Origin of the sequence: Achromobacter sp. 413638 (genome assembly GCF_043119405.1) — a bacterium.
In the GTDB taxonomy this organism is placed as follows: domain Bacteria; phylum Pseudomonadota; class Gammaproteobacteria; order Burkholderiales; family Burkholderiaceae_B; genus Achromobacter.
The window spans coordinates 54,594-110,223 of the sequence record NZ_JBICCO010000008.1; the positions used below are offsets into that span (position 1 = coordinate 54,594).

General features: G+C 67.6%; 53 protein-coding genes and 2 tRNA genes (2 of these 55 only partly in view). 19 read left to right on the forward strand and 36 right to left on the reverse strand.

Features of this window, described 5'->3' with window-relative positions; translation table 11 throughout:
- Window positions 1-308 carry the 5' end (the start) of a glycosyltransferase family 2 protein gene (locus ACEU5R_RS05450; RefSeq protein ID WP_103272430.1) on the reverse strand. It extends 745 nt beyond the left edge of the window, so the window shows 308 of its 1,053 coding nt (coding positions 1-308); the start codon lies at window positions 306-308; its stop codon lies beyond the left edge, outside the window.
- Between the two features lie 279 nt (window positions 309-587).
- Here ACEU5R_RS05450 and ACEU5R_RS05455 point away from each other — a divergent pair, with 279 nt between their 5' ends.
- From ACEU5R_RS05455 to ACEU5R_RS05475, 5 genes are all read left to right on the forward strand, one after another.
- Window positions 588-1,079, forward strand: a complete 492-nt coding sequence (locus tag ACEU5R_RS05455; RefSeq protein ID WP_392409396.1) for a GNAT family N-acetyltransferase — start codon at window positions 588-590, stop codon at window positions 1,077-1,079.
- A gap of 179 nt (window positions 1,080-1,258) precedes the next feature.
- Window positions 1,259-2,464: a sodium/glutamate symporter gene (gene gltS / locus ACEU5R_RS05460; RefSeq protein WP_392409363.1), complete on the forward strand. Its 1,206-nt coding sequence runs from the start codon at window positions 1,259-1,261 to the stop codon at window positions 2,462-2,464.
- Complete coding sequence (locus tag ACEU5R_RS05465) at window positions 2,461-3,975, forward strand: TAXI family TRAP transporter solute-binding subunit (RefSeq protein ID WP_392409364.1); 1,515 nt, start codon at window positions 2,461-2,463, stop codon at window positions 3,973-3,975. The genes gltS and ACEU5R_RS05465 overlap by 4 nt, the downstream gene beginning before the upstream one ends.
- Window positions 3,976-4,017: 42 nt before the next feature.
- A complete protein-coding gene (locus ACEU5R_RS05470) occupies window positions 4,018-4,284 on the forward strand; it encodes a hypothetical protein (protein WP_103272426.1) in 267 nt (88 codons plus the stop codon).
- Between the two features lie 2 nt (window positions 4,285-4,286).
- Complete coding sequence (locus tag ACEU5R_RS05475; RefSeq protein ID WP_103272425.1) at window positions 4,287-4,757, forward strand: YaiI/YqxD family protein; 471 nt, start codon at window positions 4,287-4,289, stop codon at window positions 4,755-4,757.
- Window positions 4,758-4,807: 50 nt separating this feature from the next.
- Here the strand turns inward: ACEU5R_RS05475 and ACEU5R_RS05480 are convergent, their stop codons facing one another.
- The 7 genes from ACEU5R_RS05480 to ACEU5R_RS05510 form a co-directional block, all read right to left on the reverse strand.
- Window positions 4,808-4,975, reverse strand: coding sequence for a hypothetical protein (locus ACEU5R_RS05480; RefSeq protein ID WP_103272424.1), 168 nt, complete (start codon window positions 4,973-4,975; stop codon window positions 4,808-4,810).
- Between the two features lie 408 nt (window positions 4,976-5,383).
- Window positions 5,384-5,458 (reverse strand) — tRNA-Val (locus ACEU5R_RS05485).
- Between the two features lie 77 nt (window positions 5,459-5,535).
- Window positions 5,536-6,252 (reverse strand): DNA polymerase III subunit epsilon, encoded by a 717-nt coding sequence (gene dnaQ / locus ACEU5R_RS05490; protein ID WP_103272423.1) that lies wholly within the window; start codon window positions 6,250-6,252, stop codon window positions 5,536-5,538.
- 10 nt (window positions 6,253-6,262) lie between these two features.
- Window positions 6,263-9,379: an efflux RND transporter permease subunit gene (locus ACEU5R_RS05495; RefSeq protein WP_392409365.1), complete on the reverse strand. Its 3,117-nt coding sequence runs from the start codon at window positions 9,377-9,379 to the stop codon at window positions 6,263-6,265.
- Window positions 9,380-9,415: 36 nt separating this feature from the next.
- Window positions 9,416-10,501: an efflux RND transporter periplasmic adaptor subunit gene (locus ACEU5R_RS05500; protein WP_103272421.1), complete on the reverse strand. Its 1,086-nt coding sequence runs from the start codon at window positions 10,499-10,501 to the stop codon at window positions 9,416-9,418.
- Between the two features lie 349 nt (window positions 10,502-10,850).
- Window positions 10,851-11,312, reverse strand: a complete 462-nt coding sequence (rnhA, locus tag ACEU5R_RS05505) for a ribonuclease HI (RefSeq protein WP_392409366.1) — start codon at window positions 11,310-11,312, stop codon at window positions 10,851-10,853.
- Between the two features lie 46 nt (window positions 11,313-11,358).
- Window positions 11,359-12,138, reverse strand: a complete 780-nt coding sequence (locus tag ACEU5R_RS05510; protein WP_392409368.1) for a class I SAM-dependent methyltransferase — start codon at window positions 12,136-12,138, stop codon at window positions 11,359-11,361.
- 21 nt (window positions 12,139-12,159) lie between these two features.
- Between ACEU5R_RS05510 and gloB the strand changes: the two genes are divergently transcribed.
- The 3 genes from gloB (at window position 12,160) to fabI (ending at window position 15,362) form a co-directional block, all read left to right on the forward strand.
- Entirely contained in the window at window positions 12,160-12,981 is an 822-nt protein-coding gene (gene gloB / locus ACEU5R_RS05515) for a hydroxyacylglutathione hydrolase (RefSeq protein ID WP_103272418.1), read from the forward strand.
- A 7-nt stretch (window positions 12,982-12,988) separates the two neighbouring features.
- The gene (locus ACEU5R_RS05520) at window positions 12,989-14,407 is read left to right on the forward strand and encodes a transglycosylase SLT domain-containing protein (RefSeq protein ID WP_103272417.1); all 1,419 of its coding nucleotides are present in this window, start codon (window positions 12,989-12,991) and stop codon (window positions 14,405-14,407) included.
- Between the two features lie 169 nt (window positions 14,408-14,576).
- A complete protein-coding gene (fabI, locus tag ACEU5R_RS05525; protein WP_103272416.1) occupies window positions 14,577-15,362 on the forward strand; it encodes an enoyl-ACP reductase FabI in 786 nt (261 codons plus the stop codon).
- A 29-nt stretch (window positions 15,363-15,391) separates the two neighbouring features.
- Here the strand turns inward: fabI and ACEU5R_RS05530 are convergent, their stop codons facing one another.
- Both ACEU5R_RS05530 and ACEU5R_RS05535 read right to left on the reverse strand, forming a co-directional pair.
- On the reverse strand, window positions 15,392-16,174 hold the full coding sequence (locus ACEU5R_RS05530) for a hypothetical protein (RefSeq protein WP_392409369.1): 783 nt from the start codon (window positions 16,172-16,174) through the stop codon (window positions 15,392-15,394).
- An 86-nt stretch (window positions 16,175-16,260) separates the two neighbouring features.
- Window positions 16,261-16,659 carry an OsmC family protein gene (locus ACEU5R_RS05535; RefSeq protein ID WP_212312342.1) on the reverse strand — a complete coding sequence of 133 codons (399 nt, stop codon included), beginning with the start codon at window positions 16,657-16,659 and terminating at the stop codon, window positions 16,261-16,263.
- Window positions 16,660-16,831: 172 nt separating this feature from the next.
- On the opposite strand from ACEU5R_RS05535, the gene ACEU5R_RS05540 reads away from it, so the two are divergent.
- Window positions 16,832-17,521 (forward strand): tellurite resistance TerB family protein, encoded by a 690-nt coding sequence (locus tag ACEU5R_RS05540; protein WP_392409370.1) that lies wholly within the window; start codon window positions 16,832-16,834, stop codon window positions 17,519-17,521.
- A gap of 193 nt (window positions 17,522-17,714) precedes the next feature.
- A complete protein-coding gene (locus tag ACEU5R_RS05545) occupies window positions 17,715-19,328 on the forward strand; it encodes a methyl-accepting chemotaxis protein (RefSeq protein WP_392409371.1) in 1,614 nt (537 codons plus the stop codon).
- A gap of 13 nt (window positions 19,329-19,341) precedes the next feature.
- On the opposite strand, the gene ACEU5R_RS05550 is transcribed toward ACEU5R_RS05545, so the two are convergent.
- Genes ACEU5R_RS05550 through ACEU5R_RS05580 form a run of 7 tightly spaced genes read right to left on the reverse strand, consistent with a single transcriptional unit; the run spans window position 19,342 to window position 24,174 of the window.
- Window positions 19,342-19,857 carry a hypothetical protein gene (locus tag ACEU5R_RS05550; protein ID WP_158658327.1) on the reverse strand — a complete coding sequence of 172 codons (516 nt, stop codon included), beginning with the start codon at window positions 19,855-19,857 and terminating at the stop codon, window positions 19,342-19,344.
- Complete coding sequence (locus tag ACEU5R_RS05555; RefSeq protein WP_392409372.1) at window positions 19,832-20,203, reverse strand: thioesterase family protein; 372 nt, start codon at window positions 20,201-20,203, stop codon at window positions 19,832-19,834. The genes ACEU5R_RS05550 and ACEU5R_RS05555 overlap by 26 nt, the downstream gene beginning before the upstream one ends.
- 9 nt (window positions 20,204-20,212) lie before the next feature.
- The gene (locus ACEU5R_RS05560; RefSeq protein WP_103272409.1) at window positions 20,213-20,998 is read right to left on the reverse strand and encodes a hypothetical protein; all 786 of its coding nucleotides are present in this window, start codon (window positions 20,996-20,998) and stop codon (window positions 20,213-20,215) included.
- 27 nt (window positions 20,999-21,025) lie between these two features.
- Window positions 21,026-21,982 carry an NAD(P)H-dependent flavin oxidoreductase gene (locus ACEU5R_RS05565; protein WP_392409373.1) on the reverse strand — a complete coding sequence of 319 codons (957 nt, stop codon included), beginning with the start codon at window positions 21,980-21,982 and terminating at the stop codon, window positions 21,026-21,028.
- Window positions 21,983-21,993: 11 nt separating this feature from the next.
- Entirely contained in the window at window positions 21,994-22,887 is an 894-nt protein-coding gene (locus ACEU5R_RS05570) for a diiron oxygenase (protein WP_392409374.1), read from the reverse strand.
- Window positions 22,888-22,903: 16 nt separating this feature from the next.
- The gene (locus ACEU5R_RS05575; protein WP_103272406.1) at window positions 22,904-23,152 is read right to left on the reverse strand and encodes an acyl carrier protein; all 249 of its coding nucleotides are present in this window, start codon (window positions 23,150-23,152) and stop codon (window positions 22,904-22,906) included.
- A 32-nt stretch (window positions 23,153-23,184) separates the two neighbouring features.
- Window positions 23,185-24,174, reverse strand: a complete 990-nt coding sequence (locus ACEU5R_RS05580; protein WP_103272405.1) for a methyltransferase — start codon at window positions 24,172-24,174, stop codon at window positions 23,185-23,187.
- Window positions 24,175-24,508: 334 nt separating this feature from the next.
- On the opposite strand from ACEU5R_RS05580, the gene ACEU5R_RS05585 reads away from it, so the two are divergent.
- On the forward strand, window positions 24,509-25,273 hold the full coding sequence (locus ACEU5R_RS05585) for a sulfite exporter TauE/SafE family protein (protein WP_392409375.1): 765 nt from the start codon (window positions 24,509-24,511) through the stop codon (window positions 25,271-25,273).
- Here the strand turns inward: ACEU5R_RS05585 and ACEU5R_RS05590 are convergent.
- The 6 genes from ACEU5R_RS05590 to ACEU5R_RS05615 all read right to left on the reverse strand — a co-directional run bounded on the left by ACEU5R_RS05590 (window position 25,270) and on the right by ACEU5R_RS05615 (window position 30,801).
- Complete coding sequence (locus ACEU5R_RS05590) at window positions 25,270-25,671, reverse strand: PPC domain-containing DNA-binding protein (RefSeq protein ID WP_199770970.1); 402 nt, start codon at window positions 25,669-25,671, stop codon at window positions 25,270-25,272. The two genes, ACEU5R_RS05585 and ACEU5R_RS05590, sit on opposite strands and share 4 nt — an antisense overlap.
- Window positions 25,658-26,239, reverse strand: a complete 582-nt coding sequence (locus ACEU5R_RS05595) for a PCC domain-containing protein (RefSeq protein ID WP_103272403.1) — start codon at window positions 26,237-26,239, stop codon at window positions 25,658-25,660. Before ACEU5R_RS05595 ends, ACEU5R_RS05590 begins: the two co-directional genes overlap by 14 nt.
- A 55-nt stretch (window positions 26,240-26,294) precedes the next feature.
- Complete coding sequence (locus ACEU5R_RS05600; protein ID WP_392409376.1) at window positions 26,295-27,059, reverse strand: SDR family NAD(P)-dependent oxidoreductase; 765 nt, start codon at window positions 27,057-27,059, stop codon at window positions 26,295-26,297.
- A 63-nt stretch (window positions 27,060-27,122) separates the two neighbouring features.
- On the reverse strand, window positions 27,123-28,760 hold the full coding sequence (locus ACEU5R_RS05605; RefSeq protein WP_392409377.1) for an acyl-CoA synthetase: 1,638 nt from the start codon (window positions 28,758-28,760) through the stop codon (window positions 27,123-27,125).
- A complete protein-coding gene (locus tag ACEU5R_RS05610; RefSeq protein ID WP_392409378.1) occupies window positions 28,757-29,929 on the reverse strand; it encodes an acetyl-CoA acetyltransferase in 1,173 nt (390 codons plus the stop codon). Before ACEU5R_RS05610 ends, ACEU5R_RS05605 begins: the two co-directional genes overlap by 4 nt.
- A gap of 44 nt (window positions 29,930-29,973) precedes the next feature.
- A complete protein-coding gene (locus tag ACEU5R_RS05615) occupies window positions 29,974-30,801 on the reverse strand; it encodes an IclR family transcriptional regulator (protein ID WP_392409379.1) in 828 nt (275 codons plus the stop codon).
- A gap of 252 nt (window positions 30,802-31,053) precedes the next feature.
- On the opposite strand from ACEU5R_RS05615, the gene ACEU5R_RS05620 reads away from it, so the two are divergent.
- Both ACEU5R_RS05620 and ACEU5R_RS05625 read left to right on the forward strand, forming a co-directional pair.
- A complete protein-coding gene (locus ACEU5R_RS05620) occupies window positions 31,054-32,067 on the forward strand; it encodes a TRAP transporter substrate-binding protein (RefSeq protein ID WP_103272398.1) in 1,014 nt (337 codons plus the stop codon).
- The gene (locus ACEU5R_RS05625; RefSeq protein WP_392409380.1) at window positions 32,064-33,953 is read left to right on the forward strand and encodes a TRAP transporter large permease subunit; all 1,890 of its coding nucleotides are present in this window, start codon (window positions 32,064-32,066) and stop codon (window positions 33,951-33,953) included. The genes ACEU5R_RS05620 and ACEU5R_RS05625 overlap by 4 nt, the downstream gene beginning before the upstream one ends.
- 16 nt (window positions 33,954-33,969) lie before the next feature.
- On the opposite strand, the gene ACEU5R_RS05630 is transcribed toward ACEU5R_RS05625, so the two are convergent.
- From ACEU5R_RS05630 to ACEU5R_RS05640, 3 genes are all read right to left on the reverse strand, one after another.
- A complete protein-coding gene (locus ACEU5R_RS05630) occupies window positions 33,970-34,956 on the reverse strand; it encodes a tripartite tricarboxylate transporter substrate binding protein (RefSeq protein ID WP_392409381.1) in 987 nt (328 codons plus the stop codon).
- Between the two features lie 58 nt (window positions 34,957-35,014).
- A complete protein-coding gene (nadC, locus tag ACEU5R_RS05635) occupies window positions 35,015-35,899 on the reverse strand; it encodes a carboxylating nicotinate-nucleotide diphosphorylase (protein WP_392409383.1) in 885 nt (294 codons plus the stop codon).
- A gap of 74 nt (window positions 35,900-35,973) precedes the next feature.
- Window positions 35,974-36,915, reverse strand: coding sequence for a hypothetical protein (locus ACEU5R_RS05640; protein WP_212312311.1), 942 nt, complete (start codon window positions 36,913-36,915; stop codon window positions 35,974-35,976).
- A gap of 228 nt (window positions 36,916-37,143) precedes the next feature.
- On the opposite strand from ACEU5R_RS05640, the gene ACEU5R_RS05645 reads away from it, so the two are divergent.
- A complete protein-coding gene (locus ACEU5R_RS05645; protein ID WP_103272393.1) occupies window positions 37,144-37,374 on the forward strand; it encodes a hypothetical protein in 231 nt (76 codons plus the stop codon).
- Window positions 37,375-37,395: 21 nt separating this feature from the next.
- Here the strand turns inward: ACEU5R_RS05645 and ACEU5R_RS05650 are convergent, their stop codons facing one another.
- From ACEU5R_RS05650 to ACEU5R_RS05675, 6 genes are all read right to left on the reverse strand, one after another.
- Window positions 37,396-38,712 (reverse strand): ParB-like protein, encoded by a 1,317-nt coding sequence (locus ACEU5R_RS05650; protein ID WP_392409384.1) that lies wholly within the window; start codon window positions 38,710-38,712, stop codon window positions 37,396-37,398.
- Between the two features lie 112 nt (window positions 38,713-38,824).
- Window positions 38,825-39,250, reverse strand: a complete 426-nt coding sequence (locus ACEU5R_RS05655) for a DUF3574 domain-containing protein (protein WP_392409385.1) — start codon at window positions 39,248-39,250, stop codon at window positions 38,825-38,827.
- Between the two features lie 247 nt (window positions 39,251-39,497).
- Window positions 39,498-39,588, reverse strand: a tRNA-Ser gene (locus tag ACEU5R_RS05660).
- Between the two features lie 125 nt (window positions 39,589-39,713).
- The gene (locus tag ACEU5R_RS05665; RefSeq protein ID WP_392409386.1) at window positions 39,714-41,270 is read right to left on the reverse strand and encodes a SpoVR family protein; all 1,557 of its coding nucleotides are present in this window, start codon (window positions 41,268-41,270) and stop codon (window positions 39,714-39,716) included.
- Window positions 41,267-42,529, reverse strand: coding sequence for a YeaH/YhbH family protein (locus ACEU5R_RS05670; RefSeq protein ID WP_103272389.1), 1,263 nt, complete (start codon window positions 42,527-42,529; stop codon window positions 41,267-41,269). The genes ACEU5R_RS05665 and ACEU5R_RS05670 overlap by 4 nt, the downstream gene beginning before the upstream one ends.
- Before the next feature lie 12 nt (window positions 42,530-42,541).
- The gene (locus tag ACEU5R_RS05675; RefSeq protein ID WP_392409397.1) at window positions 42,542-44,458 is read right to left on the reverse strand and encodes a PrkA family serine protein kinase; all 1,917 of its coding nucleotides are present in this window, start codon (window positions 44,456-44,458) and stop codon (window positions 42,542-42,544) included.
- An 813-nt stretch (window positions 44,459-45,271) separates the two neighbouring features.
- Between ACEU5R_RS05675 and ACEU5R_RS05680 the strand changes: the two genes are divergently transcribed.
- Together ACEU5R_RS05680 and ACEU5R_RS05685 are read left to right on the forward strand one after the other, a co-directional pair.
- On the forward strand, window positions 45,272-46,513 hold the full coding sequence (locus ACEU5R_RS05680) for a DUF3142 domain-containing protein (protein WP_392409387.1): 1,242 nt from the start codon (window positions 45,272-45,274) through the stop codon (window positions 46,511-46,513).
- A complete protein-coding gene (locus tag ACEU5R_RS05685; protein WP_392409388.1) occupies window positions 46,500-48,992 on the forward strand; it encodes a hypothetical protein in 2,493 nt (830 codons plus the stop codon). The genes ACEU5R_RS05680 and ACEU5R_RS05685 overlap by 14 nt, the downstream gene beginning before the upstream one ends.
- Before the next feature lie 83 nt (window positions 48,993-49,075).
- Here the strand turns inward: ACEU5R_RS05685 and ribD are convergent, their stop codons facing one another.
- On the reverse strand, window positions 49,076-50,227 hold the full coding sequence (gene ribD, locus ACEU5R_RS05690; RefSeq protein WP_392409389.1) for a bifunctional diaminohydroxyphosphoribosylaminopyrimidine deaminase/5-amino-6-(5-phosphoribosylamino)uracil reductase RibD: 1,152 nt from the start codon (window positions 50,225-50,227) through the stop codon (window positions 49,076-49,078).
- 210 nt (window positions 50,228-50,437) lie between these two features.
- Here ribD and ACEU5R_RS05695 point away from each other — a divergent pair, with 210 nt between their 5' ends.
- Both ACEU5R_RS05695 and ACEU5R_RS05700 read left to right on the forward strand, forming a co-directional pair.
- On the forward strand, window positions 50,438-51,001 hold the full coding sequence (locus ACEU5R_RS05695) for a cysteine hydrolase family protein (RefSeq protein WP_392409390.1): 564 nt from the start codon (window positions 50,438-50,440) through the stop codon (window positions 50,999-51,001).
- A 34-nt stretch (window positions 51,002-51,035) separates the two neighbouring features.
- Window positions 51,036-51,998 (forward strand): GlxA family transcriptional regulator, encoded by a 963-nt coding sequence (locus tag ACEU5R_RS05700; RefSeq protein WP_392409391.1) that lies wholly within the window; start codon window positions 51,036-51,038, stop codon window positions 51,996-51,998.
- 75 nt (window positions 51,999-52,073) lie between these two features.
- On the opposite strand, the gene nrdR is transcribed toward ACEU5R_RS05700, so the two are convergent.
- Both nrdR and glyA read right to left on the reverse strand, forming a co-directional pair.
- Complete coding sequence (nrdR, locus tag ACEU5R_RS05705) at window positions 52,074-52,553, reverse strand: transcriptional regulator NrdR (protein ID WP_103272382.1); 480 nt, start codon at window positions 52,551-52,553, stop codon at window positions 52,074-52,076.
- Window positions 52,554-52,752: 199 nt separating this feature from the next.
- Entirely contained in the window at window positions 52,753-54,003 is a 1,251-nt protein-coding gene (glyA, locus tag ACEU5R_RS05710) for a serine hydroxymethyltransferase (protein WP_103272381.1), read from the reverse strand.
- Between the two features lie 211 nt (window positions 54,004-54,214).
- On the opposite strand from glyA, the gene ACEU5R_RS05715 reads away from it, so the two are divergent.
- Complete coding sequence (locus ACEU5R_RS05715) at window positions 54,215-54,853, forward strand: LysE family translocator (RefSeq protein ID WP_392409392.1); 639 nt, start codon at window positions 54,215-54,217, stop codon at window positions 54,851-54,853.
- 129 nt (window positions 54,854-54,982) lie between these two features.
- On the opposite strand, the gene ACEU5R_RS05720 is transcribed toward ACEU5R_RS05715, so the two are convergent.
- Window positions 54,983-55,630, reverse strand: partial view of a YbhB/YbcL family Raf kinase inhibitor-like protein gene (locus ACEU5R_RS05720; RefSeq protein WP_392409393.1) — the 3' portion only. Its footprint extends 9 nt past the window's final position; only the last 648 of its 657 coding nucleotides appear in the window; its start codon lies off the right edge, out of view; its stop codon occupies window positions 54,983-54,985.

Consider the following 55,630-nt stretch of genomic DNA (forward strand, 5'->3'; position numbering starts at 1 on the left):
TTGCGCGACAGCTGCACGTAGCGGAAGCCTGGGTGCTCGGTCCATTCCTGCATCAGCGCCTCGGTGCCATCGGTGCTGCCGTCATCGGCGACGATGATCTCCCAGCTGGTGCACAGGGCCGACAGCCGGTTGCGCAGCAGGGGCAGCAGGATGCGCAGGTTCTCGCTCTCATTCAGGCAGGGGATGACACAGCTCACCCTGGCTTCATAGGGTACCGACGCGGCCGGCGCGGACCGGGCGGTCCCGAGCGGAAATGCGTTGGGCAGTATTTGCGGCGGCATGGAAGCGGACCGGAATTGGGTATGCATGGCTCTCTGTCGTGGCACGTAATACGGGGCACTGTGGCGGGCAGTATGAGCAGAGCCTCGTTGAATTTTCATGAAATGCCGCCGAGCGCCAGACTGCGGCAATTCACGTGTGAGCCAGTCTAGGGATCCCGGCGCCGCAATGAATAAACTCACGTTCAGTTCCCGTGAAACTATGTCCCCAATTTGTAAAGGCGCGTAAAAGCGGCCTTTCCCCGCCCCCGGTAAAATGCGCGGAAGTCTTTGTTTTCACAGGTTGTTATGCATTACCAAGTTCGCCCGATGCGGCCCGGCGATGTGGACGGCATTCTTGCCGTGCAGGCCCTGGCCTACCCTGGTTTCCTGCTGGAAAGCGCCGGATTCTTCCTGAACCGGCTCGCGCTCGCGCCCCGACACTGCTGGATCGCCGACGGCGCGGAATCCGGCACGCTCGGCTACTTGATCTCGTATCCCTGGGACGCGGGCCTTCCGCCCGTGCTGGACGTCGAGCTTGACGCCCTGCCCGACGGCGCCGACCACTGGTTCCTGCATGACTGCGCGGTGTCGCCGGCGGCCCAAGGCTTGGGCGTGGGCCAGGCGCTGTTGCGACAGGCGGCCGGCCAGGCCGCCTCGCAGGGCCTGTTGCGCGCCAGCCTGGTGTCGCTACAGGGCGCGGTGAGCTACTGGCGCCGCCACGGCTACGCGCCCGTGGATGCCGACGCCGCCGGACTGGCCGAAAAGCTGGCCGGATACGGACCAAACGCCAGTTACATGGCACGCGCCTTCCCGTTCTGAATCCGGGGGCCCCGCCCCCCCTTCCCGGCAGGCGCGCCGCCTGCCCGCGCCCGTACGCCGCCAGCGACCACGACATGGCCGCCCTACCTACTATTAAGATAGGACGCAGCTTTGCGATACGGCGGCGACGGTTCCGACAGCCTGAATTTGCTGCGCCCTGACAGGGCGCGAAGGATTCCATGATTTCTCTCACGCCCGTCCAATCCCTGCTGGCCTGCTGCCTAGTGCTCGTCATCGGCCGCGTCCTGACTTCCCGCATCGGCGTGCTGGCGCGCTACAGCATCCCCGACCCCATCGTCGGCGGCCTGCTGTTCGCCATCGCCGCCTACCTGCTATCGAACTGGGGCGGCGTGAGCGTCTCGCTGGACACCAGCATCCGGCCCACGCTGCTGCTGCTGTTCTTCGGCTGCATCGGCTTGACCGCCAACCTCAAGCTGCTCGCCAAGGGAGGCCCGCGACTGATCGCCTTCCTGCTGGCCCTGATCCCATTCCTGGTGCTCCAGAACGCGGTGGGACTGGGCATGGCCTGGCTGCTGGACATGCACCCGCTCATGGGCTTGCTGGGCGGCACCATCACGCTGGTCGGCGGGCACGGCACCGGCGCGGCCTACGCCACGCGCTTCGCCGACTTCAACAACATCCAGGACGTGATGGCGCTGGCCATGACGTCCGCCACGCTGGGCCTGGTGCTGGGAGGCGTGGTCGGCGGCCCGGTCGCGGAATGGCTCATGCGCCGCCACAAGCTGGCCGGCAGCCTGGACCATGCCGCCGCCAGCCATGACGCGCCGGATCTGAGCGAGGATCAAGCGCCGTCCACGTCCGGCTCGTTCATCGTGTCGCTGACCGCGGCCTTCATCTGCCTGGCGCTGGGCGGCTATCTCGCCACGCTGGTCGAGAATGCCCCGGTCAGCCTGCCCAACTTCCTGTGGTGCCTGGCCACCGGCGTGCTCATCCGCAACGGCGGCGCGCGCCTGGGCTTGAAGCTGGATGACCGCGCCACGGAAATCATCGGCACCGTCGCGCTGTCGCTGTTCCTGGGCATGACCATGATGACGCTGGACCTGTCCAGCGTCGCCCGGCTGGCCGGGCCGCTGGCGCTGATGCTGGCGGTGCAGACGCTGTTCTGCGCGCTGTACGCCTCCCTGGTCATGTTCCGCGCGCTCAAGCGCGACTATGAAGCCAGCATCATGTCGGCCGCCTTCTGCGGCTTCGCGCTGGGCGCGACGGCGACCGCCATCGCCAACATGCAGGCGCTGACGCGCCGCCACGGCCCCGCGCCCGAAGCCTTCATCGTGGTGCCGGTGACCGGCGCCTTCCTGGTGGACATCCTCAACGTGATCGTGCTGACTTCGCTGATCTCGCTGCCCTTCGTGGGAGGGATGTGAGCATGCTCAAGCGCATCGCCTTCATCGCCCTTTGCCTGACGCTGACCGCCTGCGGCCGCGCCCCCGATGCCGATGCATTGCGCGCCGACGTCGAGCGCGGCCTGACCGCCACCTACGGCGCGGACCAATTCAAGATCGCCGACCTCAAGCGGCGCGGCTCGGCCGCGGACAGCACCGCGCCAGCTGGAGAAACCCGGCGCGTGGTCTATTACGACGTGGAGCTGCGGCTGGACCGCGACGTCACGCTTGGCGCCTGGGACAAGCCCGGCGCCGCCTCGCTGGTGACGTTGCTGGGCGCGGGCCCGCGCAGCATCAGCGGCGTCAAGTCCAGCGGCAACCAGGCCGGCGACCGCATCATCGCGCACGCCAGCGCGATCTACCGCAAGGACGGCGACGCCTGGACCCTGGTCACACCGGCCGGTTTCAAGGCCGCCGAAGCGCCCACGCTGGACAGCGGCACGCCGCCCACCGTCACGCGCCAGTTGCTGGACACGCTGGACCAGATCACGCACTCGGTGGCCTACAGCGCCTCCAGCACCGCGCAACATGTCGTGCAGCAGGAGCTGGAACGCTCGGTGTCACGCATCAACGGCCGCCTGAGCCGGCTGCAGCACGGCTATCCGCTGGCCGGCGGGCCTGACCGAGGCGAGTACGTGGCCTTTGCCCGTGCCCTTGCCGGCGCCAGCCGCTCGCAACAGATCCGGATCACCCCGCTCATCACCGGCGGCGGCGCGGAAAACATCGCGCTGCTGCGCGCCGGCGACGTAACCGTGGCGCTGGCCCAAGCCGACACCGCCCGCCTGGCCTACGAAGGCAAGGGGCCCTTCGCTGATCAGGCGCCGTTCTCGTCGCTGCGCGCGCTGGGCAGCCTGTATCCGGAATTGGTGCATATCGTGGTGCGCCGGGACGCCGGGCTGCGCAACGTGCGCGACCTCAAAGGCAAGCGCATCGCGCTCGGTCCGCAAGGCTCGGCCGTGCGCGCGACGCTGGAACGCGTGCTGGCCGCGCACGGCATGCAGGCCGGCCGCGACTATATGGTGATCGACACGCCCTTCAGCGCCTCGCTGCCGGCGCTGAATGCCGGCGACCTCGACGCCGCAGCCCAGGTGATCGGCGTGCCGGCCACGCCGCTGCGCGACGCCCTGGCCCAGGCCAAGCTCCAGCTGCTACCGCTCGATCCCGCCGCCATCAAGGCGCTGAGCGCCGGCGAAGACGGCATGCTGATGCCGATCGACATTGCCGCCGGCACCTATCCGGACCAACCCGACGCGGTGGCGACGGTCGGCACGGCCGCCTTGCTGCTGACCACGTCCGAACTGACCCGCGACGAGGCGCTGAGCATCGTGCGCACCGTGTACCAGACCGGCCAGGACCTGCTGGCCGGCGGCTCGCCCCAGGGCGCGCAGGTCGGCGTGGCGACCGCCCGGCGCGGCCTGAGCGTGCCGCTGCACGATGGCGCGGAAGAAGGCCTCAGCGCCCTGGAAAACCCCAAAACGCCAGCGCGGCCCTAGGCGGCCTGCGTATATGATGGCGCTCCCTCACAGGAAATCGCGATGAACAAATTCGATCTGCAAAAGAACCAGGCCCTGAAACTGGCCGGCCAGCTCAAGCAATCCGGCACGCCGGACCGTTTCGGCACGGCCTCCCAGCTGCCCGACCGGCGCGAACAGCGCAAGCTGGATCAGGCCGCCGGCCTGGTGCCCTTCCCGCTCAAGCTGTCCCAAGCCCATGCCGACCAGATCCGCGCCATGGCCGTGGCGCGCGGCGTCTCCACCAACGAGATCGTGGCCGAACTGCTGCAGAAAGCGCTGGACGCCTGAGCATGCATATCTGGGTCGATGCCGACGCCTGCCCGGTGGTGGTCAAGGACATCCTGTTCCGCGCCGCCCAGCGCGCGGGCCTGCCCTTGACCCTGGTGGCCAACCAGCCGCTGCGCACGCCGCCCTCGCCCCTGATCCGCGCGGTCCAGGTGCCGCGCGGCTTCGACGTCGCCGACGCCCACATCACGCAGCACGCCGAGGCCGGCGACCTGGTCATCACGGCGGATATCCCGCTGGCGGCCGACGTGCTGGCCAAGGGCGCGATGGCGCTCAGCCCGCGCGGCGAACGTTACGACGCGGGCACGATCCGCGAACGGCTGGCGATGCGCGACATGATGGAAGAACTGCGTTCCAGCGGAGTGGACATCGGCGGCCCGCCGGCCCTCAGCCAGGCGGATCGCCGCGCCTTCGCCAGCCAGCTCGACGCCATCCTGGCGCGCGCCGCCCGCGCGGCCGCGAAATCCGGCGCTTGATTCACGCCCGCGCGTACCGCGCGCAGGCTGCGCCAGGGCGTCCTCGCCCGTCAATTGAACGTGATGTAGGCCTTGTAGATGATGGTGCCCAGCGCGGTCACCAGGCCGATGCCCATCAGCCCCATGCCGATGTTGCGGTCGCGCAGACCGAAACCCAGCAGCATGAGCGCCACGCCCGCCACGATGATGATCAACATGGTGTTGGTGTCGGGGTGCATGGCGTTCTCCTGTTTTCGTGTCCGGTCCGCGGCTGCGGACCGGCGCCGCCTCAACGCGCCGCCAGGCCGAGGCTGCCGGCCCGGCTGGCGGCCCGCCGGGCCGCGCTTTCATGATAGGCATGCGCGGGCCGTGGCAACGACAAGCTCGGGAACGATGATTGAGGTAGATCAAGAATGCCTGCCGTCGCTCGGCAGCCAGGCGCATGCGCGGCCCGCAATCGCGCGACGGCCTGATGCGAAAAATCGGAAACCGCGCGCTGCGCAATCGGCGATCCGCGCCAGGCGGCGCAAAGAAAAAAGCCAACCCGCGAAGGTTGGCTTTTTTTGATCCCGCTGAGCGAACCAACTGGCTGATGCCAGGTTTTTCGCTTCGGGATGCCAGGCGCCGCAAGCGGCATCTGGTGAAATTGGTGGGTGGTACAAGTTTCGAACTTGTGACCCCTGCCGTGTGAAGGCAGTGCTCTACCACTGAGCTAACCACCCCGAAAGAGGCGAAATATTAGCACGTTTTTTTCTGCGTGCGCAAGTCAGTCGCCAATTAATTTGTTTGCGGCGCGGATTCAGCCCGCCGCCGGTTCCATCTTGCGCCACAGGCACTCGCCGCCCACGGACTTGTCCAGCGCGGCCAGATACCCTTCGTGCTCGGACAACTCGGCGGCATCCGCGCGCAGCACCGGCAGCCCGGACGCATCGAACTTGGTCAGCACCACGCCCGCGCCGCCGGCCGAGGCGTCTTCCTCGACGTCGATCAGCAGCGCGTCCTGGCCGCGCGTCATGGCCAGCCAGACCTCGGCCAGCAACTGCGCGTCCAGCAAGGCGCCGTGCAGCGTGCGGTGCGCGTTGGAGATGCCAAAGCGGTCGCACAACGCGTCCAGCGAGTTGCGCTTGCCTGGGAACAGCGAGCGCGCGTGCAGCAGCGAATCGGTGACGGTCTCGCAATAGTCGGTGATCGGCTTGCGGCCGGTCTTGGCCAGTTCGGCGTTGAAGAACTTCACGTCGAACGCGGCATTGTGCGCGATCAGCTCGGCGCCGGCGATGAACTTCACGAACTCGTCGGCCACGTCGGCGAAACGCGGCTTGTCCGACAGGAATTCGGTGGTCAGGCCGTGCACCGCCAGGGCCTCGGGATCGCTTTCGCGGTCCGGGTTCAGGTAGATGTGCAGGTTGTTGCCGGTGGACATCCGGTTGACCAGTTCCACGCAGCCGATTTCGACGATGCGATGGCCCTGCGCGGGGTCCAGTCCGGTGGTTTCCGAGTCAAAGATGATCTGGCGCATATGTGTAAAGCTATTCCGACGCTGGGGCCGACGCCGCGGACGCGGGAGCGGCCGGCGGCTGTGCCGGGGCTTGCGGTTGCGTGCCGCCGGCATGGCCGGGTTTCTGCCGCGCGGTGGCGATCAAGGTATAGGCCACCGGCACGACGAACAAGGTCAATAGTGTACCCAGCATCAGCCCGCCCACCAGGACCCAGCCGATCTGCTGGCGCGATTCGGCGCCGGCGCCATGCGACAGGGCCAGCGGCACGGTGCCCAGCACCATGGCGCCCGTGGTCATCAGGATGGGACGCAGGCGCAGCACGCTGGCCTCGGTCACGGCCTCGAACAGTTCCCTGCCCTCGTCGCGCAGCTGATTGGTGAATTCGACGATCAGGATGCCGTGCTTGGTGATCAGGCCCACCAGCGTGATGAGCCCGATCTGGCTGTAGATCGACAGCGTGCCGCCACTCAGCCACAGCGCCAGCAGCGCGCCGGTCATGGACAGCGGCACCGACAGCATGATGATGAAGGGATTGCGCCAGCTCTCGAACTGCGCCGCCAGCACCAGGTAGATGAAGGCCAGCGCCATGGCGAACACCAGGTAAATGCTGCCCGAGGAATCGCGGAACTCGCGCGACTGGCCGTCCAGGTCGGTCACCACCGTGGTCGGCAGCACCTCGCGCGCCACCTGGTGCATGTGCGTCAACACCTCGCCCAGCGCGTAGCCCGGCGCCACCGCGCCGTCGATCTTCACGGCGCGCAGGCGGTTGAAGTGGTTCAGCGACTGCGGCGACACGCCTTCGTGCACGCCCAGCAGATTGTCGAGCTGCACCATGCTGCCGTCGCGCGCCCGCACGTAAATGCCGGAGATGTCCGTGGGATTGGCGCGGTCGCGCGGCGTCACCTGCACGATCACGTCGTACTGCTCGCCCTCGTCCTTGTAGCGCGTCACCTGGCGTCCGCCGAGCATCGATTCCAGCGTCCGGCCGACCGTGGCCACGTTGGCGCCCACGTCGGCCATCTTGTCTCGGTCCACCCGCACCCGCAGCTCGGGCGTGTTCAGGCGCAGGTCGGTGTCCAGGTTCATCAGGCCCGGATACTTGCGCAGCTCCGTCAGGAACACCTCGGTCAGGCGCGCCAGCTCGGCATACGAGGCCTGGCTCATGATAATGAACTCGACCGGCTTGGAGCGGGCCGACTGGCCCAGCGACGGCGGATTGGTCGGGAAGGCGCGCACGCCAGGCAGCGAGGCGAACTTCGGCTGCAATTCCTGGGTGATGGCCTGCTGCTTGCGGTTGCGTTCTTCCCAGGGCTTGAGCCGCAGGATGGCCGTGCCGTCGGTGACCGTGGGAAAGCCCACCGTGACCTGGCTGCCGCTGGCTTCGCCGATGTCGGCGTAGAACTGCTCGATGCCCAGCATGCTCTCCAGCGTGTAGTTCAGCGTGGCGCCCTCGGGCGCGCTGACGATGCCGAACACCACGCCGCGATCCTCGATCGGCGCCAGCTCGCTCTTGACCACCTTGAACAGCACGCCGCTCGCGGCCGCCACCGCCACGCCCACCGCGACCACCGCCCAGCGGTGCCGCAACGACACGCCCAGCGCCTTGCGGTAGCCCTTGCCCAGGGCGTCGAGCCAGCCTTCGATCAGGTTGTACCAGCGGCTATGGCTGCTCTGGTGCCGCAACAGCACCGAGCACATCATCGGCGTGAGCGTGAGGGCGACGAAGCCCGACACCAGCACCGCGCCGGCCAGGGCCAGCGCGAACTCGATGAACAGCCGGCCGGTCCGGCCGGTGGCGAAGGCCAGCGGCGCGTACACCGTCACCAGCGTCAGCGTCATCGCGACCACGGCGAAGCCGATCTCGCGCGAACCCTGCAGCGCGGCCTGCTTGCGCGGCATGCCGTCCTCGATGTGACGGAAGATGTTCTCCAGCACCACGATGGCGTCGTCCACCACCAGGCCGATGGCCAGCACCATGGCCAGCAGTGTCAATGTGTTGATCGAAAAGCCGAACAGATACATCAGCGCGCAGGCGCCCACCAGCGACACCGGAATGGTGACGATGGGGATGATGCTGGCGCGCAGGTTGCGCAGGAAGAAGAAGATCACCAGCACCACCAGGATGATGGCTTCGACGATGGTGCGGAACACCGAATCGATGGAGCGCTCGATGAATACCGACGAGTCATAGGCGATGTTCAGCCTCATGCCGGGCGGCAGGTTCAGGTTCAGCCGTTCGACTTCCTCGCGCGCCGCCTTGGACAGCTCCAGCGGATTGGCGGTGGACTGCCGGGTGATGCCGATGTTGATGGCCGGCTTGCCGTTGAAGCGCGACAGCACGCGGTCATTGGCCGCGCCGATCTCGATCCTGGCCACGTCGCGCAGCCGCACCGGATAGCCCTTGACGTTGGCGACGATCACATTCTCGAACTGCTTGGTCGTCTGCAGGTCGGTGGACGACACCACCGAGAACTCGCGCGCCCGCGACTCGATGCGGCCAGCCGGGATCTCGACGTTCTGGCTGCGCAGCGAGGCCTCGACGTCCTGCACGGTCAGCCCGTAGGCCGCCAGCTTGTCGCGGTCCACATAGATGCGCATGGACGGCAGCCGCTCGCCGAACACGCGCACCTCGGCCGCGCCGGGCAGCACCGACAGGCGGGTCTTGATGTAGCGGTTGATGTAATCGGAGGTCTGGATGGCGGACAGCGAACCCGATTCGACGGCGATGTAGATGATGGGCTGGGAATCGGCCTCGACCTTGCCGATGATGGGCTCGTCGATCTCGTCGGGCAGGAAGCGCCTCGCGCGCGAGACCTTGTCGCGCACCTCGGCCGCCGCCGCGTCCGGATCGCGCTTCAGGTTGAACTTGATGTTGATCAGGCTGCGCTCGGAGCGGCTGCGCGAGGTCATCACGTCTACGCCTTCGATGCCGGCCAGCTGGTCTTCCAGCGGCTTGGTCACCTGGGACTCGATCACCTCGGGCGAGGCGCCCTTGTAGGTGGTATCCACCGACACGATGGGCTCGTCGATCTTGGGGTACTCGCGCACCGTGAGGCGGGAGTACGAGATCAGGCCGATCAGCACGATGATCAGCGACAGGACCGATGCGAACACCGGCCGCTGGATGCAGGTTTCGGAAATGCGCATGGCGGACCGCCTTGAAGAATGGCTGGGATCGGCGCCTCAGGCGCCGTCGCCCACGATCTGGACGGGCGCGCCGTCGGTCACGCGCTGCAGGCCGGCCACGACCAGCTGGTCGCCCTCGCCCACGCCCGTCAGGATCTCGACCAGGCCCTCGCGGCGCTCGCCGATGGTCACGGCGCGCCGCTCGGCCACGCCGTCGCGCACCCGGTACACATATTGCGCCTGACCCGAGGGCGTCAACGCGGCTTCCGGCACGACCAGCGCCTGGTCCTGCGCGAATTGCAGCTGGACCCGGGCGAACATGCCAGGACGCAGTACCGCGTCGCGGTTGGCCACCGTGGCCCGCAGCAGGATGGAACGGCCGCCGGCATCGACCAGCGGACTGACGGCATAGACCAGCCCCGGCCGATCCTCGCCGGGCAGCGCGTCCATGCGCAAGGTCAGCTGCTGGCCCACGCCCACCTTGTTCAGATACATTTCCGGCACGCGGAAATCCACCTTGAGCGGGTCGATGGCTTCCAACGGCGCCAGGTCCTGCCCCTGGCTGACGTAATCGCCCACCGATACGCTGCGCAGGCCGGCGATGCCGGAAAAGGGCGCGGTGATGGTCATCTTGTCCAGGCGCGCCTGCGCCAGCGCCACGGCGGCTTCCTGCACCTTGAGCGAGCTGGCGGACTCGTCCCGCGCCTTCTGGCTGACGAAGCCCTTGCCCTGCAGTTCGACCGCGCGCCGGTAATGGGTCTGGGCCAGCGTCAGATTGGCCCGCGCCTGCGCCAGCTCGGCGCGCGGCACGGAGTCGTCCAGACGCACCAGCGCCTGCCCGCGCGCCACGGGCTGCCCTTCCTTGAAATCGATGCTCTGGATGCGGCCGGCCACTTCCGGCCGCAGCACCACGGACTCGTCCGAGCGCAGGCTGCCCACGGCCGAGATGCCGCGCGCGAAAGGCACTTGCCTGACCGCGGCGACCTGCACCCGTTGCGCCACCGGCTTGGCGGGCGCCTGCGTGGACGCAACCGCCTGCGGCGCCCCCGCGCCGGACGCGAACCAGCGCGGCGCGTAGACGCCCAGCACGGCCCCGACGACCAGACCCGCCGTCACGGCGGCCAACAACGCCGGCTTATTCATCGCGCGACGCTCCCTGGAAGGCGGCAGGCCTGAACCAGGCCAGCGCCATGGGCGCGGCATCGTGCGCCCGATCCTGTCCGGATGCCCCGCGTCCATTCGAGACGCGGCCGGCGCACGCGGCATCCGCGGCACAAGAGATATTTTTCATCACGATGGAGATGGCGTCGTGGCGGCGCCGGCCGGTCGGCCCCCGCCCAGTCGGGCGCCGCGGGAACAGATTAGAGGGTAGGCACTTTAGCACCCGGATTTACATACTGGAACAATCCGGAAGCGCGATGAAAGAACTAAATCGACCCGATTCCCTGGATTTCAGGGTATTTCCCGATGCCGCCCCGGCGCGCCTTGTCGTTCAGGGCCGTCGCGCCACTTCCACACCCTGGTTGGCCAGCTGATCCGCGCGCTCGTTGCCGGGGTCGCCCGCATGCCCCTTGACCCAGCGCCAGGACACCTGGTGGCGTCCCACCTGTTCATCCAGCGCCTGCCAGAGTTCGGCATTCTTCACCGGCTTCTTGTCCGCCGTGATCCAGCCGCGACGCTTCCAGTTGGCCAGCCATTCGGTCATGCCCTTCATCACGTACTGGGAGTCCGTGTGGATGGTGACGACGCAGGAGCGCTTCAAGGCCCGCAGCCCCTCGATGACGGCCAGCAGTTCCATCCGGTTGTTGGTGGTCTGGCGCTCGCCGCCGTGCAGCGTTTTCTCGTGGGCGCCGGCGCGCATCAGCACGCCCCAGCCGCCCGGACCCGGATTGCCCTTGCAGGCTCCGTCGGTCCACATTTCCACTTTCTGTTCTATCGGCTTGCTGTCCTGCATAAGGCTGGCTGGAGTCCTGTTGATGCGATTCGCGAAAGCGGCCGGCTCAGGAGCGCGGCCAGTCTTGGTCGGCCTGGCGGTTGACCACGACGGAAGCGGCGCGGGCGCGCTTGCGGGGGGTTTTCCAGGCAGGCCCAATGATACGCATCCCGGGCACCCGCTTGACGGCCGACACCAGATACACGGCGCCGCCCAGGCTCCACCAGCGCGCGCCGGCCGATTCCAGGAAGCCCCAGCGACGCAGCCATTTCTCGCTGCGGCAGGCCGGCGCGTAACAGCCGAAATGGCTCTGCTTGACCTCCAGCGACAGCAGCTTGAACCAGTCCTTGAGCCGAGGCAGCGACACCTGCGACGACGGCGGCTGCGGCAGCCATGGCTCCATGCCGGGCATGCGCGTGCGCGCGCCCCACATGCTCCATGGATTGAAGCCGGAAATCACCACACGGCCCTCGGGCACCAGGACCCGCTCGACCTCCCGCAGCACATTGTGCGGCTCGGCGGTGCATTCAAAGGCATGGGGCAACACCAGCAGGTCCACGCTCTGCGATTCGAACGGCAGCGCCTCGGGCTGGGCCAGCACCACGCGCGATTGCCATGCCTCGGCATGCTCCGGCGCCGGCGCCTCGGTGCCCACGCAACCCTTGAAGGGCATGCGGTTCGCCCGCAGCAGGTTCCAGTCGGCCAGCCCCACCTGCCAGGCGTAGTAGCCGAACACGTCCGCCACGGCCGCGTCGAACTGCGCGCGCTCCCAGGCCAGGACATATTGCCCCGGCGGCGTCTGGAACCATTCGGCCAGTTCTACAATCGGCGGAGTCTCTTCTGCCACGTTCGCTATCCTTCGAATCCCATGCCAGCCCAGACCGCCCCCGCAGGCGGCCGCGAGCCTACTGCCGCGGTCTTGCCGCTACCCGCCTTCACCGACAACTATATATGGGCCATCGTGCGCGGCGGCCAGGCCGCCGTGGTCGACCCCGGCGAAGCCGGCCCGGTGCTGCGCTTCCTGGAGCAGCGGGGCCTGACGCTGCGCGCCATTCTACTCACGCACCATCATGGCGACCACGTCGGCGGCGTGATGGAATTGTCCCGCAACGCGGACCTGACCGTATATGGCCCCGCCCGCGAACGCCTGCCGCGCTGCGATGTTCCGCTGACCGAGGGCGACCGGGTGACGCTGCCGGAGCTGGACCTGGACCTGCGCGTGCTGGACGTGCCCGGCCACACCGCCGGACATATTGCCTACACGGGACGGGCTGCGGGAATAGGACCGGTCCTATTCTGTGGCGACACCCTATTCGCCGGGGGCTGTGGCCGTCTGTTCGAGGGAACTCCTGCGCAAATGCTTGATTCCTTGGAAAAATTTTCCGTTTTACCGCCAGATACACAGGTTTTCTGTGCGCACGAGTACACTCTAGCGAACTTGCGCTGGGCCTTGGCAGTAGATCCGGCCAACCGCAGCCTTCAACAGTGCTATCAGCGGGCCCAGCATCTCCGCGCGGCAGGTCTTCCCACGCTTCCTTCCACCATTGGCCAGGAACGCGAGGTCAATCCTTTCCTGCGCACCCAGCAAGTCGATGTCGTGCGTGCCGCAGCAAGCTGGGCCGGACACGGCCACCCTACGCCGGTAGAGGTTTTTGCCTCCCTTCGTGAATGGAAGAACGATTTCAAGTGACCGCCCGATGAATCTATCCCGACTCCTTCTGCCACTGATGCTGGCAGTCCTCGCCGGTTGCGCAGGAACCAAATCCCACGACAGCAAGAACCTCACCACCAACTCCCAAGGGCGTTACATCGCCCGCGACACGTCCCGCACGGTCGACCTGACCAATCCGCCCTCGGACGCCTGGGACCGCATCCGGCGCGGCTTCGCCATCCCCAACCTGAACACCGAGCTGTCGCAGCAGTGGACGGACTATTACGCGTCCCACCCCGAATCGGTTCAGCGCATGGCCGAGCGCGCCGGCAAATACCTGTATTTCATCGTCGACGAGATCAACCGCCGGGGCCTGCCGACCGAGCTGGCGCTGCTGCCCTTCGTCGAAAGCGCCTACAACCCCACCGCCCTGTCGCGCGCCCAGGCCTCCGGCCTGTGGCAGTTCGTGCCGGCCACGGGCCAGCACTTCAACCTGAAGCAGGACTGGTGGCGCGACGAGCGTCGCGATCCCATCGCCTCGACCAACGCGGCGCTGGACTACCTGGAAAAGCTGTTCGAAATGCAGGGCGACTGGTACCTGGCGCTGGCCTCGTACAACTGGGGCGAAGGCTCCGTGCAACGCGCCATGGCCAAGAACGAGGCCGCCGGCCAGCCCACCGACTACCTGTCCCTGTCCATGCCGGACGAGACCCGCAACTACGTCCCCAAGCTGCAGGCCATCAAGAACATCATCGCCGACCCGCAGCGCTACGCGGTGGCGCTGCCGCCGGTCGGCAACACGCCCTACTTCGTGACGGTGCGCAAGAACAGCGACATCGACCTGGAAATCGCCGCCAAGCTGGCCGAAATGCCGCTGGACGAGTTCAAGGCGCTCAATCCCTCTTTCAACCGCCCGGTCATCCGAGGCGACCACGCGCCCACGCTGCTGCTGCCGGCCGACCGCGTCGAGATATTCAACGCCAACCTGACCAACTACAAGGGCGACCTGAGCGCCTGGAAGGTCTACCACTCGCGCCGCGGCGAATCCTACGCGTCCATCGCCAAGCGCTTCGGCGTCAGCGAGGCCAAGCTGCGCGAAACCAATGACATCGGCTCGCGCCAGAAGGTCGCGGCCGGCCAGTCCATGCTGGTGCCGGGCGACCCCGGCCCCGGCGGCATCCAGGTGGCCTCGCTGGCCCCCGCCGTCGGCGCGCTGGATTCCGCGCCGGCAAGCAGCAGCAAGGCCGCGCCACATGGCCGCGCGACGCCGACGCCTCCGGCCCGCGTCTCCAGCGCCCGCCCCAACGTCCGCACCCACAAGATCCGGCAGGGCGACACCCTGTTCTCGCTGGCCAAGCAGTACGGCACCACGGTCGACGCGCTGCGCGCGCTCAACAACCTGAAGGGCAACGCCCTGAAGGTGGGCGGCCAGCTGCGCGTGCCGGGCACCAACGCCCGGGGGTAGAGGTCCCCCCCGAGCGCTGCGCGCTTCCCCCAGGGGCGCCGCAGCGGACCGGCAAAGCCGGCTCCGCGCGGCCCTGATCTGGCGCGGCCCCGGTTTGGTGTGGCTGGTCGGTCGTGAGGCGTGCCACTAAAATGGCGGCCTTCGGAAGGACAAAATCAAAGGATTGAATATGGGCTTTCTCGCCGGCAAACGCATTCTGGTCACCGGGGTGCTCTCGAACCGTTCCATCGCCTACGGCATCGCGCGCGCCTGTCATCAGCAGGGCGCCGAGCTCGCCTTCACCTATGTGGGCGACCGGTTCAAGGAACGCGTGGCGGAATTCGCGGCGGAGTTCGGCAGCAAGATCGTGCTGCCCTGCGACGTGGCCGAGGACAGCCAGATCGAGGCGACCTTCGCCGAACTGGGCGCCCACTGGGACGGCCTGGACGGCCTGGTGCACTCCATCGGTTTCGCCCCGCGCGAAGCCATCGCCGGTGACTTCCTGGACGGCCTGTCGCGCGAAGCCTTCCGCGTGGCGCACGACATTTCGGCCTACAGCTTCCCCGCCATGGCCAAGGCCGCCCTGCCGCTGATGCAGGGCCGCAACGCCTCGGTGCTGACGCTGACCTACCTGGGCGCCGAGCGCGTGGTTCCCAACTACAACACCATGGGCCTGGCCAAGGCCTCGCTCGAAGCCAGCGTGCGCTACCTGGCCACCGCCCTGGGCCCGCGCGGCATCCGCGCCAACGGCATCTCGGCCGGCCCGATCAAGACCCTGGCCGCCAGCGGCATCAAGGACTTCTCGGCCATCCTGAAGTTCGTCGAGGCCCAGGCGCCGCTGCGCCGCAACGTCACCATCGAGGACGTGGGCAACGTCGCCGCCTTCCTACTGTCGGACCTGGCCGCCGGCGTGACCGGTGAGATCACCCACGTGGACGCCGGTTTCTCGACCGTCGTCCCGGGCATGGAAGACTGAGCATTTCCTTCAGGCGGCGCCAGCGGCATTCAGCCCTGGCCGCCGTCCACGGCCCCTGATTTCCTCTGCCGGGCCGCCAGTATCAGCTGATCGTTTTCCTCTACCAGCGCCTTGTTCAGGGCTTTGAGCTGATCGGTCGGCAGCGCCCCGACCTGTTCGGCCGCATGGAGCGCAACCGACTCCCGGATCAGGCGCAGCATCGGGCTATCCCCGCCCATCCTGCGCTCCAGGCTTTGGGCAATGCGCTGGCGCACGGCTTCCGGCACCTTCGCATCCTTGAGCTGGCCGCGCTTGAAATCCTCTTCCGCGCTCGTGAGCGTCCTGTGTTCGCCCAGCCCGCGGCCGCTACGCAGGAGCTGGCCCACGTTCCTGGAGCCCAGGGCGCGCGCGACAACGCCGTGCATCAGCGCCGTCCGCGTCACGGTGGAAGCATCGCCCTGCAGTGCGCAAAGGCGCTCCAGGCAAGCGCCGATGCGCGCCACCTGGCCCGCGATGGGCACCCCGTAGTCCTGCCTCGACGCACGGAACAGCCGCCGGCATTCCGCGACCAGCTCCCGGTGCGATGCCATGCGCAGCCGATCGGCGCGAGGCGGCATCGCAAGCGAGGACTTCAAGAGGCGCACTGTCTGCCTTACCTGCGCGCGCATCACGCGCGGCGCGGAGCCGGCCTTGGCAACGAAGGCAAAGGCCCGCGCCCGCGACCCGATGGACCCCGCCCGCTCGGGCTGGCCGCGCGCCCCGGCCCCCGCGACCGAGGAATCTGGCGACTGGTACGTCGGATTGCTGCCGGACCACGAGATCAGGTTGGACATGGACTGGGATCATCGAGCCGGAAACCGGCTGAGTGCAGATTCCCGCCATTCCGTTCCCAGCCCCCGTCCCGACTAACCTTGTCCCTCTATTCCGGCCGCACCACCAGCGTCGACACCTGCACATCCACCGCCGTCATCAGCTTGTGGATCGGGCATTTTTCCGCCACCGCCAGCAGTTCGTCGATCTGGGCATCCGTCAATTCGCCATGCAGCGTCAGCTTGGCGGTCAGGCGGTAGACCCCCTTGCGTTCCTCGCTGGCATCGCGCACCACGTCCACGCCCACCGATTCCAGCGGCAACCCCTTGCGCTGCGCGTAGACCATCAGCGTCAGCGCCTTGCAGCCGCCCAGCGCGGTATCGAAATAATCGTGCGGGTCGGGGCCCTCGCCTTGCGGCTGCGGCATGGCCAGCGGCAGTTCATGGCCTTCGGCCGTGGCGGTGAATTGCAGGGTCTGGGGCGCATTCTGGCGCACGCGGATCGTCATGGACACATCTCCTGAAGTCGGCCGGCGCGACTGGGCCGGCCCTTGCCACGTTGTAGCACTACCTTTCCGGGCAAGCGGCGACGCACCATGTTACTGACTGCAAGCTGAACTTCCTTGCCCCGCGCAGGTCGGATCAGATTCCGCAGGTTCTCCTGCCTACGAAGGGGGCCGTATGAGCGCCAGACAACTACTCGATCAACTGCTGCAGTCCGGCCAGGGACTGCTTTCCGACGCCGGCTCGCGCGTCCAGAACGCCACCGGGGGCAAGGGGTCGTCCTTCCTGACCGGCCTGGGCGGCGGCGCGCTGGGCGCGGGCGCCCTGGGACTGCTGCTGGGCAGCAAGAAGGCCCGCAAGATCGGCGGCAAGGTCGCCATGTACGGCGGCATGGCCGCGCTGGGCGCCCTGGCCTACCGCGCCTATGGCGACTGGCAGCGCAAGCAGGGCGCCGGGGCCGCCGCGACGCCGCCGCAGACACTGGACCGCCTGCCCGCGCCACAAGCCGAACAGCACAGCAGCGCTGTGCTGACCGCGATGATCGGCGCCGCCAAGGCCGACGGCCATATCGGCCCCGAAGAACGCGGCCTGCTCGAAACCGAACTCGCCAGGCTCTCTTCCGACGCCCGCGACCGCAGCTGGCTCGAAGCCGAACTGGCGCGTCCGCTGGATCCGGCGGCCGTCGCCCAGGCCGCCGCCACGCCCGAGATGGCCGCCGAGATGTACCTGGCCAGCCTGCTGGTGGTCGACGAAGAAAGCTTCATGGAGCGTGCCTACCTGGACGAGCTCGCGCGCCAGCTGAAGCTGCCGCCCGATCTCAAGCTGCAACTCGAACAGCACGCCAAGGCTCACGCCCAGACCGTCTGAACCCGCGGGGGGCCGCGCAAGGCGGCCCCTTCCGCATGCCGGCATCCCCCACACTCCGTCAGTTCCCCCGCGTCCTGAGTGCCTAGGACTGCCCTTAATATCAGACTAGTCTCACCTCTTCAGCCCTCAACTGCACCGGCTCCCCTGTCGTTATCTCTCATGACGGCGGCTCGCGTCCGCCCCGGAGAAAACGATGAAAAACCTAAAGGTATCCACCCGCCTGTTCGGCGGCTTTGGCATGCTGCTGGCGTTGCTGTGCGCCATCGCCGTGCTCGAGTCCTACAACACGCGCATCCTGCGCGACGGCATGATCGACATCGTCGAGGTCAACAACGAACAGGCCAGGCTGGCCGCCGAGATGCGCGCCGCCGTGACGGACCGCGCGGTCGCCGTGCGCAACATCGCGCTGCTGCGCGATCCCAAGGCCATAGACTTCGAGGCGCAGCGGTTGAAGACTCAGGAGCAGATCTACCGCGAGGACTACGCCAAGCTGGAACGGATGCTCACGTCCAATCCCACCACGCAGCCTGAGGAGCTGGCGCTGCTTCAAGCCGTCAAGCGCGATGAGCTGAAGGCCATGCCGCTGATCGACAAGGCCGCCAGCCTGGGACTGGCCGGCGACCCGGCGGGCGCCATCGTCGTGCTGGTCCAGGAGGCCCGCGCGCCACAGGCGTCATGGCTCAAGGAGCTGGCCGCGCTGACCGCGCTGGAAACGCGCCTGAGCGACGAGGCGGCCGACGAGGCGCTGCGAGCCTCGGCCACGCTGCAGACGGCGACCCTGGGCGCGACCGTGCTGGCGCTGGCCCTGGGCGGACTGGCGGCGTGGCTGATCACGCGCAGCGTGCTGCGCCAGCTTGGCGGCGAGCCGCGGCAGGCCCAGGAAATGGCGCGCGAGATCGCCAATGGCAACCTGACGCTGAGCCTGCGTCCCACCGCCGGCGGCGCGAACAGCCTGATCGCCTCGCTGGAGACCATGCGCGTGCAACTGAGCGCGACCGTGTCCCGCATCCAGACCGCCGCCGACGCCATTTCCACCGCGTCGTCCCAGCTCGCGAGCGGCAATGCAGATCTCTCGGGTCGCACCGAGGAGCAGGCTGCGTCGCTGGAGCAGACCGCCGCCAGCATGGAACAGCTGACGTCCGCCGTGAAACAAAACACCGAAAGCGCGCAACAGGGCAGCGCGATGGCGCTGGCCGCCTCGCAGACAGCCGAGGCCGGCGGCCAGGCCATGCGGCGCATGATCGCCACCATGCAGGACATCGCGGCCAGTTCCGCCAAGGTCCATGAAATCATCTCGGTCATCGAGGGCATTGCCTTCCAGACCAATATCCTGGCGCTGAACGCTGCGGTGGAGGCCGCCCGGGCCGGCGAACAGGGCCGAGGCTTCGCGGTCGTAGCGGCGGAAGTGCGCACGCTGGCGCAGCGCAGCGCCACGGCGGCCAAGGAGATCAAGGCCTTGATCGAAACCTCCAGCCAGCATGTGACGACAGGATCCGAGCTGGCCACCAGCACCGGCGACACCATGGAGGAGGTCCTGGCCTCGGTGCGTCATGTCGCGGACATCATGGGGGAAATCGCGGCAGCCTCGCGCGAGCAGAGCACCGGCATCGACCAGGTCAACGTCGCGATCTCGCAGATGGATAGCGTCACGCAGCAGAACGCGGCGCTGGTGGAGCAGGCCGCCGAGGCCACGCGCAGCATGTCGGACCAGGCGCAAGATCTGCGCGAATCCATGTCGGTCTTCCGCAACGAGGCCCAGTCCCCGCCCGCGCAGCACTCGACACGCCTGCTGCTTGCCGCCACATGAGCGCGGCCGCCGCCTATCCGCGCAGCAGCACGATTCTCGGCGGACCGTAGTCCTCGCGATAGCACAGCCCCAGCATCAGGCCGTCCAGCCGGGCGCAGCGCGCCACGAAGCCCCGGCCGGCGAAGTCCAGCCCGATGTCCACGGCCCCGCCCCCTTCGGCGACCTGCCGCGTCCAGGCGATCGCCATGCGCGGCAGAGCATGCAGCAAGCCCAGCCCCACGCACTTGGCGCAGGCCTCGCGCGCGACCCAGCCCGCCAGGAACTCCACCGGCACATGGTCGCGCCGCGCCACCCAGGCGCCCAGCCGGTGCCGCCGCGCCGCCAGATCCGGCCGGTCGAGCCGTTCGATATCGATGCCCACGTACTTGCGGTTGGCGTATAGCGCGGCCTGCACGCCCCCGCTGTCGCTCAGGCCGAACCCGGCCGTGCCGGGCAGATAGGGCTTGCCCAGGCGTGTGCGGGCCGGCGCCTGCGCCGGCCTGGCGCCGAGCACCACGGTGAGATCAAGTCCCGATGAGGGCGCGGTCATGGGTGCCGGTGGCGATCAGGCTGCCGTCCCGCGCCGCCACCGCGCGGGCATCGAAGCGCAGCGCGTTGCCGAACATGGCCTGCACCGTGAGCGTCAGCCGCACCGCGCTGCCCGGATACGCGGGCGCGACATGCTTGACGCTCACGGCCTGGCCCACCGAACGGCAACTGCCGTCGCCCGCCCGGCGTATGCACTCGGTGGCATAGGACTCGATCCAATAGACGATGACCGGCGTGGCCAGCACGTCCATGTCACCGCCGTAGTTCAAGGACAGGGCGGCGGCGTCCACCTCCCAGGTCTTCTCGAACTGCTGCCCCGAGCGAAACAAAGTCTGCGCCTGCGCCATGGCCCGCCCCTAGGCCTGTTCCAACGCGGCCAGCGCGCGGCGGGCGTCGCCGAAATGGTCCTTCAGCATGGAGATCCAGCGCTCCAGCCCGAAGGCCACGCAGCTCGTATGCGCGAATTCGCCGTTCAGGCGGATCTCGAACTTCTCGCCGAAATAGTTGCGGTGATAGTTCAGCGAAGACACGGCATGTCCGTCGAACACCAGCTCGCGCTTGGTGGGCGTCAAGGCCGACAGCCGGGCCACCGGGCTGCCGGAATCGAAGAAGGGATCGTTGGCTTCTTCGCAATCGGCGCGGATGCCCAGCTGCGCGAACAAGGAGAACACACGGTCGTAGCCGGCCTCCAGATGCGCCTGCGCGCCCTCGGCGGTGCCCAGGTATACGTATTCCTTCATGGTGAAGTTGAAGGCGCGGTAGCTGTCCAGCGCCTTGTCTTCATGGCGGAAGCAGCGCGCGATGCAGGACTCCACCCGCGCGCCATCCAGCTGCTGGCCCTTCAGGCCCAGGTAGATCTTGTAGCAGGTCGCGGGCAACAGGGCCACATCCGCATTCAACTGCTTGAAGTCGGGTTCGAGCTTGCGCTGGCCGCGCGCGAAGCCCAGCAGCTCGCCTTGCTCGATCGAACACATGACGCAGGTCAGGTGCGGGAAATTGCGCACATAGCCGAGCGCGTTGATCTCGTCCAAGGCCAGCAGGCTGTCGAATTCGGTGGTCGCGTCCGGCGCGACCGAGAATGTGCTGTCCAGCTTGGCCTGCAGGACGTTCTTCACCTGGTGCCACTGCTTCTCGATAATCACGATGCAATCTCCTTCGGGTGGATGCGCTCAGGACGTCAGGTCCGCCAGCACCTGCCTCACGGTGCGGACGGCATGCGTGTCCTTGCAGGACGTCCCGCAATACAACGCCATGTCCTCGATCTGCCCCTCGGTCTGGGCAGTGGGCACAGCAACGCTGTAGCGCAGGATGGGGTAGCGTTTTCCGAAATAGTGGGCAAATCCAATGACGCCGGCCGACAGGTCGCCGTCACAGCTGCGGTTGCGGATGACCCGGTGGCGGTGCGTGTGCCAGCCGATGCTGAAGCGGTCGGTGACCATGGTGTCGTCCGGCCGGGCGTCGACGATCGCCTGCTTGTAGCGCGCGTGCGCCGCCGATTCCTCGGTGGCGGCGAACACGGTGCCGCACAAGGCGCCGGCATAGCCGGCGTCCAGCGCCAGCCGAAGCTCGGCGGCATTGCTGATGCCGCCGCTCAGAAACACCATCCGGCCGCCAGCCAGCAGCTGGTCCGCCTGATCCAGCGCCCGCGCGCGCGTCAGCGCGCCCAGATGGTGGCCACCCGCCTCGACGGTCTGCAGCACGCCGAAACGCAGTCCCGCGTCGAACGCGGCGTCCAGATCCTCCCGCGAGCCGACCTGCGCGCCATAGTCCATGCCGGCGGGCAGGCTGCGCAGCACGCGCGCCTCCGGCAGACCGAAGAAAGTCACCACCGGACGTTCCGGCCGGTCGGCCAGGCAGGCCAGGCGACCGAGCAGTTGCTCGGCGTCCAGCACGAATGGCACGAAGTTCACGCCGAAACGCGCCGGCGTGAGCGCGGCGGTCCGCGCCAGCAGCTCGCAGATCTCGCCTTCTTCGTGCCGGTACAGGCCGATCATGCCGAAACCGCCGGCCTCGCAGACCGCCGCAGCCAGTTCCGGTTGCGCCACGCCGCCCATACCCGCCTGCAGCACGGGCAGGCGAGCGCCGAACAGGGCTTGGACCGCCGGTCCGCTCAGGACGCTTGCCATGGCGGGTCCTCCTACAGCGCGGCCAGGTCCAGGCCGGCGACCAGGCCCTGTTTGCTGAAAAAGGCCGCGCTGCGCTTGAACCACTGCTCATGCACGGCCTTGCGGGCCGGATGCGCGCGCAGCGCGTTGCGCATCGCGTGACCATTGCGAAAGCCCAGCGGTCCGTGAACATCCGCATCGTCATACACGGCCGGGTTGTACATCAGGCTGATGAAATAGCGGAACATGCTGGTCACCATGCGGTCTACGTCGGCGCGCGTGGCTTCAGGGTCGGCGCTGCGTTCCAGCGCCAGCCGGTACAGCCTGGGGACCATCTCGCGGCCGAACGAGACGTGCCGCGATTCGTCGACGTGGTGCTCGTAGTTGACCTGCTTGAGGATGTCGGTGATGCCTTCGGTAGTGCCGACCTTGTGGTTGTAGTAGTCGACGAACTCCTCGAAGATCAGCGTGCTGGCGAACATGTACAGGTCCTCCAGCTCGGGGCTGTCCGTCTGCTCCGGTCCTTGCAGCTGGATCGCCGGATAGATCTTGCCCGCGTAGTCCAGGCAGGCCTTGGCGAAGTACCACATGTGGAAGTTCTCTTCGCCCATGAAGACGTGCAGGTACTCGGACACGTCGGCATAGCACGGCTCGTAGATGCAACGGCTGACGAAGCCCAGCACGCCCTTGATGCCGTGCACGTTGAGGCTGAAGAAATTGACCGCCTCCCATTTGCTCAGGCGCACCCGTTGGCCGGGGTCCAGTTGGTCCTGGTAGGGCGTGCCGTAGGTGGTCAGCAGATCCTCGCTGCACCAGGGCTGGTCCTCTGGAATGCGCTCGGGCCAGGTGAAACGCTCGTAGGGGTCGTGCGTGCGCCCCTTGGACAGCGTCATGAGGCGGCCGATTCTGGCGTAGTCGATATCCATGGCATGACGCTCCCGGCTAGCTCTGCGCGTGGACGAAGCGCACGATCGCGTCCACCGTCTTCAGGTCGTCCACGGTGATCGCGCCAGACACGTCGCGCCCGGTCAGTTCGCCCAGGAACATGATGAAATCCAGGAACTGCATGCTGTCCAGAATGCGTTCCTCGATCAGGTTCTTTTCCTTGATGCCCTCGACGGTCGCATTGCGGTTCTCCTTCAGCCAGGCGATCACTTCGGACTCGGTATTGTTCAGCGTCAACGTGGACATGTTGGCTCCGTGATTGGGGGATGGGAACGGCGTCACAGCTTCGCGGCCGACAGCAGGCAGAAGCCGCTGCTCTCCTGCCGCAGCACGGTCTGCCGCTCGAAGCCGGCCGCGGCGATCAGCGCCTGCATGTCACCCACGGTCCAGCTACGTCCGCCGTCCCACAGCGCCAGCGCCGACAGGTTGTGCAGGGTGGTGAACTGCGGCGCGCGCCGGTCTTCCGACAGGAAGTAGCCCTGTACCAGCAACGTGCCGCCGGCGCGCAGCGCCCGCAGCGCGCGCGCCAGCATCGAGCGGCAGACCTCGGCGCTTTCCTGGTGCAGCACGTTGGAGAACAGCAGCGCGTCGGCATCCGCGCCGAACTCGTCGTGGCGGTAGTCGGCCACCCGCGCCGTGACGCGCTCGGCCAGGCCGGCGGCGCGCGCTGTCTCGCGCGTGATGTCCACCACCGGCGCCAGGTCCAGGATCTCCGCCCGCGCCTCGGGACGCGCGGCGCACAGCGCGATCGAGTAGGTGCCCGCGCCGCCGCCCACGTCGATCAGCCGGCGCACGGGCAGGTCCTTCAGCGCCTCGGCGAATTGCGGTCCGGAACGCGCGGCGAATTGGTGCATGCCCAGGATGAAGTCGCGCATGAACTGCGGATCCTCGCCCAGCCACTTGGCCTGATTGTCGACCGCCGCTCCCTGCCGCACCGCCTCGGCCAGCTGTGCCCAGGGCCGCTTCCAGCGGTCCATGATGCGGATCCAGCTGAGCAGCGACTCGGGACTGTCCTCGGTCAGGAAGCGCGCGCTCAGTTCACTGTTGCCGTAGCGGCCGGCCTCGCAAACCAGCAGCTTCTGCGCCACCGCGCAATCCAGCAGGCGCTCCAAGGCCTCGGCGGGGCATCCCAGCTCGGCGGCCAGATCGGCGCAGCTGCGCGGCTGGGCCAGGCGCTGCGGGATGCCCAGGTCGGCCAGCGCATAGAGCGGCTGTCCTTCCCAGTGCCCGAACGCCAAACGGGAAAACGCCATGAAACTCACATCCATCGATTCCCTCCTGATTCAACGGCGGCCGGTAAGGCCATGCGGATGAATACGCGGCAGCTCGGGTACGAGCCGCGCGCCAGTGATCAGGACGCGAACGCGGAAGGCCGGATAGAGATTGGGCCGCGAACGCCGTCCCAGGAGTGACAGCGATACAGCGGTGGCGACTAAAAGGCGTCGCCGGAGTCTCTTTATTTAGGTCCATTTTATGGACCGTTAATTTATATTTTGTTTGATTGCATTCTATATCCTCGCAGATAATAGGCAATAATAAATTTCACATGACATATTTAAGTCCATTACATGGACCAATACGTTGTTTGAATAGGAGGCACGCATGGACTGGAGCATGGCGGCGCTGCTGGCGGGCGCGGGCGTACTGGGCGGGGCCATCAACGCGCTGGCGGGCGGCGCGACGCTCATCACCTTCCCTGCCATGGTCGCGGCCGGACTGCCGCCCGTCATCGCCAACGCCTCCAGCGCGGTGGCGATATCGCCGGGCCACATCCTGGCCGCGCTGGCCGACCGCGAAAACCTGCCCGCGCCCGATCGCCGCTTCTGGCTGCTGTCCGTGGCGACGACGGTGGGCGGCGCGCTGGGCGCCTTCGTCCTGCTGGCGATCCCGCCGGCCTATTTCATCCTGCCCGTGCCGGCGCTCATTGCCTTCGCCACGCTGCTGTTCGCCTTTGCGCCACAAGTACAAGCCTGGAGCGCGCGCCGGCGCGGCGCGCAGGCGCAGGACCGCGCCGCGCGCGGCGTCGTGCCGATCGCGCTGGCATCGGTGTATGGAGGTTTCTTCGGCGCCGGGCTCGGCGTCATCCTGACCGCGGTGATATCGATCACCGACCCCGGCAACCTGCGCGCCATCAAGTCGCTGAAGAACCTGCTGGCCACCTTCGTCACCGCGGCGGCCATCGTCATCTTCATCGCGCAGGGATCGGTCCACTGGCCCGCCACCCTCTGCATGCTGGCGGGCGCGTTGCTGGGCGGATACCTGGGCGGCTACCTGATCCGCGTGCTCCCCGCCCAGGCCGTGCGCCTGTTCGTCATCGTGACGGGCGCCGCGATGACGATCATCTACGCGGCGCGTTACTGGCTCTAGGCCGCCGCATCCTCTGCCGGCAGCCATTCCTCGAGCGTGACCTCGAAGGTCATGCAGATGGGATTGGCGCCCGGCACGAACGGTCCGCCGTGCACCTGCCCCTGCGGATCGGCGACCACGCCCGACAGCGACGCCGTCAGCGAGCCGTCCGGCTGCGCCCGCACCTCGCCAGCGAGACTGACGATCTCGACCGCCGGCCCGGACACATGGCGGTATCCGCCATCGCGGGTGTACAGGCAGGCATCCACCAGGCTGCCCAGCGCGCCGCGCACGAAGGCATTGCGAAAGCCCTCGGCCAGGCAGAGCTTTTCCACGCCCTGCACCAGGTCTTCGTTGGGTCCGATGCGGGCGTAGGCCACGCGGCCCATGCTGCCGCTTTCGACATCAGGCATGTCCATGGTCACCCGTCCCTTGGGGCTGCAATAGCCGCAGATTGGTTTCGGCGTCATAGGTGGCACGCAGCTCAAAGCCTTCCAGTGACGTCACCAGCACCGGCACCGGCCGTTCGCCGACGATGGTGGTCTGGGGCACGATGTGTCCGCCCAGCGGCGCGCCCGTCTCGTCGCAGAATGCCGCGTGGCAATGCACCAGCGGCGCGCCCGCATCGGTCTTGCCCAGCGTGGCGTTGCCGAAAATGAGATAGGCGGCGCCGGCCGAGATGGGCGCGGTATAGGCCACCACCATCCGGTGCTGCGGATCGGGCGGCGCGGTGCAGTAGTCCAGGTGACGGAAGCCCCCGCCCAGGATGGTCATGGACGCATTGGCGATGCCGGCCCCGGCCAGCGTGTCGACCATGGCGTCGAACAGAGAAGCCCCCGGCCTGAGCAGCAGCCGCACGTGGCGGCCATGTCCGGCGCAGCGGCTGTGTATGCGGACCGGGTTGAAGGCGCCCGGGTGTATCAGCGTTCTGGGACGGGGCGGCGCTTGTACTCCCCGCAACGAACGATCCACGGTGGTGTATCGCATGGTCTGGTCTCCGTGCGCTTGTGGCGCAATGAATGAAACCTGGGCAATGACAAACTCAGTGCGTGGCGGGCAACATGCCGGCCGCGGTGAAGCCGCCGTCCACGCAGATGACCTGCCCGGTAACATAGCTGGATTTGGACTCGTCGAGCAACCAGCCGATAGTCCCATTCAGCTCTTCGGGCGCGGCATAGCGATGCTGCGGCACCACCCGGCGCCAGGCGGCGCGCGCCTGCTCGGTATGCATCTGCCCCACCAGCGGCGTTTCGATCGGCCCCGGCGCAACCGCGTTGACGCGAATGCCGTATTCAGCCAGTTCGACCGCCATCACGCGCGTCAGCGTCACCACCCCGCCCTTGGACGCGCCGTAGGCCGCGCGTCCGGCATTGCCGCGTATGCCCGACACCGAGGTGATGTTGACGATGGAGCCATGTCCGCGCTTGCGCATGCGGCGCGCGACCTCGCGCGCCACGACGAAGGACCCCACCAGGTTCACCTCCAGCATGCGGCGCAGCGCCGCGGTTTCGGTGTCCAGGAACGGCAGGTCCTGGCCGATGCCGGCGCTGTTGACCAGCCCGCCTATCGGCCCGAAAGCGCTCTCCTGCCGCGCCAGCGCATCCACGACCTGCGCTTCGTCCGACACATCCAGACGCACGCGCCCCAGCCTCTCGGGCGGCGCGATGTCGCCCATGACGTCCAGCCGCTCCTGCGAAAGGTCGGCCGCCAGCACCCGGCGTCCGGCATCCAGCAGCCCCCGAACCACCGCCAGGCCGATGCCCGACGCCCCTCCTGTTACCAGCACTGCCTCCTGCGTCGTCTCCATGATTGCGTCTCCTTGCCCGCTAGGGCTTTTTTATCTGTACATCCTTGTCTGTATTTCCACGCATCAGCGCGCCAGCTCCGGCGCGCGGTCCAGGCAGCCGCGCTCGTACAGCGCATCGCGCACCAGCTTCTTCGTGACCTTGCCGTAGCCCGAGCGCGGCAACTCGTCCCAGAAGAAGATGTGGCGCGGCAGCTTGTAGCGCGCCATGCGCGGCGCCATCCAGGCCAGCAATTCGTCCTCGCTCAGGTCATGCCCAGCTCGCAACACGCAGACCATGACGCCGGCCTCGCCCCAGGTCGGATCGGGTACGCCCAGCACCGCGCTTTCAGCCACGGCAGGGTGTGTCAGCACCTTTTCCTCGACCTCGCGCGGATAGATGTTCGAGCCGCCCGAGATGTACATATCGGATTGCCGGCCGGTGATATAGACGAAGCCCTCCGCATCCATATAGCCCAGGTCCCCGGTGCGGAACCAGCCGTCACGGAAGGCCTTTTCGTTGGCCTGCGGATTGGCGTAGTAGCCCGCGAACACCGCCGGACCGCAGACGCAGATCTCGCCCGGCTGGCCGGGGTCCAGCTGCCGGCCGCTGTCGTCCTGGATGCTGACCTGCATGCCGGTGCGCTCGATGCCGCAAGTGCCCAGGCGCGCGCCGGGCGCGTCCGCCGCCTCATGCAGGGCCGGCGGCAGCACGGTGATGTTGCCAGTGACCTCGCCCAGGCCGAAGTACTGCACCAGCACCGGCCCCAGCTTTTCCAGCGCGCGCTTCTGGTCTTCGCGGTACATGGGCGCGCCGGCATAGATCACGTAGCGCAGGCTGGAGTGATCCCAGGCGTCGACGGCCGGATGTTCGACCAGCATCTTGACGATGGTGGGCACGGTGAACATGTTGCTCACCCGATGGCGCTCCACCAGCTGCCAGATCTCCTCGGCGTCGAAGCGCGTGGACGCCGGCAGCACGGTGCAGGCGGCGCGCGCCACCTGGGTCAGCAGATGGATGCCGGCGCCGTGCGACAGCGGCGCCACGGCCAGGCTGACGTCCTGCTCGGTCGTGCCCGGCATGAGATCGCACAGATGATTGGTGATCACGAAGGCCATCTGCCCATGCGTCAGCACCGCCGCTTTCGGCCGCCCGGTGGTGCCGGACGTGAAGAAGAACCAGCAGGGATCGTCATGCTCCACATCGACGCAGGCCGGCGCGGCGCCCCGCTGCGCCTCGATCAGGTCCGCGACCTCGGGCGCGGCGAAGCCTTCCGGCCCCAGCCTTGCCAGCAGCGCCAGCTGCGGCATGGCCCGCGCCACGGCCTCGGCGTGGTCGGCATAGTCGCCCTGGCACAGGAACACCTTGGCGCCAGATGCCTGCGCCAGATAGGCCGCCTCGTCCGGTGCGATGCGGAAGTTCGTCGGCACCCAGACGGCGCCCAGGCGCAGCGTGGCGAAGAGCGTTTCGACGAATTCAAAGCTGTTGCGCGAATGCACCAGCACGCGGTCGCCCTTGCCCACGCCATGGGCGGCCAACGCCCGGGCCAGCGCCGCGCTGCGGCCATCCAGCTCGCGCCAGCTGAGCGTCGCCTCGCCGCAGATCAGCGCGTGCCGCTCAGGATGCCGGCGCGCCGCCTGCACCAGGAAATGGGCCAGGTTCATCACCCGGCGCGATACCGGCGCGACGCCGCCTTCCGGCATATGTGCAGCAGGTCCGCTCATTTGTCGCGCTCCAGGATGCTGACGTAGTTGGCCACGGCCGCGCCGCCCATGTTGAACACGCCCGCCAGCGCCGCGCCGGGAATCTGCATGCCCGCGGCCTCGCCCGCCAGCTGCATGCAGGCCATCACATGCATGGACACGCCCGTGGCGCCCACAGGATGCCCCTTGGCCTTTAGGCCGCCGGACGGGTTCACCGGCAGACGCCCATCCTTCTGCACCCAGCCTTCGCGCAGCGCCTTGTGGCCTTGCCCGCGCGGGGTCAGGCCCATGGCCTCGTACTCGATCAGTTCGGCGATAGTGAAGCAGTCGTGCGTTTCCACCAGGCTCAGGTCGTCCAGCACCAGCCCGGCCTGATCCAGCGCGGCGCGCCAGGCGCGCGCCGCACCCTCGAATGCGATGGGGTCGCGGCGGCTGAGCGGCAGGATGTCGTTGACGTGCTGCCGCGCGCGGAACGCGATGGCGCGCCGCAAGTCCGGCAGCAGATCCGCATCGGCCAGCACCAGCGCGGCCGCGCCATCGGAAATCAGCGAGCAGTCCGTGCGGCGCAGCGGCGCGGCCACGTAGGGATTGCGCTCGCTCACGGCGTTGCAGAATTCAAAGCCCAGGTCCTTGCGGATCTGCGCATAGGGGTTGTCCACGCCGTTGCGGTGGTTCTTCGCCGCGATGCGGGCCAGGGCCTCGCCCTGATCGCCATGGCGCTCGAAATAGGCAGCGGCGATGCGGCCGAACACGCCCGCGAAGCCGCCTTCGATGCCGGCCTCTTCCTTGCGGTAGCTGGCGTTGAGCAGGATATCGCCCACCTCGGACGTCGGGCGCGCGCTCATCTTCTCGGCGCCGACCACCAGGGCGACGCGCCCACGGCCCGATTCGATGAAATCCATGGCCGTGTACAGGGCCGCGGATCCGGTGGCGCAGGCATTCTCCAGCCGCGTCGCCGGCACGTGCGCCAGGGCGGGATGCGCCAGCGCCACCAGCGCGCCCTGGAAGTCCTGTTTCTGGAAGCCGCTGTTCATGACGCCGACGTAGATGCCGTCGACTTCCTCGGCGGCGAAGCCGGCATGATCCAGGGCCGCGCCGGACACCCGGGCCATCAGGCTCTCGGTGTCCGGATCGTCGAGTTTGCCGAAGGGGATGTGCGACCATCCCGCAATCACGGCGCGCTTGCTCATTGCTGTCTCCTCAGGATGCAGCCCCGTCCCCGCCGGCGGCGGAATCAGGGCTTGGGCTTGGGGACAGGCGGGCGCGCGCGCGCCTCCCTCCCCCCGGGACTGGCCTGCGCCAGCAGGCGTTGGGCCTCGCGCGACAACAGCTTGGCCAACTGGAACTGTCTTTCCTCGTCCATGCGCGACTCCACGGCGGCGATGCTGAGCGCGCCCAGCACCTGCCCCTGCTCGTCGCGCAGCGGCACGCCGAGGCCCCAGGAGCCGGGCACCACCAGCCCCTGGTTCACCGAGTAGCCGCGTTCGCGAGACTCGTCGACCAGCGCGCGGATCAGCGGCACCGAATAGTGCGGATAGCGCCGCGCGATCAGCGCCGCGTTGGCCTGCAGGCAGGCGTCGACTTCGTCGTCCGGCAGCGCGGCCAGGATCGCCAGGCTGCCCGCGCCCACGCCCAGCGGATGGCGGTCGCCCGGCAGCAGCACGTGGGTCTTGAGCGGATAGTCGCCGTCCTCGCGCAGCACGCAGACGGCGAACACGTCGCGCCGGATGGAAAAGAAGGCGGAATCACCGCATTCATGCGCCAGCCGCGCCACCACCGGCGCCGCCAGGCGGTTGATGCCGAAACGCTCGCTGGCGACATTGCCCAGTACATGGCATTCCGGCCCCAGAAAGTAGCGCCGGCTGACGGATTCCTGCTCGACCATGCCTTCGGCGGCGAGCGCGGCCAGGATGCGATGCACGGTGGGCTTGCTCAGGCCGGTATCGCGCGTCAGGGCCAGCAAGCCGGCGCCGTCGCCACGGGCTCGCGACACGCCGCGCAGCACCTGCATGGCGCGCGCGATGGCCTGCGCTCCGCCCACCTGGGTCGACACTTCCGCCACATCGTCTCCGTGGATTTGTTCTTCGATATTATTTTTTGGTCCATTTTGTGGACCATTATTAACTGACTTCTTTTTCATCACACGCCCATTCTATTGGTTTACGCAGCAGAATCAATATGATTTAATGAATTTAAGAGTTGTACCTAGGTCCATATTTTGGACCTCATGCAAAGATAAAGCAAGAAGCCGGAAACGGCGCCTTACCCAGTCCGCTCTCGACAGCGGACCGGCTCTCATAACCAAGGAGACAGCATGAATACCACTCGACGCAACCTGATGCGCGCCGCGGGAGGCGGCGCGCTGCTGGCGCTGGCGCCGTTCCAGAAAGCGCTGGCGGCCCCGGAGTTCCGCTACAAGTACGCCAACAACCTGCCCCCGTCGCACCCCATGAACCTGCGCGCCAACGAAGCCGCGCAGAACATCGCGCGCGACACCGGCGGGCGCTTCGAACTGGCCGTGTTCCCCAGCAGCCAGCTGGGCTCCGACACGGACACCCTCAGCCAGCTGCGCGCGGGGGCCGTCGAGTTCTTCACCCTGTCCGGACTGATCCTGTCCACCCTGGTTCCCGCCGCCTCCATCAGCGGCGTGGGCTTCGCCTTTCCCGACTACGACGCCGTCTGGAAGGCCATGGACGGGGAACTGGGCGCGCACGTGCGCCGCGAGATCAACGGCAAGGGCCTGTTCGTGATGGACCGCATCTGGGACAGCGGCTTTCGCCAGGTCACGACCAGCAACCGCGCCATCGCGGGTCCGGACGATTTCCGCGACCTGAAGATCCGCGTGCCTGTCAGTCCGCTGTGGACCTCGATGTTCAAGGCGCTGGGTTCGTCGCCGGCCAGCATCAACTTCAACGAAACCTATTCCGCGCTGCAGACCCGCGTGGTCGACGCGCAGGAAAACCCGCTGGCCATCATCCAGACCGCCAAGCTGTATGAGGTGCAGAAGTACTGCTCCATGACCAACCACATGTGGGACGGCTTCTGGTTCCTGGGCAATCGACGCGCCTGGGAAAAGCTGCCGGCCGACATCCGCGAAGTCGTGGCCAAGCACATCAACGCCGCCGGCATGGCCGAGCGCGCCGACGTGCTGGCGCTGAACAACCAGCTGCAGGCCAAGCTGGCGGAGCAGGGCCTGGCCTTCAACACGCCCCAGCCCGAACCGATCCGCGAGGCGCTGCGCAAGGCCGGCTTCTACGCATCCTGGAAGGAAAAGTACGGCGACAAGGCCTGGGCCCTGCTCGAACAGGCCGCCGGGAGGCTGTCATGAAGGCAGCGGCGGCGCACGCCGCGGACCTGCCGGGCCATAGCCCGCCGGCCGGCGCCCGGCAGCCCTGGGCCGTCGCGCTGGACAGCGCGCTGGGCCACCTGGTCGAAATCCCGGCGGCCCTGCTGGTGGTCGCCGAGATCATCATCCTGTTCTCCGGCATCGTCGCCCGCTACGTCCTGCACACGCCGCTGGTGTGGTCCGACGAACTCGCATCCATCCTGTTCCTCTGGCTGGCCATGCTGGGCTCGGTCATCGCGTTCCGGCGCGGCGAACACATGCGCATGGCCGCGCTGGTCAACCGCGCCTCGCCCGCGACGCGGGCCATGCTGGACATGGTGGCGGTGGCCGCGGCGCTGGCCTTTCTGCTGATGCTGCAAGGGCCGGGCTTCGAGTACGCGTCCGAGGAACGCTATGTCACCACCGCCGCGCTGGAGATCCCCAACGTGTGGCGCGCCGCCGCGCTGCCGGTGGGCACGGCGCTGATGACGCTGATCGCGCTGCTGCGGCTGGTCGAGCATGGCCAGTGGCGCACCACGGGCCTCGCGCTGCTGCTGGTGGGCGGCGTGGTCGCCCTGATGCTTGCGCTGCAGCCCGCGCTGGCCGGACTGGGCAATGCCAACCTGCTGATCTTCTTCGTCGGCATCGTCGCCGGGTCCGTATTCGCCGGCGTGCCCATCGCCTTCGCCTTCGGCCTGGCGACGTTCGGCTACCTGTCGCTGACCACCGACCTGCCCATGATGGTGGTGGTGGGGCGCATGGACGAAGGCATGTCGCACCTGATCCTGCTAGCCGTGCCGCTGTTCGTGTTCCTGGGCGTGCTCATCGAAATGACCGGCATGGCGCAGCGCATGGTCGCGTTCCTGGCCAGCCTGCTCGGACACGTGCGCGGCGGCCTGTCCTATGTGTTGATCGGCGCCATGTACGTGGTGTCCGGCATCTCCGGCGCCAAGGCCGCCGACATGGCCGCGGTGGCGCCGGTGCTGTTCCCGGAAATGCGCAAGCGCGGCGCCAGCGACGGCGATCTGGTGGCGCTGCTGTCGGCCACCGGCGCGCAGACCGAGACCGTGCCGCCCAGCCTGGTCCTGATCACCATCGGCTCGGTCACTGGCGTGTCGATCACGGCGCTCTTCATCGGCGGGTTGCTGCCCGGCCTGGTGCTGGGCGTGATGCTGTGCCTGGTGGTGTGGTGGCGCCATCGCCATGTCGCGCCCTTCGCCACGCGCAAGGCCACGGGCCGCGAGATCGGCCGCGCGCTGGTGGTGGCCCTGCCCGCGCTGGCCCTGCCTTTCGTGATCCGGGCCGCCGTGGTCGAGGGCATCGCCACGGCCACCGAGGTCTCCACCATCGGCATCGTCTACGCGACGCTGGTCGGGCTGCTGATCTACCGCTGCTTCGACGCGAAGCGGCTCATGCCCATGCTGGTGGACACGGCCTGCCTGTCGGGCGCCATCCTGCTGATCATCGGCACGGCCACCGCCATGGCCTGGGCCCTGACGCAATCCGGCTTTTCGACGCAGCTGGCGACCCTCATGGCCGGCCTGCCCGGCGGCGCCACGACGTTCATGGCGGTATCCATCGTCGCCTTCATCATCCTGGGCAGCGTGCTGGAAGGCATCCCGGCCATCGTGCTGTTCGGCCCCCTGCTCTTTCCGATCGCCCACCAGATGGGCATCCACGAAGTGCACTATGCGATGGTGGTGATCCTGTCCATGGGCATCGGCCTGTTCGCGCCGCCCTTCGGCGTGGGCTACTACGCGGCCTGCGCGATCGGCCGCGTGGCGCCGGAGCAAGGCGTGCGGCCGATCATGGGCTATCTGGCCTCGATCGCCGTCGGCATCGTGATCGTCGCGACCGTGCCATGGATCTCGACGGGCTTCCTCAAGTGAAGCCCGCGGCCGCGCGTCAATCGGCGCGCAGGCCGATCGCCTCGGTCAGCGCCGCGTAGCGGTCGATGTCGGCGCGGATCATGGACTGGAAGGCGGCCGGCGTGCTGGTGGCGGGCGTGAACCCCTGTTCGCGCAAGGCCACCTGCACGTCCGGGCGCTGCATGATGCGCGCCACCGCGACATTGATGCGGTCGATCACGGCCGGCGGCGTGGCGGCGGGCGCCAGCAAGCCGTGCCACTGGTCCAGCGCATAGTCCTTCACGCCCTGCTCGGCCACCGTGGCGACTTGCGGCAACAGCGGCGAACGCTTGGGCGAGGTTACCGCCAGCGCCCGCAGCTTGCCCGCCGCGATCAACGGCGCGGCGCTGGACGCGGTGACGATGCCCAGCGGCACCTGCCCCGCCGTCACATCGGTCAAGGCCGGGCCACAACCTTTGTACGGCACCTGCTGCAAGGCCGCGCCGGTCGCGCGCGCCAGCATCTCGCCGGCCAGATGCTGCGGCGTGCCGTTGCCGCAGGACGCGAACGGCAGCGGCTTGCCCGGCTGCGCCGCCTCCAGCGCATCGTCCAGGTTGCGCAGCGCGCTCGCGGCCGGCGTCACGAACACCGACGGCACGAAGGCCACGTTGATGACGGCGGCGAAATCGCGCCTGGGATCGAAACCCAGGTTGCGATAGACGCCGGGATTGATGGCGAAGGAACTGTTCACCATCAGCAGCGTGTAGCCGTCGGGCGGCGCCTCGGCCACGGCGCGCGCGCCGATATTGCCGCTGGCGCCGGGCCGGTTTTCCACGACCACGGGCTGGCCCAGTTGCTCCTGCAGGCTGGCGCCGATACGGCGGGCCAGCAGGTCGGTGCCGCCGCCCGGCGGAAACGTCACCACGATGGTGATGGGGTGCGCGGGGTAGGAGGCATCGGTCATCGGTTCGCCAGACGGCGAATTGCCGCAGGCGGTCAGGGCCAGCGCGGACAGGACGGAAAGGCGGCGGAGAAGGCGGATCATGATGCGGGCCTGCGATATGTCGGGCCGGTAAGCAAAAAGGTAAATGGCGGCTGCGTGCTCAAGCGTCCAGGCCGATGTCCAGCACCTTGGCGCTGTGCGTCAGCCAGCCCACGGCGATCTGGTCCACCCCGGTCGCCGCGATCTCGGCGGCCGTCTCGGGCGTGATGCGGCCCGAGGCCTCCGTGACCGCCCGGCCGCGCGCCATCGCCACGGCGCGGCGCAGATCATCCAGGCTCATGTTGTCCAGCAGGACCACGTCCACGCCCAGCGCCAGCGCGGTCTCCAGCTGCTCCAGCGTGTCGACCTCCAGCTCGATCCTGACCATGTGGCCGACGCCCGCCCGCGCCCGCGCCACCGCATTGGCGATGCCGCCCGCGAAGGCGATGTGGTTGTCCTTGATCAGCACCGCGTCGTCCAGGCCGAAGCGATGATTGCTGCCGCCGCCCACGCGCACGGCGTATTTCTGCAAGGCGCGCAGGCCCGGCATGGTCTTGCGCGTGCAGGTCACGCGCGCGCCATAAGGCGCCACGGCCCGCGCGATCGATGCGGTGGCGGTGGCGACGCCGCTCAGGTGGCACAGGAAGTTCAGCGCCACGCGCTCGGCCGTCAGCATGGCGCGGGCGCCGCCCTGGATGCGCGCGATCTCCGCGCCCGGCTCCAGCACGCTGCCGTCCGCGCGCGACACGCTGAAGCGGATCGCCGGATCCAGCGCGCGGAACGCCAGCCGCGCCAGGTCCAGCCCGGCCAGCACGCCCCCCTGGCGCGCCACCAGGCGCGTTTCCGCCTGGGCGTCGGCGGGCACGATGGCATCCGTCGTCAAGTCTCCCGCGCGACCCAGGTCCTCGAGCAGCGCGGCGCGCACCACAGGCTCCAGCATTACGTCCGGCAGCGGCGGAACGGGCAGGCGGTCGGTCGCTGCGAGGGCTTCAGTATTTATGCTCATAATGAGTATTTTTGAGTCAAAAAAAGGCACGCCTGATCGCGTGCCACTTATGCTAGGCATGAGCATAATCTTTGTCAAGCCTCGCGCGGCCCTCTGGACAGCGGCAGCTTGCTGCCCGCGATGGCTCGTTCCAGTAGCACGTCGCGGCGAAACCGGAACAGCTTGGCCGGCCTGCCGGCGGTGCCCGAGGCCATGTCGCCGGTCTCCTCGACCAGATCCTGCTGCTCGATCAGCCGCCGGAAATTCTGCTTGTGCAGCCCTCGCCCCGCCAGCGCCTCCACGGCCTGCTGCAATTGCAGCAGGGTGAACTGGGCCGGCATCAGCTCGAACACGACGGGCCGGTACTTGATCTTGGCGCGCAACCGCGCGATGCCGGTGGCCAGGATGCGACGATGGTCATGACGCATGGGCTCGCCGGGCAAGGCCTCGCCCCCGACCGCCCCGCGCCGCGCGGCCTCGGGCACCAGGCCCGCCTCGAACAGCAGTTCGTAACGCTGCAGCACCATGTCCTCGTTCCAGGCCGCGCCGTTCAGGCCGAACGTGATATCCGCGCGCTGGCGGCGGCGCGCGCGCGAGGCCTGATCCGCGCCCGCCTCGCACCAGGCGGCCAGCCGCGGCGCGATGGCCTCGTCCAGCAGCGCGGGCACGCCGGCGCGCCGGTCTTCCCAGGGGAAATAGCGATACCAGTCCTGCCAGCCGACCTGCGCGACGCCGGTCTCGCCCGCCTCGCGCGTCAGGCCCAGATAGCTCACCGACATGACCCGCGCGCCCGACTCGTCGGAGCGGTCGCCATCGGCGAAGGTGTAAAGCTGCTCGACATAACCGAGCGGATGATGCGTCTGCGCCTCGACCCAGGCGCGCAGCCCCGCCTGCAGCGAACGGTGCGACAGCTCGAACGGCCCGGCCGGCAAGGCGCGCGCGTCTTCCGTGGTCAGCACCCTGGGCTCGCCGTTGGTGACGGCGACCAGCACGGCGACTAGCTCGGCATGGACGGAACGCGCGACGGATTCGGTCAAGGCGGTATCGGGCGAAGGAGGATGGGAAATCAAAGCGCCGGCCGGGGCCGGAAAGACGCGGATCGCGGCCGCGCGATCCGACCCGAATTATAAGCCCCGCGCCCGGCAATGGCTGCTTGCAACCGTGACAACGCAAGGCCCCGCACACGCCCATTCCAGGCCTAAGATGGATCTCATGTCCATGCGCGCCGCCCGCCATGGCGGCGCCCGTTTGCAGGAGCGCGCATCATGCTCAAGCCCACGACAGATCCGAACGCCAGCGACGCCCGCCGCGACGTCGAACCCCCGCCCCGCGTCGACCCGCGCACAGGCACCACCGTCCTGCCGCTGGCGAGCAACAGCCGCATGGTCGCCGGCATGCCGCGACGCGGCCGCGCCATCGAGGCGCCGGGCGAGCCCGGCATCATCTCGGCCGAAGAAGACGTGCTCGACATCAACTACGAACACAGCGGCCCTTGAGCGCCGCGACCAACGCCGGGCTTACCAGCCCCAGCAGGTGCCGGCCGCCGGCTTGCCGCAGTTGCGGTAGTTGGCCGCGTACCAGAGCTTGCCGCCGTTGCGCGGCGGCGAGCCCACGGCCTTGATGTCATTGCGCGGCAGCTCTTCCAGCGCGTCACGCGCGTTCTTGGTCGGCGTGCCGCTGGCGGCGTTCTGCACCCAGGCGATGCGACCGAGCTGAGCGGCGGTCCGATCCTGGAACACCACATCGCCATCGGCCAGCGCCGCCATCTTGCTGGCGGCGTCGCGCACCGCGGCGGAGTAGCTGTCGCTCGCGTCGGTGGGCAGCAGGTTCTTGTCCAGCTTGCTGACGGCCAGGATGCCTGCCAGCGTGGCGGGCGGAATCATCTTGTAGGCGCTCAACGCGGGCAATTGGCCCGCCGCCACCTGCCGGCGCAGCCAGTCGCCCCACAGGAACTCGGCGAACTCGGGCAGACCGCCGTTGGCATAGGCGATGTCGCGCGTGAAATAGACCAGCGAACGATAGCGGTCTTCCTGCATGCCGCCGGCCTCGGCCGCGCTGGCCAGGCCCAGCCGCTTGGGCAGCTGGTCCACCGTGACCGGCCGATTGTCGCCATCGCGCAGCCAGGCCTTGCGCTCATCGACCAGGCGTTGCCAGAACGCCTTGGCGTCGGCCATGTCGCTATAGTTGGCGTCGACCTTGACCCACACCGGCAGCTTGGGCCCGCCGTCGAAGATCTCGCGCAGCGCCGAGAAGCTGTGATGACCGTCGGTGAGATATAGGTTGCCGTCCCAGCCCACCACCACGGTCTTCAGCGCGGTGGCGTCCGCGCCCGGCGCGTTCAGGCAGCTGAAGGTCTCCGGCTTGTCCAGCCGCGCCGCCTGCGCCTGGGCAATGCTGGCGAAGGGCTGCGCGCGCTTGCCCGCGCCCGTGTCCTCGCAATAGTCGTCGAACTTCTTGCCGACGGTGCGGTTCAGGTAGTCGATCTGGTTGGCGGTATCGCCGGCCCAGGTGGGACGGGCGAAATCGCCTTGCCAGCGGCCCAGCTTGTAGTAGATCTGGTCGTAGCCGATGGCGGCCTGCGTGGGATTCAGCTCTTCGATGCGGACCTTGATCACATCGCCCGGCTTCGCCTTCAGGTACGCCTGGTTCTTTGCCGGCGTTTCCGGTTTGGGCGGCGCCGGCGTCTCGGGCACCGGCGCGGGCTGCGCCGCCGGTTCGTCGTCGTCGCTGCTGCCATTGCAGGCGGCCAGCGCCAGCGGCAGCAGCGCCACGGCGATCAGGCGCGCGCCCGGAAATGGAAACAGGGAAGGCCGGCGAGTCAGCGTAGGGGTCATGAGTATCAACAGGAAGATCGAACGAGATCCGCGATGATGACAGCCGCATACTGCGCGGACGTGACATCCGCCAAGGCCGTCACGGGCCTGTCACCACACGGACCGCCGGAACTCAGAACGACACGCAGGCCGCCTGCCGCACCCGCAACGTCGCCTCCTGCCGGAAGCGCGTCTGATACTCCGTCCGGATGTCGCGCACCGCCGCCTCGCTGGCAACATCGCCCGGATGCACCAGGTTCAGCACATAGGACGGCTCGCGCACGATCGCGCCGTCGTTGCCGCGCCACTGGCCGGACGCCTGCCAGACCGTCAGCCCCTGCGGAAAGCGCGGCGTCACGGACTCGGCCAGGAAGGACGTCCATTCCTGCGACGACACCGGGCCGGACGGGGTGTCGGTGCCCAGGAATATCTGGTCATTGACCATGTTCGTCTCGTTGGGCGCGCAGGCACGGGATGCGGGGGTGGTCACGCAGCCGGCCGTCAGGGCGGCGGCGCATAGCGGCAGGGCAAGGCGCGCGAGCTTGGGCGTGAAGGGCATGAGGAGGGCTCCGGGTTCTGAGGAAGCGGAACTGTTGGCTGCTAACCGGCCGCAGCGCCGATGCGTCGATGTCAGGTTGATGGTCAAGCCTGACGGTCAGACTTGCCCGCCAATATAGGGCTTGCATGGGTCTGGCGCGAGTCGATCCTGCGCCCAGGCGCTGGATTTTTCATGCGAGCCTTCAAGCCGCGCCGCAAGCAAAAAGCCCTTGAACTCGCGATGAGTTCAAGGGCTTGGGATGCATTCTTGGCGGACAGAGGGGGATTCGAACCCCCGATACGCTTTTGACGTATACACGCTTTCCAGGCGTGCGCCTTCAACCACTCGGCCACCTGTCCTGATCGTCCTAGGGACGCCGCATTGCTGAAAATGCGAATCCGCGATTCTAGCAGATTGCCGGGAAAGCCGCACGTCGGGAAAGAAAAAGGGGACGCCAAAGGCGCCCCCCGTCCGGCCAGCCGGTTCAGGCCGCCGCTTGCGGCGCTTCCTGCTCGCGGTAGGCGCTGACCGTGCCGTCCGGCTCGGTCTCTTCGAGCCGGACCTTGAAGCCCCACAGCCGGGCCAGGTGCTTCATCACCTGCTCGGCGTCGTCGCCGGCCAGGGGACGGCCCCGGCTCTTCAGGTGGCGCAGCACCAGCGAGCGGTCGGTGTCGCGGTTGAAGCGCACCACCTGCACATCGGGCACCAGGTTGTCGCGGTTGTGCTGCGCGGCCAGCAGGCGGCGGATGTCGCGGTAGCCCTCGTCGTCATGGATCGCGGCCACTTCCAGCTTGGGATTGGCCTGGTGATCCGAGATGGCGAAGAAGCGGAACTCGCGGATCAGCTTGGGCGACAGGTACTGCGAGATGAAGGACTCGTCCTTGAAGTTGCGCATGGCGAAGTCCAGCGTCTTCAGCCAGTCGCCGCCGGCGATGTCGGGGAACCAGCGGCGGTCTTCCGGCGTGGGCGCCTCGCAGATGCGGCGGATGTCCGACATCATCGCGAATCCCAGCGCATACGGATTGATGCCGCCGTAGCCGCGCTCGTCGAAGCCGCGCTGGCTGACTACGTTGGTATGGCTCTGCAGGAACTCCATCATGAAGCCGTCGTTGACCAGCCCCTTCTCGTGCAGGCGGTTCAGGATGGTGTAGTGCCAGAACGTGGCCCAGCCCTCGTTCATGACCTTGGTCTGGGTCTGCGGATAGAAGTACTGCGCGATCTTGCGCACGATCCGCACCAGCTCCTTCTGCCAGGGCGCGAGCTTGGGCGAGTACTTTTCGATGAAGTACAGCAGGTTCTCTTCGGGCTCGGGCGGGAAGGTCGAGGACTGGCTGTACGTGTCCTTGTCCTCTTCCAGGCGCGGCAGCGTGCGCCACAGGTCGTTGTACTGCAACCGCGCATGCTCCTGCCGCTCGGCCTGGCGCGCCGCCTCTTCCTTGTACGAGATCGGCGTGGGCCGCTTGTAGCGGTCGACCCCGTGGTGCGACAGCGCATGGCAGGAATCCAGCACGGCCTCGACCGCGTCGATGCCGTAGCGGTCCTCGCAGGACATGACGTACTTGCGCGCGAACACCAGGTAGTCCAGCACGCCGTCGGCGTCGGTCCACTGGCGGAACAGATAGTTGCCCTTGAAGAAGGAGTTGTGGCCGTAGCAGGCGTGCGCGATCACCAGCGCCTGCATCGTCATGGAGTTTTCTTCCATGAGATACGAGATGCAGGGATTGGAATTGATCACGATCTCATAGGCCAGTCCCTGCATGCCGCGCCGGTAGAACTGCTCGTTGCGGATGAATTCCTTGCCGTAGGACCAGTGCGAATAACCGATAGGCAGGCCCGCCGAGGCATAGGCATCAAGCATCTGCTCCGAGGTGATGACCTCGATCTGGTTCGGGTAGGTGTCCAGCCCGTACTCGCGCGCGACCTGCGCGATCGCGTCGTCATAGGACTGCAGCAACTCGAACGTCCATTCGGAGCCCTGCGAGATCGGCCGAGAGCCTCCGGCCGCATCCGGCTCCACGAGTGCACCCGCGATGGCATTCATACCGTTTCCTTCTTGAACAGGTCATGGAACACGGGGTAGATCTCCCCGCGATCGCAGATCCGCCGCATCACGAAATGCGGCTCCAGCTTCTGTTCGTACTCGGCCCACAGGCTGCTCTTACGCGCCTCCTGCGAGTCTGGCACCTCGATGTAGGCGAAGTAGCGCGTGGCCGGCAACAGATGCTCGGCCAGGAAGCGCGCGCTCTTGCCCGCGTCGGCGCCGAATGAATCGCCGTCGCTGGCCTGGGCCGCGTAGACGTTCCAAGCGCTGGGCGGGTAGCGCTTTTCCAGGATCTCGCGCATCAGCTCCAGCGCCGACAGCACGATGGTGCCGCCGCTCTTCGGGTCGTAGAAGAAGGTGCGTTCGTCCACTTCCTCGGCGTTGTCGGTATGGCGGATGAACACCAGATCGACGTGCTCGTACTTGCGCGACAGGAACAGGTACAGCAGCGTGAAGAAGCGCTTGGCCAGATCCTTCTTGCCTTCGTCCATCGAGCCGGACACGTCCATCAGGCAGAACATGACGGCGCGCGCCATCGGAATCGAGACCGATACCCGGTTGCGGTAGCGCAGGTCCAGGTCGTCCAGGAAGGGCACGCGCGCAAGGCGCTCGCGGCAGTCCTCCACGTCCTGCTCCAGCGCGCGGATCTCGTCGGCGCCCGCGCCAGCGGCCAGGGCCTTGGCCAGGCGTTCCTCGGCGTCTTCCAGGTCCGCGCGCGCCTTGACGCTCAGCGCCACGCGGCGCGCCAGCGATGACTTGAGCGTGCGGCTGATGCTCAGCATGCTGGGCGAGCCCGAGGTGGTGTAGCCGGCGCGCTGCCACTTGCGCTGGCTGACCTCGCCCAATTGGTTGCGCGCCAGGTTGGGAAGTTCCAGGTCTTCGAAGAACAGGTTCAGGAATTCAGCGCGCGACAGGCTGAAGGTGAACTGATCGACCGCCTCGCCCTCGCCGGGCTCGGATCCGCCCTGCCCCTGCCCGCCTCCCTGCGGCCGGTCGAAAGTGTCTCCCTTGGCGAACTCGCGGTTGCCGGGATGCACCATCTCGCGGTCGCCGCCCTGCCCGTGATGGAAGGTAGGCTCGGAGATGTCGCGCGCGGGCAGGTTGACCTCGCCGCCCTGATCCATGTCCTGGATCGAGCGGTCGCGGATCATGCCATGCACCGCCTTGCGGATCTGATCCTTGTAGCGCCGGAGAAAACGTTCCCGGTTGACGGCGCTCTTGTTGCGCCCGTTAAGACGGCGATCGATCAGTGAATTCATGATTCACCTCGCTCAGGAAGACTTCCTTACACGGAGGTACCACTCGCACAGCAGTCGGACCTGCTTCTCCGTGTATCCCTTCTCGACCATGCGGTCGACGAAACTCTGATGCTTGGACTTGTCCTCGGCCGATGCCTTGGCGTTGAACGAGATCACCGGCAGCAGGTCTTCCGTGTTCGAGAACATCTTCTTCTCGATCACTTCGCGCAGCTTTTCATAGCTGGTCCAGGTCGGATTGCGGCCGTTGTTGTTGGCGCGGGCGCGCAGCACGAAGTTGACGATCTCGTTGCGGAAATCCTTCGGGTTGGCGATGCCGGCCGGCTTCTCGATCTTTTCCAGCTCATCGTTCAAGGCGCTGCGATCGAAGCTCTCGCCGGTTTCCGGGTCGCGGAATTCCTCGTCCTGGATCCAGCAGTCGGCGAAGGTCACGTAGCGGTCGAAGATGTTCTGGCCGTACTCGGAGTAGGACTCCAGGTAGGCGGTCTGGATCTCCTTGCCGATGAACTCGGCGTAGCGCGGCGCCAGGTAGCCCTTGATGAATTCGAGATAGCGCCGGCGGACCTCGTCGGGATAGTCCTCGCGGCCGATGCGCTGCTCGAGCACATACATCAGGTGCACCGGGTTCGCGGCGACCTCGGTCTGGTCGTAGTTGAAGACGCTGGACAGGATCTTGTAGGCGAAGCGCGTGGACACGCCGGTCATGCCTTCATCCGTGCCGGCGTAGTCCTTGTACTCCTGCAAGGCCTTGGCCTTCGGATCCACGTCCTTCAGGCTTTCGCCGTCATAGACGCGCAGCTTCGAATAGATGCTGGAATTTTCCGGTTCCTTCAGCCGCGTCAGCACCGAGAACTGCGCCATCATGTCCAGCGTTCCCGGCGCGCAGGGCGCCGTCGACAGCGAGCTGTGATGCAGCAGCTTCTCGTAGATGCGAACCTCTTCCGACACCTGCAGGCAGTACGGGACCTTGACGATGTAGATACGGTCGAGGAAGGCCTCGTTGTGCTTGTTGTTGCGGAAGGTCTGCCATTCCGATTCGTTCGAGTGCGCCAGGATGCAGCCGTTGAACGGGATGGCCGAGAAGCCCTCGGTGCCCTTGAAGTTGCCTTCCTGCGTGGCCGTCAGGAGCGGATGCAGCATCTTGATCGGCGCCTTGAACATTTCCACGAATTCAAGCAGCCCCTGGTTGGCCAGGCACAGCCCGCCCGAGTAGCTGTAGGCGTCGGGATCGTCCTGCGAATGGCGATCGAGCTTGCGGATGTCCACCTTGCCGACCAGGGACGAGATGTCCTGGTTGTTCTCGTCGCCCGGCTCGGTCTTGGCGATGGCCACCTGGCGCAACACCGAGGGATTGAGGCGCACGACGCGGAACTGCGAGATGTCGCCGTCGAATTCCTTCAGGCGCTTGACGGCCCACGGCGACATGATGCCGGTGAGGTAGCGGCGCGGAATGCCGTATTCCTTTTCCAACGTCTCGCCGAAGCGTTCCGGATGGAACAGGCCCAGCGGCGACTCGTTGACGGGCGAGCCCTTCAGCGCGTAGATGGGGAAGCGCTCCATCAGCACCTTGAGCCGCTCGGCGATGGACGACTTGCCGCCGCCCACGGGGCCGAGCAGATAGAGGATCTGCTTGCGCTCTTCCAGTCCCTGCGCGGCATGCTTGAAGAACGCGACGATCTGCCCGATCACGTCCTCCATGCCGTAGAACTCCTGGAACGCTGGATAGCGCCGGATGGTCCGGTTGGAAAACAAGCGGGAAAGGCGCGGGTCGTTGCGCGTATCCACGACCTCGGGCTCGCCAATCGCCGCGAGCATGCGCTCGGCGGGACTGGCGTATGCCATGGGATCGCTCTTGGCCAGGCTCAGATATTCCTCGAGGGAAAGCTCTGACTCCTGCTCTCTTGCATACTGCGACTTGAAGCCTTCGACGATGTTTTGCACGGAAACCTCCTACAACACGCGAAAAAGCCATTACGACCCGACTTGTCCCCATTGTGCCTCAGTGCCATCGCAATACTTCCGTATTGCAATACAAACTCGCGATAAGCATTTTCAGCGTAGCCGTATGTTGCTTTCGCCACACATCGGCCATGAGGCGTATCGGGGTCCTTTCCAATTAGGCTGCACCCTTTGGACACTAGTTCCGTCAGGGAATGCAACTTCGGTGAATAAGTTCACTCGATCGGCTTCAGCATATCGCCGTAGTACGCGCGCAAAACGCGGCCGCATACGAAATGGTCGGCAATGATTTGAAGGGATGAGCGATATCCCATGGATTCTTATGTGCGGGAAATGTCGGTCCCGCAAGGCCCGCCATGCGATCGCGGCGAGCGGCCTGAACGTCGCGCTGCGGCTTCGTTCAGCGGCGTGCCGATGCGGCGTGAAAAAGCGCCAAGCAGACAGCACGCGAATCCTAGGTGTGACGAGGGCGCGTGGCTGAGAACGGTACGAACCGCGGGCGTAGCGCCAAGTCATGCACCTATGCTAAGCCCAATTGACCGTTTTGTGGCAATTCATTTGCCGCGACCCTGCAAAAAATATCAAACGCCGTCTGTGAAAAGCACGCCAAGAACACTTCAAGAACGCGTCAGAAATGCGAGGCGCGGGGATGCTGAATGATTCGCGGACATCTGGCAGCCGGCCCGGCGGAGTGCTAATACCCATGCCGCGCGCAAGGATTGCCTGCGGCGCTAGAATCACGGCTTTGCGCAATCGCGCCCATCTCCGAAGCCGCATCAGCCGCCCATGCCATCCCGCCTGCGAAACGTGGTTCGCCGGTACCTGCCTGCCGCCCACGCGGCGCATGGCTGCGTTGCCGTCGTCCTGTGCAGCGTCCTCGTGGCGGCTTGCGGCAAGACCGATCCGGCCTTGGACAACGATGCCTATGTCTGGCAACGCCGCTGGACGCCGGCCGTGACTGCCGCGATGTCTGACAGCGCCGATCTGGTGCGGGCCTGGCGCGTGCTGGCCGCCGACGTGGCCCCGGACGGCAAGTGGTCCGACGCGACGCCCGCCCTGCCGGCCCTGGCCGCCGCCGGCCGGCCCGCCATCATGGTGCTGCGCTTCGACGGCCGCGTGGACGGTTTGCGCGACGCCGAGATCCATGCGCGCATCGCGGCCTTGCGCGATTCGTGGCACCGGGCCGGCATCGCGCTGGCGGGCGTGGAAATCGACTACGACTGCGCCACCTCCAAGCTGCCGGCGTACACGCGCTTCCTTGCCGGCCTGCGGGCGCGCCTGGATCCGTCCATCCCCCTGTCCATCACCGCCCTGCCGACCTGGCTGGACAGTCCCGCGCTCGCCGCCCTGCTCGCCATTCCCGACGAAAGCGTGCTGCAGGTCCATGCCGTGCTCAGTCCGACACGCGGACTGTTCGATGCCAAGCGCGCGCAGGACTGGCTGGACGCCTACGCGGCGCAGACCCGCAAGCCCTGGCGCGTGGCCCTGCCCGCCTACGGCAGTCGCGTCGCCTGGGACGACGAGGGCCGAATCGCCGCGGTCGAAAGCGAGCAACCCGCGCTCATGCCTGGCGGACGCTCGGCGGAGCTGCTCGTGACGCCCGCCGACATGGCGGCCTTTGTCTCCCGCATCGAAGACCGGCGCCCGTCCGGCCTGGCCGGCATCGTCTGGTTCCGGCTGCCGACCCGCGTCGACGCGCGCGCCTGGAGCCTGCCGACGTGGCGCGCCGTGCTGGCGCGCCAGCCGCTGCGTCCGGCGCTGTCCGTCAGCGCGCGGGCCGCCGCCGGCGGCGCGCGCGACCTCATACTCGCGAACGCCGGCGATGCCGACGCCGCGCTCCCCTTCGCCGTGCGGCTGGATGGCGCCTGCGCCGCCGCCGACGGCATCAACGGCTACACGCTGGAACGCGACGGACTAGGCATCTACCTGCGTCGCGCGCAGGAAGGCCTGCTGCACGCCGGCGCTCAACGCAACATCGGCTGGATACGCTGTGAACACGAACCGACCAACCTCCATGTCCAACCCTAAGAAACTCGCAAAGGCGCTCCTGTTTGCCGGCCTCATCGGCGCCGGTGTGGTCATCGCCTGCGGCCCCGACTTCCCCGCGCAACTGCTGGACGACCGCGGCGGCACGCTGCACGCCACGCCGTCCAACTCGTTCCGCTACGAGGCGGCGCGGCTGACGCCAGCCACCGACGCGCTGCGGGCCCGCGATACCGATCCGTACTATCAGCCGCCGCAGGCGTACATACCGGAAGACGACGATCCTGAACTGGACGCGACCCAGCGCAACGCCATCCGCAAGATGCGCGCGCAGGCCGACGGCGACGCGGCCTACGCCGCCGGCGCCGGTGTCCCGGAAGCCGCGCGCCTGTATGCCGCCGGCGCGGTGGACTACCTGCTGGCACAGCGCGAACCGGGCGGGCTCGGCGAACAGCGGCTGGCGCGGGCGCAGCGACGCTTCCAGGCCATCCTGGCGCTGCCGGCCGCGCAGTCTGTCGCACGCAGCGTGTGGGCGTCGTACATGCTGGCTGATATCGGGGACATCTCCAGCGCCATCCACGACGATGCCGCCGCGCGGGCACAAACCGCCAAGGCCTACGAACACGCCCGCGAACTGGCCCGCGCCGGTGCGCCGGATCCGCTGGGCCTGGCCGTCGCCAGCTACGGCCAGCAGGCGCGCCTGCTGCTGACCGGCGCGCAAGGCGAGTGCAGCTATATTGATCTCCTGAACGACACCCCCTGCATGGACGCGGTTCCCGCGGCCGCGCTCAAGCAGGCCATCCGCCTGTACGCCGAACAGGCGGCGCGCGGCTCGTCCAGCGGCCATGCGTCGCTGCGCCTGCTGGCCAGCTGGGCGCTGGGCAAGCCCGAACGCGCCCGCGCCTTGATCGACGATCCCGTCTCGCAAGGGCTGCTGGTGTCCTATGCGCTGGCCCGGCTCGGCGACATCGTCGATGGCCAGCCCGACAGCGCTTTCGATGCCTACGCCAATTTCGACGCCACCGGCCAGCCCGGCCTGGCCGATTCGGCGCGCGGCGCGCCCAATGTCGAGCCCAATCCCACGCTCAAGTCCCTGGTATCGGCCCTGCAGGCGCTGGACGTACGGCAGGTGGCCAACGCCGACCGCGTCGCCGCCCTGGCCTATCGCATCGGCCGCTACGACCTGGCGCAATCGCTGGCCAGCCGGCTGGACACGGCGCTGGCCTGGTGGGTGCGCGCCAAGCTGGCGCTGCGCCAGGGCGACTCGGTCCAGGCCGCGCAGGCCTATGCCCGCGCCGCCGCCGCATTCCCGCGCGCCGATGGCAGCCTCGACGCCGACAGCGCGGGACGCCTGCGGGCCGAACAGGGCGTGCTGACCCTGTCGCGCGGCCAATATGTCGAAGCGCTGGACCAGTTGCTGCGGGCGGGCGGCCCGCTGGACGCGGCGCGGCCCGCCGAAGAAGAGGGCTGGCCGATGACGCCCTACTGGAACGACGCCGCCTATGTCGCCGAACGCGTGCTGACGCTGGACGAACTCAAACAGTACGTGGACACGCAGGCGCCCGCCACGCCCGCCCCCGCCCGACCCAAGGTGTTCGACCTGAAGGACGGCGACGATTACTACGGCTGGGCCCGGCAGCATCCCGTGCCGACTGCTGACCGCCTGCGCCTGCTGCTGGCGCGGCGCATGGTGCGCGAGGGCATGATCGACCAGGCGGTGCCCTATTTCCCCGCCGAGGCCGATCCGCGCTTTGCCCGCATGCGCTATGACGCGGCAGGCGTGGCGAAGCTGGAGAACGACGCATCACGCAGCCAGGCCGCCGCCTATGCGGCGGCCCTGCGCGACGCCGGCAATGGCTGGGGCCGCACCGGACGGGCGCAGGCCTGGCACCAGGCCGGGCTGATGGCCCGTCGCCATGGCATGGAGATCATGGGCTACGAAGAAGATCCCGACTACGCGGTCTATGACGGCAGCTATACCTATGGCGCGGGCCGCAACTACTTCCTGTGGACGCAAGAGCATGGCAACGCGATTCCCGCCACGCCCGCGCAACGCGCCGAGGCCGCCCTGCCCGGTCCCTATGTCACGCAGCAGGAGCGCGAGCGCTACGCCGCCAGCGAAGCGCGGCCCTATGCCCGCTTCCATTACCGGCAGATCGCCGCCAGCCACATGATGAAGGCGGCCGACGAACTGCCGGCGCGCTCGCAGGCTTACGCGGCGGTGCTGTGCCAGGGCACGCGCTTCGTCATCAACGACGCGCCGGACGTCGCGGCGAAAATGTACCGGCGCTATGTGGAAACCGGCGCCGTCGTGCCATTCAGCGGCAGCTTCGGCCAGGAATGCGCGGAACCCGACTTCAAGGGCGCGGCCCGGTTCCACTATGTGCAGGCCTGGAAGGCCTGGGAACGGCTGCGCCACGACCATCCGGGCCGCCTGCTGGCCGCCGGCCTGCTGGCGCTGGCGGCCGCCGCCGCGGGCGTTGCGCTGTGGGTCTGGCGCGCGCGTCGCGGCGCGCAGGGCTGAGCAGCGCCTGCGTCCGGCCCAGGGGCCGGACGCCCCCCCTCTATCCGGGCCGGCGCCAAGGCCGGCAGCAATGCCCCATCCGTTCAGCCCAGGTCGGGCAAGGCCACCCGCTGCAGCAGCTGCTGCCAGCTGGCCTCGACCCGCGCGCGCAGGCGCAGGTCGGGTCCGATCGCAGCCGTGTCGATGAAGGCGTAGCGCCGGGCGCCATCCAGGTGTTCCAGCAGCGGCAGGCGCACCATGCCGGCCGCGTCGCCCAGCAGCACCGGCGCCAGGTACAGCAGCAGCTCATCCACGCAGCCCGCCGATACCAGTGCGCCGCTCAGGCCCGCGCCGGCCTCGACGTGGACTTCATTGAATTGCTCCCGGGCCAGCCAACGCATCATGGCGGGCAGGTCCACCTTGCCGGCCGTCTCGCCCGGCAGGCAAACGATGCGCGCGTTGCGCTGTTCCAGGCGGCGCGCCTTGGCCGCATCCTCGCGGGCGGTGAAGACGATGACTTCCGCGCCATCGAACAGCCGCGCCGTTTCGGGAATGGCGAATCCGCCATCGACCACCGCCTTGCGTGGCTGGCGCGGCGTCTCGACACCCCGGACGTTGAGCTGCGGATCGTCCTTCAGCACCGTGCCCATGCCCGTCAGCACGACGCAGCTGCGCGCGCGCCAGCGATGGCCGTCCTCGCGCGCCTGCGGGCCGGTGATCCATTGCGACATGCCGTTATGCAACGCGCTGCGGCCATCCAGCGAAGCCGCCATCTTCATCCAGACCCAGGGCAGCCCGCGACTCATGCGGGAGATGAAGCCCGCGTTGAGCGCCAGCGCTTCCTCTTGGCAAACGCCGGTGGTGACGGCGATGCCAGCGGCGCGCAGCCGCGCCAGGCCCTGGCCGTTGACCAGGGGATTGGGGTCGCCGATCGCCACCACCACGCGCGCCGGCGCGGCGGCCAGCACGGCGTCCACGCAGGGCGGGGTGCGGCCGTGATGGCTGCACGGCTCCAGCGTGACATAGAGGGTGGCGCCCGCCACCGTCTCGCCACGGGCCTGGGCATCGCGCAAGGCGCACACCTCGGCGTGCGGGCCGCCCGGCGGCTGGGTCGCGCCTTCGCCCAGCACGCGTCCGTCGCGCACGATGACGCAGCCGACCCGGGGATTGGGCGCGGTCGTGTACATGACGGTCCGCGCCAGGTCCAGCGCGCGTCGCATCCAAAGTAGATCGTCGTAATCGGTGGCAGTCGTCATGCGCAGGATTGTATGTCCGCGCGGCCGCGCCCTGGGAGACCCGCGCCCGTCCCAACCCGCCGCTCCCGCCATCCGGCGCCGCCCGCCACCCCGATCGCCATGATGTCCGTTTCGGGCCGATGCTGGTCTGCCGGCGCGCTCGCCTGGCCGGTCCGCGAGGATGAAAATGGCTGCGTGTCCTTTTAAAATCCATGTTTTGGAGCCCAGACCATGAAGCAGGCGCTGATCGTCATCGATGTCCAGGATTCCTTTCGGCAACGTCCGTTTTGGGACGAAACCGAATACCCCGCGTTCGTGGCGCAGATCCAGCGCCTGATCGACGCCGCGACGTCCCAGGGCGTGCCGGTGCTGCAGGTTTTCCACACCAGCGTCTCGGACGATCCAGCCAACCCCTTCTCGCTGGCGTCCGGGCACGTCAAGACGCTGAAAGAGCTGAAGATCTCGCCTACCGCCGTGTTCCACAAGACCGTGCACTCCTCGCTCTACGCCAAGGGCCAGGACGGCGCGACGCTGCATGACTGGCTGCGGGATCACGATATCGGTGAAGTCATCGTCAGCGGCATCCGCACCGAGCAGTGCTGCGAGACCACTTCGCGCCATGCCAGCGACGCCGGCTTCAAGGTGATCTTCCCCACCGACGCCACCCTGACCTTCGCCATGCAGAGCCCGTCCGGCCGGCAATACACGCCCGCCGAGATCCGCGACCGCACCGAGCTGGTGCTACAGGGCCGCTTCGCGCGGGTCTTGCGTGCCGCCGACGTGCTGGCGGCTTAGCATGTCGTCCCGCTGAAATGCGCGAGCGCACGCCATGATCCCGGTGTACTTCGTGCTGACGCGCGGCCTGGTGCTGCTGGACCTGGCCGGTCCGGCGGAAGCGTTCCGGGTGGCCGAAAGGCTGTGCCCCGGCATGTTCGCGCTGCATTTCTGCGGACCGGAGGCGGAGCTGGAATGCGGCCTGGCGGGGCTGCACCTGGCGCGCATCAAGCCGCTGCCGGCCAGATTGCCCGCCAACGCGCTGGTCATCGTTTCCGGCGTGGTGGGCACGCCGACGCGGCTGGACGATGCGCAGGCGCGCGCCATCATCGACTGGCTGGCCGCGCGCCAACCGGCCGACGGCTTCACGCTGATGACGGTCTGCGCCGGCGCGCTGTTCGCCGCCGCCGCCGGCCTCACGCGCGGGCGCGAATGCACCACCCATCACGGCAGCCTGGCGCAGCTGGCGACGCTTGATCCCAGCGCGCGGATCCTCGACAACCGCATCTTCGTCGAGGACGGCGCGCTGGTCAGCAGCGCGGGCATCACGGCGGGCATAGATCTCGCGCTGCACATGGTGTCGCGCCACTGCGGCCCGCGCATCGCCTGCGAGGTCGCTCGTGAAATGCTGGTCTACCAACGCCGCGCCGGCACGGATTCGGCCCTGTCGCCCTGGCTGGAACACCGCAGTCATCTGCATCCCGGCGTCCACAAGGTGCAGGATGCGGTGGTGCGCAACCCGGCGGCGCCCTGGTCGGCGCAATCGCTGGCGCAGGAAGCCCATACCAGCGCGCGCCACCTGACCCGGCTGTTCCGCCTGCACGCGGGCTGCACGCCGATGGACTATCTTTATCAGATACGCGTCGCGCTGGCGCGCGACCTGCTGCGCGAAACCCGGCTGGACCTGGAGCGCGTGGCGGAAAAAGCAGGATTTGGCTCGGCCCAGCACATGCGGCGCGTGTGGCGTCGCTTCGAGCCGCGAACGCCCGGCATGGCGCGGCAGCAGCTGGCGGCCTGAATCGGGTCGTCGGCCTCGGGCGCCGACCTTGCCATGGCGCCCGAGCGACGGCGTAAGGTCGACAGGCGGATCCAGTCAGTCCTTGCGCAGCTTGCCGGGCAGCAAGGGCCCCTGCATCTCGCGGATGGCTTCGACGAATTCGCCGATGTCCTCGAAACTCTTGTAGACCGAAGCAAAGCGCACGTAGGCCACCTTGTCGAGCTTGCGCAGCTCGTTCATGACCAGCTCGCCGATGTGCTCGGTGGGCACTTCGCGCTGCCCGCTGGCCCGCAACTGCTCTTCGATGCGGGAAACGGCGGCATCCACGTCGCCGGTACTGACGGGACGCTTGCGCAGCGCCAGGCTCAGGCTGGCGCGCAGCTTGGCCGGATCGTAGTCGCTGCGGCTGCCATTGCGCTTGACGACCGAGGGCAGCGCCAGCTCCACCCGTTCATAGGTGGTGAAGCGCTTGTCGCAGGACAGGCAACGGCGGCGGCGCCGGATGGCGTCGCCTTCTTCCGAGACGCGGCTGTCGACGACCTGCGTTTCGGGGTTGCCGCAAAATGGACACCGCATGTGTGATCCCTGAAGGCCGGATGGCAAGAATTAAGCATATTGTAACGATCCGTCCGGCGGAAATCGTCAATAGGGCTGAATTCGTCCCCGATATTTTTGCCAGCAACCGTGCGTCCGGCCAAAAACAAAGGGACGGCCCTTGCGGAACCGTCCCTTTTCAGCCCCGCCGCCCGGTTTCCCGGGCGGACAGCGCAGGCGCTTACTTGCGGCCGTAGACCGGCAGACGCGAGGTCAGTGCGTTGACCTTGGCGCGCACGGCGGCGATGTTGGCCTCGTCGCGCGGGTTGTCCAGCACGTCGGCGATCAGGTTGGCGGTCAGTTCGGCCTCGGCTTCGGTGAAGCCGCGGGTCGTCATGGCCGGCGTGCCCAGGCGGATGCCGCTGGTCACGAAGGGCTTTTCCGGATCATTCGGGATGGCGTTCTTGTTGACCGTGATGTGAGCCTGGCCCAGCACGGCTTCGGCTTCCTTGCCGGTGATGCCCTTGGCGCGCAGGTCAACCAGCATGACGTGGCTTTCGGTGCGGCCGGAAACGATGCGCAGGCCGCGCTTGACCAGCGTATCGGCCAGCACCTTGGCGTTCTTGACCACTTGCTGCGCGTAGTCCTTGAATTCCGGGGCCAGCGCTTCCTTGAAGGCCACGGCCTTGCCGGCGATGACATGCATCAGCGGGCCGCCCTGGATGCCGGGGAAGATCGCCGAGTTGATGATCTTCTCGTGTTCGGCCTTCATCATGATGACGCCGCCGCGCGGGCCGCGCAGCGACTTGTGCGTGGTCGAGGTGACGAAGTCTGCATGCGGAACCGGGTTGGGGTAGGCGCCGCCAGCGACCAGGCCCGCGTAGTGGGCGATGTCGACCATGAACAGCGCGCCGTTTTCACGGGCGATGCGGCCCATGCGCTCGAAGTCGATGTGCAGCGCGTAGGCCGAGGCGCCGGCCACGATCAGCTTGGGCTTGTGTTCCTTGGCCAGCTTTTCGACCTGGTCGTAGTTCAGGACTTCATTTTCGTCCAGGCCATACGAGATGAAGTTGTACAGCTTGCCCGAGGCGTTGACCGACGCGCCGTGCGTCAGGTGGCCGCCTTCGGCCAGGCTCATGCCCAGCACGGTGTCGCCCGGCTTGAGCACGGCCATGTACACGCCCTGGTTGGCCTGCGAGCCCGAGTTGGGCTGCACATTGGCGGCTTCGGCGCCGAAGATCTGCTTCAGGCGATCGATGGCCAGCTGCTCGACCACGTCCACGTATTCGCAGCCGCCGTAGTAGCGCTTGCCGGGGTAGCCTTCGGCGTACTTGTTCGTGAGCTGCGTGCCCTGGGCTTCCATGACGGCGGGGCTGGCGTAGTTCTCGGACGCGATCAGCTCGATGTGCTGTTCCTGGCGCACGTCTTCCTTCTGGACGGCGGCCCAGACATCCGGGTCAGCCTTGGACAGGGTGAGGTTGCGGTCAAACATGACGGAGGGTTCCTGAGGCAGTAGAAGAGAAAAAACCGTGGAAAGGCTGGCCGGGGTAAACCCGGAGAATGGCGCTTAGTTTACCCCGTCGGGCGCGCGGAATTGCCCCCCATCTACCGGCAATCGGCGCAAAATGCCATGCACGGGCGCGAAAACCACGCGCGCCGTTCCGCCCCCTGAAACCGGCCTCAAGCCGCCTTGAGCAATTTTCATGCAAACCGCCACCCTCCTTACCTACTCGCTGGTCGCCGCCGTCAGCGTGGTCAGCCCCGGCCCCGCCACAATGCTCGCCATCCGCAATGGCGCGGCGGGCGGCGTGCGCGCCGTGCTGCCGTCGACGCTGGGGAACGTGACAGGGCTGTTCCTGCTGTCCGCCGCCGCCATGCTGGGACTGGGCGTGGTGCTGCAATCGTCGGCGCTGCTGTTCACGCTGGTGAAAGTCGCGGGCGCGGCCTATCTGCTCTACATCGGCCTGCGCCATCTGCTTGGCCGCTCGAATATCGCGCCGCCGCCCGAACAGGCCACGCAACAGGCGCCGCGCCGCGCCAGCCGTCTGTACCTTGAAGCGGCGCTGGTGGCGACGATGAATCCCAAGCCCATCCTGTTCTTCACCGCGCTGTTCCCGCAATTCCTGAACGCGAGCGAACCGCTGCTGCCGCAGTTCCTCATCCTGACGGGCATCTTCATGGGCATGTCGCTGGTCTCGCTGCTGGCCTATGGCGCGCTGGCCCATCGCGCGCGGCGGCTGCTGCGCCAGCCGCGCATCGTGACCTGGCTCAACCGGCTGGTGGGCTCGATCTTCGTGAGCTTCGGCGTGGCGCTGCTGCGCTTGAAACGCGCGGCGGGCTGATGCGCGCGGATGGACGCCGGCTCGGGCCTCGGACCGACCGGCAGCCGCGGCCGCAATGGATCGCCCCATTGAAAACGCCCTGCCGCCGGACGGATCCGACGACAGGGCGTGATCGGCCCGCGCGGGGCGTCAGGAGGCCGAGGTGGCCCCGATCTGCTTGGGCGCGAGGGCCGGGTTGAGCGTGTAGGTGCCGGTCAGCGAAGCCTGGGCCAGCACATGCTTCTGGATCGCGCGCAGCGCATCCTCGCCGGTGAAGGACCCTTGCAGGCCCAGCGTGGCCACGTCCAGCGCATACAACGTGAACACGTAGCGGTGGACCAGCGCGTCGTTCCAGGGCGGGCACGGGCCGTCATAGCCGAAATAGTCGCCGCTCATGTCGTGGTCGCTGGCGAACCAGGACGTGTAGGAGTTGACACCCTGGCGCGCGCCAAGCGGCGCCAACGGGCCGCCCTTGCCGCGCGGCGTGATGCCGTTGGAAAAGGCGCCCTCGTCGATTTCGCGCAGGTCGGCGGGCAGGTCCACCAGCACCCAATGGAAGAAATCGACGCGCGGCAGGCTGGCGGGCACTTCGCGGCCCTCCTGGTTGACGTCGTCGGGAACTGACGGCACGTCCGGATCGTGGCAGATCAGCGCGAAGGACTGCGTGCCGGCCGGCGCGTCGTCCCAGGAAAACTGCGGATTGAAGTTATCAGCCAGCGCGACGTGCGATTGCGCGTCGATCCTGCCGAAGGCGTAGCGCTCGGGAATCGACTCGGTATCGGAAAAGGACAAACTCAA

Coding starts and splice junctions, on each gene's coding strand:
- ACEU5R_RS05565 (WP_392409373.1), bottom strand. CDS start 21,982: ATGGCAAGCGTCCTGAGCGGACCGGCGGTCCAAGCCCTGTTCGGCGCT.
- ACEU5R_RS05580 (WP_103272405.1), bottom strand. CDS start 24,174: ATGGATGTGAGTTTCATGGCGTTTTCCCGTTTGGCGTTCGGGCACTGG.
- rnhA (WP_392409366.1), bottom strand. CDS start 11,312: ATGCAGGACAGCAAGCCGATAGAACAGAAAGTGGAAATGTGGACCGAC.
- ACEU5R_RS05590 (WP_199770970.1), bottom strand. CDS start 25,671: ATGGACATGCCTGATGTCGAAAGCGGCAGCATGGGCCGCGTGGCCTAC.
- ACEU5R_RS05625 (WP_392409380.1), top strand. CDS start 32,064: ATGAAGGCAGCGGCGGCGCACGCCGCGGACCTGCCGGGCCATAGCCCG.
- ACEU5R_RS05500 (WP_103272421.1), bottom strand. CDS start 10,501: ATGAATAAGCCGGCGTTGTTGGCCGCCGTGACGGCGGGTCTGGTCGTC.
- dnaQ (WP_103272423.1), bottom strand. CDS start 6,252: ATGCGCCAGATCATCTTTGACTCGGAAACCACCGGACTGGACCCCGCG.
- ACEU5R_RS05585 (WP_392409375.1), top strand. CDS start 24,509: ATGGACTGGAGCATGGCGGCGCTGCTGGCGGGCGCGGGCGTACTGGGC.
- nadC (WP_392409383.1), bottom strand. CDS start 35,899: ATGAGCATAAATACTGAAGCCCTCGCAGCGACCGACCGCCTGCCCGTT.
- gltS (WP_392409363.1), top strand. CDS start 1,259: ATGATTTCTCTCACGCCCGTCCAATCCCTGCTGGCCTGCTGCCTAGTG.
- ACEU5R_RS05530 (WP_392409369.1), bottom strand. CDS start 16,174: ATGTCCAACCTGATCTCGTGGTCCGGCAGCAATCCGACGTACCAGTCG.
- ACEU5R_RS05600 (WP_392409376.1), bottom strand. CDS start 27,059: ATGGAGACGACGCAGGAGGCAGTGCTGGTAACAGGAGGGGCGTCGGGC.
- ACEU5R_RS05715 (WP_392409392.1), top strand. CDS start 54,215: ATGCAAACCGCCACCCTCCTTACCTACTCGCTGGTCGCCGCCGTCAGC.
- ACEU5R_RS05480 (WP_103272424.1), bottom strand. CDS start 4,975: ATGCACCCCGACACCAACACCATGTTGATCATCATCGTGGCGGGCGTG.
- ribD (WP_392409389.1), bottom strand. CDS start 50,227: ATGACGACTGCCACCGATTACGACGATCTACTTTGGATGCGACGCGCG.
- ACEU5R_RS05610 (WP_392409378.1), bottom strand. CDS start 29,929: ATGAGCAAGCGCGCCGTGATTGCGGGATGGTCGCACATCCCCTTCGGC.
- ACEU5R_RS05680 (WP_392409387.1), top strand. CDS start 45,272: ATGCCATCCCGCCTGCGAAACGTGGTTCGCCGGTACCTGCCTGCCGCC.
- ACEU5R_RS05575 (WP_103272406.1), bottom strand. CDS start 23,152: ATGTCCACGTTGACGCTGAACAATACCGAGTCCGAAGTGATCGCCTGG.
- ACEU5R_RS05700 (WP_392409391.1), top strand. CDS start 51,036: ATGATCCCGGTGTACTTCGTGCTGACGCGCGGCCTGGTGCTGCTGGAC.
- ACEU5R_RS05630 (WP_392409381.1), bottom strand. CDS start 34,956: ATGATCCGCCTTCTCCGCCGCCTTTCCGTCCTGTCCGCGCTGGCCCTG.
- ACEU5R_RS05650 (WP_392409384.1), bottom strand. CDS start 38,712: ATGACCCCTACGCTGACTCGCCGGCCTTCCCTGTTTCCATTTCCGGGC.
- ACEU5R_RS05620 (WP_103272398.1), top strand. CDS start 31,054: ATGAATACCACTCGACGCAACCTGATGCGCGCCGCGGGAGGCGGCGCG.
- ACEU5R_RS05555 (WP_392409372.1), bottom strand. CDS start 20,203: ATGGCGCAGGCGCAGACTTTGTTTCGCTCGGGGCAGCAGTTCGAGAAG.
- ACEU5R_RS05535 (WP_212312342.1), bottom strand. CDS start 16,659: ATGACGATCCGCGTGCGCCAGAATGCGCCCCAGACCCTGCAATTCACC.
- ACEU5R_RS05695 (WP_392409390.1), top strand. CDS start 50,438: ATGAAGCAGGCGCTGATCGTCATCGATGTCCAGGATTCCTTTCGGCAA.
- ACEU5R_RS05470 (WP_103272426.1), top strand. CDS start 4,018: ATGAACAAATTCGATCTGCAAAAGAACCAGGCCCTGAAACTGGCCGGC.
- glyA (WP_103272381.1), bottom strand. CDS start 54,003: ATGTTTGACCGCAACCTCACCCTGTCCAAGGCTGACCCGGATGTCTGG.
- ACEU5R_RS05665 (WP_392409386.1), bottom strand. CDS start 41,270: ATGAATGCCATCGCGGGTGCACTCGTGGAGCCGGATGCGGCCGGAGGC.
- ACEU5R_RS05685 (WP_392409388.1), top strand. CDS start 46,500: ATGTCCAACCCTAAGAAACTCGCAAAGGCGCTCCTGTTTGCCGGCCTC.
- ACEU5R_RS05550 (WP_158658327.1), bottom strand. CDS start 19,857: ATGACCGCGCCCTCATCGGGACTTGATCTCACCGTGGTGCTCGGCGCC.
- ACEU5R_RS05595 (WP_103272403.1), bottom strand. CDS start 26,239: ATGCGATACACCACCGTGGATCGTTCGTTGCGGGGAGTACAAGCGCCG.
- ACEU5R_RS05545 (WP_392409371.1), top strand. CDS start 17,715: ATGAAAAACCTAAAGGTATCCACCCGCCTGTTCGGCGGCTTTGGCATG.
- fabI (WP_103272416.1), top strand. CDS start 14,577: ATGGGCTTTCTCGCCGGCAAACGCATTCTGGTCACCGGGGTGCTCTCG.
- ACEU5R_RS05495 (WP_392409365.1), bottom strand. CDS start 9,379: ATGCGCATTTCCGAAACCTGCATCCAGCGGCCGGTGTTCGCATCGGTC.
- ACEU5R_RS05540 (WP_392409370.1), top strand. CDS start 16,832: ATGAGCGCCAGACAACTACTCGATCAACTGCTGCAGTCCGGCCAGGGA.
- gloB (WP_103272418.1), top strand. CDS start 12,160: ATGCCAGCCCAGACCGCCCCCGCAGGCGGCCGCGAGCCTACTGCCGCG.
- ACEU5R_RS05605 (WP_392409377.1), bottom strand. CDS start 28,760: ATGAGCGGACCTGCTGCACATATGCCGGAAGGCGGCGTCGCGCCGGTA.
- ACEU5R_RS05670 (WP_103272389.1), bottom strand. CDS start 42,529: ATGAATTCACTGATCGATCGCCGTCTTAACGGGCGCAACAAGAGCGCC.
- nrdR (WP_103272382.1), bottom strand. CDS start 52,553: ATGCGGTGTCCATTTTGCGGCAACCCCGAAACGCAGGTCGTCGACAGC.
- ACEU5R_RS05455 (WP_392409396.1), top strand. CDS start 588: ATGCGGCCCGGCGATGTGGACGGCATTCTTGCCGTGCAGGCCCTGGCC.
- ACEU5R_RS05570 (WP_392409374.1), bottom strand. CDS start 22,887: ATGGATATCGACTACGCCAGAATCGGCCGCCTCATGACGCTGTCCAAG.
- ACEU5R_RS05475 (WP_103272425.1), top strand. CDS start 4,287: ATGCATATCTGGGTCGATGCCGACGCCTGCCCGGTGGTGGTCAAGGAC.
- ACEU5R_RS05645 (WP_103272393.1), top strand. CDS start 37,144: ATGCTCAAGCCCACGACAGATCCGAACGCCAGCGACGCCCGCCGCGAC.
- ACEU5R_RS05520 (WP_103272417.1), top strand. CDS start 12,989: ATGAATCTATCCCGACTCCTTCTGCCACTGATGCTGGCAGTCCTCGCC.
- ACEU5R_RS05655 (WP_392409385.1), bottom strand. CDS start 39,250: ATGCCCTTCACGCCCAAGCTCGCGCGCCTTGCCCTGCCGCTATGCGCC.